Below are 57,671 nucleotides of genomic sequence, written 5' to 3'. Positions count from 1 at the left end.
CGCTGTAGGCGATGGTGGCGGCCGATCGTGCGCCCCAGCGGTCGAACACGGCCCGTTCGTAGGCCGGTGTCAGTTCGTCGGGGTCGTGCGGCCGGTCGTCGTGCACCACCTGGATGCGCGGGGCCCACCCGGCCAGCGCGATCCAGCGCGGATCGCGGACCAGCTCGGCGAGCACCACGTCGGGCCGGAACCGCCGGACGCGGCGCCAGGCGCGCAGGGTGGGCAGCCAGGTGGCGGCCGTGCGGAATCGCGGGTCGAGCACCAACTCGTAGTCGCGCGCGGCGTCGGACTCCGGGTGCTGATCGGAGGTGACCAGCAGGACCTCGGCGCCGTGCCGCTGCAACGCCTCGGCCTGCACCCGCACCGCCGGCCGCGTCCACGGCGAAAGCCACAGCACCCGAGGGGAATTCACAGCACGGCTCCGATCGCGTCCAGGTAGGCATCGGCCATGGCCTGCACCGTGTAGTGCTTGCGCATGCGCTGCTGGCCGCGGCGTCCCACCGCCGGCAGCGCGTCCGGGTCGGCCATGATCCGGGCCAGACATTCGCGCCACCCGGACGCGGTCACCGGCTCGACGAGGAATCCGGCCCGCCCGAAATCCAGCATTTCCGGGACGGCGCAGATCGCCGACGCGGCAACGGGCACGCCGCGCGCCATCGCCTCCACGATCACCAGCGGGAACGCTTCGGAGCGGCTGGGCACACACAGCAGGTCGGCGTCGGCCAGTGCCGGGCCGGGACCGGCCGCCCAGCCAAGCCAGCGCACCCGATCGCGCAGCGCCGCCGGCGTGCCCGCCTCCAGCCGCTGCCGGTCCGGACCGTCACCGAAAATCGAGAGCCGCCAAGGCATTTCGGCTAGCCCGTGCAAGGCCTCGATCAGCAGATGCGGGTTCTTGTGCTCGACGATGCGCGACAGCATGACCAGGTGCAGCGGCGCACCGTCGGCGCGCCGCCGCGGGGCTGGGTCGCCGGTGACGACCACCCCGTTGGGCGCGATGAAGTGGCGCCCGCACAGCCGATGCTGGTCGAGCAGCATGTCCCAATGCCGTTGCGCCAGCACGATGAAACCGTCCGCCCTGCGCATCGCGGCGGTCAGCGGCCGCGAGTAGATGGGCCGGTCCGGCTCCGGCGGAACATGCGGGGCGACCATCCAGCGCCGGCCGCGGCCGGCGGCCCGCCACAGCGTGGCGAACCCCACCTCGGTGTTGGTGTCGCCGGAGATCAGCACCGCCGGGCCGTCGGCGACGTCGATGATCGGCGCCCACCACGGCTGGCGGATCACCCGCACCGTGTCCGGGATTTCGGCGATCAGCGGGCCGAACCGCTGCATGCAGACGATGGTGACCGGGTAGCCGCGCCGGTCCAATTCGGTTGCCAGAAGCGCTTTTTGCCGCTCGGCTCCGCCGTAGACTAGGCGGTTGGTGGTGATCACGACCGACGGCAGCTCGGTGCGCCGGCGGTTCGGCCGCCGCAGTCGCCCCCACGCGGCGGCCCCGGCCAGGTACGCATCCGCGCGGTGCACGCCGCGCCGATGCTCGAGCAGGAGGGCGGCGTTGGCGCGCGCCAGGTCACGATTGCGCCGGTGCGCCGCGTCGGTGAGGCGTTGCGGCCCGGTCGCCGTGTGCTCGACGCCGCGTTCGTCGACCGTCAGGACACGCCAGCCCGCCGCGTGGGCCCGGGCCTGCCAGTCGGCCGCCTCGCCGTAACCGAAGAACTCTTCGTCGAAGGCGCCGAGGGCGTTCCAGGCGGCGCGGTTGATCGCCAGGCACGGCGGGCGTCGCGTCACGAGGTTCTCCGGCGTGCGACGGGGCGCGCTCGCCTCGGGAGCAATCGGCGAAACGGCCGCCACCCCGGGCCGGCGCAGCAGCTCCCGGGTCCGAGTCAGCGGCCCCAGCAGCCGGGTGCCGGCGGGTAGCAGCAACAGGTCGGCGCCAGGCGGTGCGTGCTCGGCCAGCACGTTGAAGGCGACGGCAGGGGAGACGTCCAGCGGGCCCGAAACCCATTGCACCCCAAGGTATTTCGTCGCAACCTCGGCGCCGTAGGCGTACACGGGCAGGTCGGGCAGGTGCTCGGCGACGCTGGCCAGGCACGTATCGGTGCGGTCGCGGTCGCCGTCGGTGACGATCAACAGCGCCAGCGGCCGCTCGGCCGGCAGCGCGATGGCACCGCCGGCCGAGCGCTTCAGGTATGCCCGGTCTGCCTTCGACGTCATGCCGCCGGCTGCTTCTCACGCAACGAAGCCCGCAACGAGGCCAGGCTCGACCAGGTGATGGGGCCGAACACTGCGCTGGTGGTCAGGTAGGCCACGGCCGCCGCGGTCAGCACCAGGATCACATGGTGGCCCGAAAGCAGCAGCGCCACAACGACACTCGCACCGGTGGGAACCAGCAGCCGCAGCACGAACGCGACCGGGGTGCGGTAGCCGCAGTGGCGGCGCAGCCACCAGGTGGAGACGGCCATGTTGAACAACTCCGTGCACACCAGCGCCACGCCCGGGCCGACGGCGCCGTACCGCCCCGCCAGGGCGAGGTTGAGCCCGACGTTGAGCGCCAGGGTCGCGACCGTCAACCACAGCAGCACCCGTTGGTGATGCGAGGCCACCAGGCCCTGGCCCAGCGTGCCGCCGACGAACCGCAGGGCCGCCGCGACGAACAGCAACGCCAGCGTGGGCGTGCCGCGCTCGATGAACGCGCTCTTGCCGAACAATCCGATCAGCGGCCCGGCGAGCAGCGCGCCGACCACGGCGACCGGGACCGCCACGAAGGACATCAATTCCACGCTGCGGCGCAGGAAGCCGGCGAATGCGGCGACGTCCCGCGCGAACAGCTCGGTGGCCGTCGACAACGTCGACTTGTGGAAGATCAGCGAGACCACGATCGTGTTGAACGCGATTGTCAGGGCCAGGCCGTAGACGCCCACCTCGGAGTGGGTGCTCAGCAGGGACAGGATCACGCCGTCGGCACGGCAGTACAGCAGCCCGACGATCAGAAAACCGATCAGCGGCAAGCTTTCCCGCAATAAATCGGCGGCCTCTCGCGGGGCGAACAGCGGCCGCACCGAGATGTGCCGCATCGCGGCCGCGCCCTGGATCAGCAGCTGCACGGCGGGCGGGATCAGCTGGGCGACGGCGAACCAGATCACGTTGGCGTGCGCCGCGACCAGGCAGGCGACCATGGCCAGGGTGCCCACCCGGGCGGTGACGTCGGAGATTGCCACCGCCGAGAACCGGACGGTGGCAAGGAAAACCGGCTCGAATCGCGTCGTCATGGTCTGCAGCAGCAGTCCACCCGACAGCACGACCAGCATCACCCGCACCTCGGTGTCGTGATAGATCAGCAACCCCGACCCTGCCGCCAGCGCCGCGAGCGGAACGCAGTACAGCAGGGCCAGGCCGCTGTTGATGCGCACCAGGCGCTCCAAATCGCCGCGGCCGGAGGTCACCCGTCGCACGATCACGGTGGCGATGCCCAGATCGGCGAAGCTGGTCCACATGGCGACGAACGCCACCGCGATGGTGAGCTGGCCGTAGCGTCCGGGACCCAGATAGCGTGCGGTCATCGCCACCGAAACCACCGAGGCCAGCATCCCCAGTGCGCGGCAGATCAACTGGACCGAGAACGCGTGGGCCATCCGGGCCAGCGGCACCGAGGGCACGACCGCGGCGGCTGCCGTCGGCTCACTCATGGGTGGCGAGTTTAATAGGCGCCGTGGCTCGTCAAGACGGCTTTGACGGTCTTGGCGATGATCATGAGATCGCCCGCCATGGACCAGTTGTCGACGTAGGACAGGTCCAGCCGCACCGATTCTTCCCAGGACAGGTCGGAGCGGCCGCTCACCTGCCACAGTCCGCTCACGCCCGGCTTCACCAGCAGCCGCCGCTTCACGTCGCCGTCGTAGCTTTCGACCTCCCGCCGCAGCGGGGGCCGCGGCCCGACCACGCTCATGTCCCCTTTGATCACGTTGATGAACTGGGGCAGCTCGTCGATGCTGAACCTGCGCAGGATCCTGCCGACCGGGGTGACCCGCGGGTCCTGGCGCATCTTGAACAGCACCCCGGCGCCCTCGTTCACCGACAGCAGCTGCTCGAGCTGGGTGTCGGCGCCGTCGGTCATGGTCCGAAACTTCAGCATGGTGAACGGCTTTCCGTCGAGGCCGATCCGCTCGGACGGGTAGAAGACGGGGCCCTTGCTGGTCAGCTTGATGGCGAGGGCGGCCGCGAGCATGACCGGCGCCGCCGCGATCAGCGCGGCCAGCGAGAACACCATGTCGAAGGCCTGCTTCTGGAAGCGTTGCGTCCCTTCGTATTGCGGCTTTTCGACGTGCAGCAGGGGTAGCCCGGCGGTGAGGCGCAGGGTCAATCGCGCTTCGGCGACGTCCATCACCCCGGGCGACACCACGAGGTCGACGTCCATGGTCTCCAGCTGCCACATCAGCTCCCGGATTCCGTGCACACCGAAATGCTCGGTGCGGGTGACCGCGACGGTGTCCGCGCCGGTGCTGCAGATCGCGGCCACCGCGTCGGTTTCGTCACCGAGAATCGGGACCTCGTGCCCGGCGACGGTCAGCATCTCGCCGCGGGGCGGGCCGTATCCGGGGATGCAGACGCCGACCACGGTGCAGCCGTTGCGCGGGTCGCGGACCAGTTCGTGCGCCAGGTGGGCGACGGCCTGGCGGTCGCCGATGGCGAAAACCGTTGTCTGGCAATGCCCGTGGGCACGCTGGCGGGAGATGTGCTGGCGCCACAGGCTGCGGCTGGCCAGCAGGCCCAGGGTGCCGACGGGTAGGGCGATCGCCAGGTAGCCGCGGGCCAGATCCACCTTGGCCAACAGGGTGACCATCGCGATGATGCCGAACGTCCAGAACGACGCGCTGCCGATCCGGCGGTATTCGTCGATTCCCGAACCGATGATTCGCGTCGAGCGGGTCTGGAACACCGCCAGGGCCGACAGCCAGAGCAGCGCGAACAGCATGGAGAACAGCGTCATGACCGGGTCGGAGTAGCCGGAGGTGTTCGCGACCTCCCCGAATCGGACGTACTGTGCGAGCAGCACCGAGACGAATACGATCACCGAGTCGGTGACCCGCAGGCCCTGCGAATAGTGGTCCTGCCACCGCCGTACGGCGGTGCCGGCGGCCGACGTCGGCGCGCCGGCAACCGCCGGCCGGCCACCGGTTCCGTCGCGCGCCACGGCGGTGAGGGCCGCCGGCCGGTGCTTCGGCGACCACCGAGCGGGCATGGCGTCCACCGTGTTACGGATCATCACCGACTGAGGCATGGTGCCACCTGTTCCATTGGTGCCAATCTGGATCTGGTCTGGGCTGAGGGCCAGCTCGCGTCCTGCTCGGAGATGACCGTGACCGGTATCGGCCAGGTGACTCCGAATTCCGGGTCGTCCCAGCGCAATCCCTGCTCTTCTGCCGCCGCGTGCCGCCCACTGGTATGGTAGGTGACCTCGGTGTCGTCGACCAGCGTCTGGAAGCCGTGGGCGACGTAGGGCGGCAGGAACAACGTCCGGTGGTCGTCGGCGGTCAGCTCGATCATCACGTGGTCGCCGTAGGTCAGCGAGTCGGGGCGGACGTCCACCGCGGCGGCGACGATGGCGCCGCGGGTGCAGCGCAGCAGCGTGGCCTCGGCGTGCGGCGGCACCGTGCGGTGCAGCCCCCGCACCGTGCCGCGGGTGTAGTTGAAGACGATATTCGTCTGCGCCACATCGAGATTGAGCCCGTGAGCGGCGAAGTCGCGGGCGCAGAACGACCGCCAGGTAAAGCCGCGATGGTCGCGACGGAGTTCGAGGTCGATGATCGTCACCCCGGCGACCTTGGTGGGTGTGTACTTCACGTACCGCTCCTTCTTCCCGGCGGGGCTCAGGCGTATCCGGCGGACGGTGGGCGGGTCATCACCGTCGGGATGACGCCGTAGCGCGGGCCGAGCGTCTTGCCCGATGCGGCGGCCAGCCGCGGCAGCGAGCCCATGACGCTGGGCGGCACGTTCGCGCCGGCGAGGTTGATCGTCGGCAGCGCGGAGACGGCGCTGTGGGCGGCCGGGATCACGCTCGTCCAGCTCGCCGGCACCGCCAACGGTCCCAAGGCGGCCGCTTTACCCAGCGTGCCGAGCACGCCGGAGCCCAGCGATCCGAGCGCCCCGGCCCCGGAGCTGGCCGCACTCGCGACCCCCGACGCCGCGGCCGCCACACCGTCGCCGGCGGCCTTGGCCAGGCCCTGGGCGGTTTGGGCGATGCCGAGGATGGACGACATTCCGTACAGGGGCGTGGCCGCGGCCGAGAAGGCGCTGGGAATGGCGCCGGGTATGCCCGAAGCCAGGCCCGTCATGATCGACGACGTGGTCGAGTTGGCCGCCCCGGCCGCGGCGCCCCCGGCGGCCCCGCTGCCGGTGTCCGTGACCGTGTCCAGCCCGGCGGTCATCGGTGAGGAAAGCCCCTGCAGGGTGGTGGGGATCTTGGACACCGTGTGGTTGAGTTCGGCCTGGGTGGTGACCTGCCCGACCACCGCGGCCTGGCGGGCGACGCCGGCCTCGTCGGTGGTGTCGGGCGGCGGGGTGAACGGCGTGACCGAGCAGGCGGCCGCCGAGCCGGCGGCGTATTCGTACATCGCGGCGGCGTCCTGCGCCCACATCTCTGCGTATTCGGCTTCGGTGGCGGCGATCGCCGCGGCGTTCTGGCCGAAGAAGTTGGTCGCGATCAACGTCGCGAGCTGGACCCGGTTGGCGGCGACCGCCGGCGGCGGGACCGTCATCGCGAAGGCGGCCTCGAAGACCTCGACGGCGAGCCGGGCCTGACCGGCCGTCTCGGCGGCCCGACCGGCGGCGCCGGCCATCCAGGCCATGTACGGCGCGAACGCGGAGGCCATCGCCAGCGACGACGGCCCCAGCCAGCGTCCGGTGGTCAGCCCGGCGATCACCGAGCGGTAGCAACTGGCCGCGGCGTGCAGTTCGGCGGCCAACGCGTCCTAGGCCACGGCGGCGGCCGTCAGGGACAGCGGGCCGGGCCCGGCATACATTCTCGCGGAGTTGACCTCCGGGGGAAGCGCTCCGAAGTCGATCACGTCAGCTCCCGGCCCTGCGCAGGACCGCGGCGGCGGAGGCGGCGCCGGCGCCGCCCCACACCGTCGATGCAGCGGAAAAGTCCTGGTCAGCCGAGGTCTGTGGCCCCTGCGGGACCGGTGACCAGCGGTTCGCCGTGACGAACGACATGTGTTTCCCCTTACGCGGAAAAGACGACCGAGACGTTGTTTAGCCCGTCTGCAAACTGACCATCGCACAATAGCGTACAAAACATACTAATGGTTTGACAACACGGGTGTGATCTAGACCGCAGGTATTTACGAGCGCGTCAACCAGGACAGCCGTATGACTGCTAACCTCTGTGGTGGGCTAAATGTCTCGAGCGACGCGAATCCGTGTTCGCTCCGATCCCCTAAAAGAACCGAGGTACTTGTGCCCTGCTCGAGCAACGGCGTCGTCAACGTGACGGCCGGCGCCACGGCCCGCGGCGCCGGGCCCGGCAGGAACGCGTGCCTCATCACCGCCCCCACGGGGGAGCCGAGCTTTCGAACACGATGACCACCCATTCGACCGACGGACGAGCGGATGCGACCCGGCAACAGATCCTGCGGGCCGCATCGCACCAGTTCGCCCGGCGGCCCTACCACGACGTCGGCCTCGACGACATCCTCGCCGAGGCCGAGCTGACCAAGGGTGCGATGTACTTCCACTTCAAGTCGAAGCACGCGCTGGCGGTCGCGATCATCGAGAGCCAGACCGCCAGCGGCGCCGTCGCCGTGCAGGACCTGCTGACCCGCGGGCTCTCCGGCCTGGAGACGCTGATCGACTTCTCCTATCTGATCGCCGTCAAGGACATCAAGACGGACCTGGTCCGGTCCGGGCTCAACCTGATGGAGTCGGTCGGGCTGTCCGACGGGTTGCAGGAGAAGCTGTTCGACCGGTGGATCAAGGCCCTGGCCCGGGTGGCCGAGCAGGCCAAGGGCGAGGGCGGCATCAACGAGCACTGCGATCCGCGGGACATCGGCCGGTTGATGGTGTCGCTGCACATGGGGCTGCGCAAGACCAGCAACCTGGACGACCCGGAACGATTCCTGCGTGATCTGGAGAAGTGCTGGTCGCTGCTGCTCACCGGGATCCTGCAGCCGGACCGCACCGAGTACTTCCAACAGTTCCTACGCAGGCGTGCTGCCCTCGCGATCAACACCAGTTCAACCGATGATGACGAGTCCTAGCGACCGGGCCGACGCGCGGTCCGCGCATCCGACGAGCCTGCGGGGGTGCGGGGGCGATGGCCCGCCAAGTTCGGTCTGAGGCCACCCGGCAGAAGATCCTGGACTCGGCGATCGAAGTCTTCGGCGAGGTCGGTTACGCCGCGGCCGGGTGGAGCACCATCATCGAGCGGACCGGCATGACCAAGGGCGCCCTGTATCACCACTTCGATTCCAAAGAATCGTTGGCGTCCAACATCATCGAGGAGGGCTCCGACCGGCTGCTCAGTGCGTTCCGCAACGTGTGCGGGTCATCGTCGCCGGGGCTGGAAAACCTGGTGCACGGCACCTTCACCATCGTCGAGGTTTTGCGGTCGGACAAAATGGTGCGCGCCGCAGCGCAATTGGCCACCGCGCTAAGCGGATTCAACGGTGCGGCCTCGCGCTTCTACGCGAATTTGGTGCTGGAAACGGCGCAGGAGGCGCGGCGGGCGATCAAGGAAGGCGACCTGCGCGACGACATCGACCCCGACGTGCTGAGCGCGTCACTGATGGGCACCATATTCGGGGCCCGGTTGATAGCGAGCACCATTTCCGGTCACGGCCGAATCGGTGACATCATCGGCGACCCCACCGCGCGGTTGCACCAGATCTGGAGCCTGCTGCTGCCCGGCATCGTCTCGCAGGCATCGCTGCCGTATTTCGAGCAATTCCTGCGCCGCGAGGGAATGCGCCACGCCACGGCCAACCCCGGCGCGGAACCGGAAGGCGAATAGCCTTCGGCGAGAGCCGTTGCCCGGGTGCCGCTTCGGTCGTCACGATCGCATTTCCGTTATTGGGGTTGAAGCGCTTTCAACAATGCATACTGTTCCGGTGAAGTTGCGGAAATCCCTCGGCCGGGTAATCGCACTGGCCGGTGTCGTCGGATTCTTGGTGAACAGCGTCCCGGAATCCTGGGCCGCGCCCGCCGATCCGAGCGCCCCCTCGGACTCGACGGCGAGCACGACCACCACCACGACGACGCTGTCGATGCCCGACCTCGGGTCGTCGTCCACCCTGGAATTCTGGGGGCTGACCAGCACCCAGCAGTTGTCGCTGCCGGTGCTGCACGGGCTGACCCCGACCGCGCTGAACGCGACGGTGGAACTGCCGATCAACCTGCGGTCCGGGTTGCTCACCGTCACCCAGGGGGAGCGCACCATCGCCAGGCTGAACCTGCCCACCACCGACCAGGCGCCGCTGGTCGTCCCGCTGAACGGGGCCGAGGTGATCGGCAATTGGCTGAACGTGACGTTGCGGGCCTACCTGGTGCCGTTGGACGGCTACTGCCTGTACCCGGAGAGCCCGCTGCGGCTGGTCAACGGGACCGTCAACTACACCGGCACCGAGCTGCCGCCCACCACGGTGTCCCACTTCCTGCCGCCGGTGCTGCGCAAGCTGACCATCTATCTGCCGCAATCGCCGTCGACTGCGGAGTCCGACACGGCGATTCAGCTGGCCACCGCCGCCGCCGCGCACTACGGCAAGCAGGCTCCCGATATCGTGGTGGTCCCGTTGCAGGAAGGGCAGGCGGCTCCGCCGGCGCCGCCGCAATCGCTGGAACGCCAGGTCGTCATCAAAGAGGGCCCGGACAACGGGCTTTCGTTGCAGGGCTCCACCGGGGTGCCGTGGTTGCTGGTCTCGGGGCCGCTGAACCGCACCGACGAATCGGACACCGCCCTGCTGTTCAGCGACCTGTCGGATATGGCCCTGGCGTCCAAGGTCGCGGTGGAATCACCCAAGCCCAAACCCCAATTGCCTTCGGACAGCGCCACTTTGCGCGAACTGGGCCAGTCGGTCGTCAACGCGACGTCGCTGCAGCCCCGGGTCTCGATCGGGCTGGACCAGACCCGCTTCGGCAGATCCGTGCATTCGGTGCGGGTGCATCTGCAGGGTTCGTACACGCCGACGCCGAGCAACATCGCCGGCCAGATCGCCGTCACGGTCGGCCGGGAGACTATCGACCACTGGCCGACCGACGGCCACGGCACCATCGACCGCTGGGTCGACGTGCCCGATCGGCTGCTGCAGCGCTACACCAGCCTGGATCTGGTTCTCGACGTCGCGAGCAACGTCGGGCATTGCGGAGACTTCTACACCGCCGGCCCCGGCAACCAACTGCTCACGCTGAACATCAACGGCGACAGCGTCATCCAGAGCAGCCCGGCCGCGCCGCCGGTGCCGGACGGGTTCCAGTCGATGCCCCAATCGCTGTTGCCCCGCCTGCTGGTCGGCATCGCCGAGCACTCGTTCGTCGACACGGTGCGCGCGCTCGATCTCCTGGTGGGCCTGCAGCGGATCAGCGCGATACCGATCGACACCACCGTCACCACCGTCAAACAAGCGATCGACTCGTCGAATCCGGCGCTGCTGATCTCGGCCGACGGGTGGAACCAGTCCGACGTGACGCTGCCGGTGGCCGCCGGGCCCAGCGGCCCGATCACCGTCAACGCCGTCAACTCCGGCGACAAGCCCACCAAGCTCACCTTGGACCCGGTGCTGCGATTCGCTTCTCTGCAAACGGTTTTCCACCACGGCAGGTCGCTGCTGATCGCGACGTCCAACGGCGCGGCCGGACAGCTCGACGAGCTGATCCGGTGGCTCAAGAGCGACACCGACAAGCACTGGCAGCGGCTCAACGGCGTCGCGGTGGTGTCGGTGCCCGGACAGGATCCGGTCACCGTCGACCATCCGCCGCTGGCCGCCGGTGCGTCCGCCGCGGGCGCCGGGCATCACTCCGACCTGGACTGGCTGTGGTGGTTCGGCGCGGGCTGGCTGGCGGTGGCCGTCGTCGGCGCCGGGGTGATCCTGTGGCGGGTGCGACGCGAATCATGGCGGCGCCGCTAGGGTTTCGGCCCCGAGGGCACGCGTGAGAGCCATCGCGACGCGCGCGACCGTCAAGAACGCGGCGGCCGCATTGCTGTGCGCCGCCGGGGTCGACGCGCTGGCCCGGCGGCGACACCGCGACGCACTCGCCATCCTGATGTTCCACGGGGTGGAAGACCGACCGCCGTCGCCGCCCTGCTGGCACGTGTCGGGCGCCGCGCTGTTTCGCCGCCAATTGCGCTACGTGCGCGCGCATTTCAACGTGCTCGCCCTCGAGGACGCCCTGGACCGGCTGGCCGGCGGGACGCTGCCGCCGCGGGCCCTGGCGATCACCTTCGACGACGGCACCCGCAACCTGGCGACCCACGCGATGCCGGTGCTGCGCGAGCTGGAACTGCCCGCGGCGGTGTTCTTGGCGACCGGCCCGATCGGCACCGACCGAACGCTGTGGCCCGACCGGCTCTGGCTGGCCATCGCCCACAGCCTGGCACGCGAAATCGACTTGACACCATGGGGATTGGGAGCACGCCCGCTGAAAAGCAATATCGAGCGCGGCGCGGCCTATACGGTGGTGGTCGAGAAACTGAAAAACCTCCCCGACCCGCAGCGCATCGCGGCGCTGGACGAGATCCTCTGCGCGCTCGGCCATCACGACGACGGCGACGGCGGGCCGTTCCGGATGCTCAGCTGGGAGCAAGCCCGCCAACTGGCCGCCGACCCGCTGGTGACGCTGTATCCGCACACGGTGACCCACCCGATCCTGGCCCGTTGCGACGACGTCAAACTGCACCGGGAGATCACCGAGTCATGCGCCGCCATCGAGCGTGAGACAGGCTCGCCGCCAACGGTTTTCGCCTACCCCAACGGCCGGTTGCAGGATTTCGACGAGCGGGCCAAGGACGTGTTGCGGGCCCGCGGGGTGCGCTGGGCGCTGTCCACCGCACCGGGATTCGCCGACCGGAGCTGCGACCCGCTGGCGTTACCGCGGTTGGCGGTGGGCGGCGACGCGTCGTTGAACTACTTCAAGCTGCTGGTCTCCGGCGGACTGCCGCGCCGTTAGCGCGCCTCTTCCCAAAGCTGTTCGGTGAGGTCCTGGAACGCGGCCAGGGCGAACTGGTCGTCGGCGCGCATCACCGCCGACTTGCTCATCATCGCGCGAACCACCGACCCGTCCCGGTGCGCCAGTTCGACCACCATGTTCGCCAGCGCATGCACCGTCGCCAACAGCGACTCCGACGCCGGGGCGTGATGGAAGATCTGCTCGAAGCGCAGCGCCAGTGCCTCCTGGGGCTGGTAGCCCAGCATGTCGGCAAATGCGGTGTTGGCGAACAAGATACTGCCGTCACCCGCGATGGCCAGCACGGGAACCGGGATCCGCTCCAGCACGACCAGTGCGGGCAGCTCCCTGAGGGTGGTCATCGGCGATTGGCTGTGTTGCCGGTTCTGGCGTCGTTCCACGAGCCGATTATGGTCTATGGCACAGGTTGGGTTGGAGGCTTTCGTCCAACGCCGCTCAATCGACTTTCTCCGACTCCGCCTGGTAGCGGGGAAACACACCGGTCGGAGGCGGCAGCACCGTACCCGGAGCCAGCCGCGCGCCCAGCGCGTCGAACGCCCGCCGATCTTGGCCCTGCCCCAGCAGATCCAGCAACTTGCCGGCCGATTCGGGCACGACGGGCTGCACCAGCAGCGCGGCGATGCGGACCACCTCGCAGGTGACGTACAAGACGGTGCGGAACCGGGTCTGATCCGCCTCGGACTCGCTCTTGCGCAACACCCACGGCTGTTGCGCCGAGAAGTACTTGTTGGCCTCACCGAGCATCAGCCAGATCGCTTCCAGGCCCAGGTGCATCGCCTGCGAGTCGAAACTGGCGCGCACCCGCGGCAACAAACCGTCGGCCGTCTGCAGCAGTTCACGGTCGTCGCCGGTGAAGTCACCGGGTTCGGGCACCACCGAGTGCAGGTTCTTGGCGATCATCGACAACGAGCGCTGCGCCAGGTTGCCCAGCTCGTTGGCCAGATCGGTGTTGATCCGGGTGATGATCGCGTCCTCGGTGTAGCTGCCGTCCTGGCCGAACGGCACCTCGCGCAGCAGGAAGTAGCGCAGTTGGTCGACGCCGAAGGTGTCCACCAGCGTGATCGGGTCGACGATGTTGCCCACCGACTTGCTCATCTTCTCGCCGCGGTTGAGCAAAAACCCGTGCGCGAAAACCCTTCGGGGCAGCTCGATTCCGGCCGACATGAGAAACGCCGGCCAGTACACGGTGTGGAACCGGATGATGTCCTTGCCGATCATGTGCAGGTCGGCCGGCCAGTAGCGGCGGAACATCTCCGATTCGGTGTCCGGGTATCCCACCCCGGTCAGGTAGTTGGTGAGCGCGTCGACCCAGACGTACATGACGTGGTCGGGATGATCGGGCACCTTGACGCCCCAGTCGAACGAGGTGCGCGAGATGGACAGGTCGCGCAGGCCGCCGGAGACAAAGCTGACCACCTCGTTGCGCCGCACCTCGGGGGCGATGAAATCCGGGTTCGCCTCGTAGTGGGCCAGCAGCTTGTCGGTGTAGGCCGACAGCCGGAAGAAATACGTTTGCTCCTCGGTCCAGGTCAGCGGGGCGCCGGTTTCGGCGGCCACCCGCGTCCCGTCGTCGAGCACCTTGGTCTCCGATTCGACGAAGAACCGCTCGTCGCGCACCGAATACCAACCGGAATAGCTGTCCAGGTAGATGTCGCCGGCCGCCTGCATCCGCCGCCAGATCGCCTTGGACGCTTCGTGATGATCGGGGTCGGTGGTGCGGATGAAGCGGTCGAAGGAGATGTTCAACCGCTCTTGCAGCCGCTGGAACACATCGGAGTTGCGCCGGGCCAGCTCGGCCGTGCCGATGCCCTCGGCCGCCGCGGTCTCGACCATCTTGAGGCCGTGCTCGTCGGTGCCGGTCAGGAATCGCACGTCGAAGCCGTCGAGCCGCTTGAACCGGGCGATGGCATCGGTGGCGATGTACTCGTAGGCATGCCCGACGTGCGGGTCGCCGTTGGGGTACGTGATCGCGGTGGTGACGTAGAAGGGCCTCATCGAGAGTCCACCTTATTGTGTGCGCGTGAGCTCCAACCGACGAGAACGACAAGCCCCGCCCGCCCCGGAGCCGCTGGCGCCCCTGATCGACGCCCACACCCACCTCGACGCCTGCGCCGCCGGACCGGAGACGGGAGCCGCCGACGTGCGGGCCATCGTGGACCGCGCGGCGGCGGTGGGGGTGCAGGCGGTGGTCACCGTCGCCGACGACCTGGACTCGGCGCGCTGGGTCACCCGCGCGGCGGAGTGGGATCCGCGGGTGTACGCGGCCACGGCGCTGCATCCCACCCGCGCCGACGCGCTGGACGACGCGGCGCGCGCCGAGATCGAGCGGCTGGTGGCCCACCCCCGGGTGGTGGCGGTCGGGGAGACCGGCATGGACCTGTACTGGCCGGGGCGGCTGGACGGCTGCGCCGAGCCCGCCGTGCAGCGCGAGGCCTTCGCCTGGCATATCGATCTGGCCAAACGGTGCGGGAAACCGCTGATGATCCACAACCGGGAGGCCGACGCCGAGGTGCTCGACGTGCTGGCCGCCGAGGGTGCCCCGGACGTGGTGATCTTCCACTGCTTCTCGTCGGATGCGGCCATGGCCCGCCGCTGCGTGGACGCCGGCTGGCTGCTGAGCCTGTCCGGCACCGTGAGCTTCCGCAACGCCCGCGCCCTGCGCGAAGCCGTGCCGTTGATACCGCCCGGGCAGCTGCTGGTGGAAACGGATGCGCCGTTTTTGACCCCGCACCCGCACCGGGGGAGGACCAATGAGCCCTACTGCCTTCCCTATACTGTTCGGGCGATCGCCGAACTGGTGGATCGCCGCCCCGAAGAGCTGGCCGCGGTGACGACGGACAATGCTCGACGGGTGTACGGACTGGCCTGACGATCAGGGCCGGCGAACGGGTGATTCTTTTAACATCGCCGCGTCGGAGTTGCCCAATATTGGCCGGTTCGTTACCGTCTTGTGATCGAACGGGTGGGCCTGCGGGCCCTTCATTTGTGAATTGCCGCTGAGTGAGTGGTTGCTGAGGTTGGGTAGCGCGCGTTGAGTGTATTGACAAAACTTCATCAGAACCCTTCGCCGATGTTGCGGCTCGTGGTCGGGGGGCTGCTGGTAGTCCTGGCATTCGCGGGCGGATACGCGGTTTCGGTGTGCAAGACGGTGACGTTGACCGTCGACGGTGTCGCCATGCGGGTGACCACCATGAAGTCCAAGGTGATCGACGTCGTCGAGGAGAACGGCTTCGTCGTCGACGACCGTGACGACCTGTACCCCGCCGCCGATGTCGCGGTGCACGACGCCGGCAAGATCGTGCTGCGGCGCAGCCGCCCGCTGCAGATCTCCCTGGACGGCCACGACAGCAAGCAGGTGTGGACCACGGCCTCCACGGTCGACGAGGCGCTGGCCCAGCTGGCCATGACCGACACCGCCCCGGCCGCGGCCAACCGCGGCAGCCGGGTGCCGCTGGCCGGCATGGCCCTGCCCGTCGTCAGCGCCAAGACGGTGCGCATCAACGACGGCGGCGCCGTGCGCACCGTGCATCTGGCGGCACCCAACGTCGCGGGCCTGCTCAGCGCCGCCGGCGCGCCGCTGGCCGAAAGCGACCAGGTGGCGCCCCCGGCGTCGGCGCCGATCGTCGACGGCATGGAGATCCAGGTGACCCGCAACCGGATTCAGCAGGTCACCGAGCGCATGCCGTTGCCGCCCAACGCCCGCCGGATCGAAGACCCGGACATGAACATGAGCCGCCAGGTGGTCGAGGATCCCGGCAGCCCGGGCACGCAGGACGTCACCTTCTCGGTGGCCACCGTCAACGGCGTGGAGACCGGCCGGCTGCCGATCGCCAACACGGTGATCACCCCGGCCCGCGAATCGGTGGTCCGGGTCGGCACCAAGCCCGGCACCGAGGTCCCGCCGATCAGCGACGGCTCCATCTGGGACGCCATCGCGGGCTGCGAAGCCGGCGGAAACTGGGCGATCAACACCGGTAACGGGTATTACGGCGGTGTGCAGTTCGACCAGGGCACGTGGGAGCGCAACGGCGGGTTGCGGTTCGCCCCGCGCGCCGACCTGGCCACCCGCGAAGAGCAGATCACCGTCGCCGAGGTGACCCGAGAGCGCCAGGGTTGGGGTGCGTGGCCAGTGTGCAGCGGAAGAGCTGGTGCGCGCTGACCATCCGGCTCCTCGGGCGCACCGAGATCAGGCGGCTGGCCAAAGAACTTGAATTTCGGCCACGGAAATCCCTCGGCCAGAACTTCGTGCACGACGCCAACACGGTGCGCCGGGTGGTGTCGACGTCCGGGGTGAGTCGCTCCGACCACGTCCTGGAGGTCGGTCCCGGGCTTGGCTCGCTCACGCTGGCGTTGCTGGACCGCGGCGCCCACGTCACCGCCGTGGAGATCGATCCGGTGCTGGCCGAGCGGTTGCCGCACACCGTCGCCGAACACTCGCACAGCGAAATCCAGCGCCTGACCGTGCTCAACCGCGACGTGCTGACGTTGCGCCGCGACGAGCTGGCCGAGCCGCCGACCGCGGTGGTGGCCAATCTGCCCTACAACGTCGCGGTCCCGGCGCTGCTGCACCTGCTCGCCGAATTCCCGTCCATCCGGACGGTGACCGTCATGGTGCAGGCCGAGGTGGCCGAACGGCTGGCCGCCGAGCCGGGCGGCAAGGAGTACGGCGTGCCCAGCGTCAAGGTCCGCTTCTTCGGCCGGGTCCGCCGGTGCGGCATGGTGTCGCCGACGGTGTTCTGGCCGATTCCCCGGGTGTATTCGGGGCTGGTGCGCATCGACCGCTACCCGACCTCGCCGTGGCCCACCGACCCGGCCTTCCGCCGGCAGGTGTTCGAGCTGGTGGACATCGCCTTCGGCCAGCGGCGCAAGACCTGCCGCAACGCGTTCGTCGACTGGGCCGGCTCGGGCAACGAGTCGGCGGATCGGCTGCTGGCCGCCAGCATCGACCCGGCGCGCCGCGGCGAGACGCTGTCCATCGACGACTTCGTCCGGCTGCTGCAGCGGTCCGCCGATCGGGGCGGAACCGACCGCGAGGGAACCAGCCCGCCGACCGCCGGACAGGGCGCCCCGGCCCGCTGACCGCGGGACGCCCCGGGTCGCGATGCGTGTGCAAGGCGGCCGGCAGCGATAGTCTGCTGCGGTGGGTAACGATGTCTGACGGCAACACCGCCGCGGCTTGGGTGCCCACCGGGTCGGTCACCGTCCGGGTGCCCGGAAAAGTCAACCTCTACCTGGCCGTCGGCGATCGCCGCGAGGACGGCTACCACGAGCTGACCACGATTTTTCAGGCCGTCTCGCTGCTCGACGAGGTGACCGTGCGCAACGCCGACGTGCTCTCGCTCGACATCGTCGGCGAGGGCGCCGACAAGCTGCCCACCGACGAACGCAACCTGGCCTGGCAGGCCGCCGAGCTGATGGCCGAACACGTCGGCCGGGCGCCGGACGTGTCGATCATGATCGACAAGTCCATCCCGGTGGCCGGCGGGATGGCCGGCGGCAGCGCCGACGCGGCGGCAGTGCTGGTCGCGATGAACTCGCTGTGGGAGCTCAACGTGCCCCGCCGCGATCTGCGCATGCTCGCCGCGCGGCTGGGCAGCGACGTGCCGTTTGCGTTGCACGGCGGCACCGCGCTGGGCACCGGCCGCGGAGAGGAGCTGGCGACGGTGTTGTCCCGCAACACCTTTCACTGGGTGCTGGCGTTCGCCGACGGCGAGCTGCTGACCCGCAAGGTGTTCGCCGAGCTGGACCGGCTGCGGCGGGCGGGCGATCCGCCGCGGCTGCCCGGGCCGGGCCCGGTGCTGGCCGCGCTGGCCGCCGGCGACGCCGACCAGTTGGCGCCGCTGTTGGGCAATGAAATGCAGGCCGCCGCGGTGAGCCTGAACCCTGGCCTGCGCCGCACCCTGCGCGCCGGCGTGCAGGCCGGCGCGCTGGCGGGCATCGTGTCGGGCTCCGGCCCGACGTGTGCCTTCCTGTGCCCGTCGGCGGCCGCGGCGGTGGACGTCGGCACCGAGGTGTCCGGGGTGGGGGTGTGCCGCACGGTGCGGGTCGCCAGCGGACCGGTGGCCGGTGCCCGCGTGGTCCCGGCACCGACCGAGGTGTGACACCCGAGCAGCGCGGCTGTGAAAAGAGCCCCAATTTCGCCATTAGTTTGGCGCTTCCCTAAGAGGAGTTTAAGATAATCCGCGGTGACGGGAAGCGTTGAGCAGAAACACTTAATCTCATCGTCCGCTGGGCGTTCCGGCGGACGATTGATGAATCGGGCCCGACAAGGTTTTTCGGGCCCGATTCGCGCTTGTCGGACGACCGGGCGCCGCGTCTTTGCCGCGGCCGGCGACGCATCACCGATCCGAGACCGAACCGCCGCCGAACTGTGCTTACCCGCCTGCGTCGCGGGGTGGCCCGGCGGGCGGAACATGAGATTTCGGGTGCTGGGGCCAGGGCTGGAACCGAGGAGGTTTTCGTGAGCAGGTTTACCGAGAAGATGTACCGCAATGCCCGGACCGCGAAGACGGGCATGGTCACCGGTGAACCCCACAACCCGGTCCGTCATACCTGGGGCGAGGTGCACGAGCGCGCCCGCCGCATCGCCGGCGGCCTGGCCGCCGCGGGCATCGGGCCGGGCGACGCGGTCGGCGTGCTGGCCGGTTTCCCGGTGGAGATCGCCCCGACCGCGCAGGGCCTGTGGATGCGCGGCGCCAGCCTGACCATGCTGCACCAGCCCACCCCGCGCACCGACCTGGCGGTGTGGGCCGAGGACACCATGAACGTCATCGGCATGATCGAGGCGAAGGCCGTCGTCGTCTCGGAGCCCTTCCTGGTCGCCATCCCGGTCCTGCAGGAGAAGGACATCAAGGTCCTCACCGTCGCCGACCTGCTGGCGTCCGACCCGATCGACCCGGTCGAGGTCGGCGAGGACGACCTGGCGCTGATGCAGCTGACGTCCGGCTCCACCGGGTCCCCCAAAGCCGTGCAGATCACCCACCGCAACATCTACTCCAACGCCGAGGCCATGTTCATCGGTGCCCAGTACGACGTCGACAAGGACGTCATGGTCAGCTGGCTGCCCTGCTTCCACGACATGGGCATGGTCGGCTTCCTGACCATCCCGATGTACTTCGGCGCCGAGCTGGTCAAGGTCACCCCGATGGACTTCCTGCGGGACACCCTGCTGTGGGCCAAGCTGATCGACAAGTACAAGGGCACCATGACCGCGGCGCCCAACTTCGCCTACGCGCTGCTGGCCAAGCGGCTGCGCCGGCAGGCCAAGCCCGGCGACTTCGACCTGTCGACGCTGCGCTTCGCGCTGTCCGGCGCCGAGCCCGTCGAACCCGCCGACGTCGAGGACCTGCTGGACGCGGGCAAGCCGTTCGGGCTCAAGCCGTCGGCGATCCTGCCGGCCTACGGCATGGCCGAAACCACGCTGGCCGTGTCCTTCTCGGAGTGCAACGCCGGCCTGGTGGTCGACGAGGTGGACGCCGACCTGCTGGCCGCCCTGCGCCGCGCCGTGCCGGCCACCAAGGGCAACACCCGCCGGCTGGCCACGCTCGGCCCGCTGCTGCAGGACCTGGAGGCGCGCATCGTCGACGAGAACGGCGACGTGATGCCGCCGCGCGGGGTCGGCGTCATCGAGCTGCGCGGCGAGTCGGTGACGCCCGGCTACCTCACCATGGGCGGCTTCATCCCGGCCCAGGACGAGAACGGCTGGTATGACACCGGCGACCTCGGCTACCTGACCGAGGAGGGGCACGTGGTGGTGTGCGGCCGGGTCAAGGACGTCATCATCATGGCCGGCCGCAACATCTATCCCACCGACATCGAGCGGGCTGCCTGCCGTGTGGAGGGGGTGCGGCCCGGTTGCGCGGTGGCGGTGCGCCTGGACGCCGGCCACTCCCGCGAGACGTTCGCGGTGGCGGTGGAGTCCAACGCCTTCCAGGACCCGGCCGAGGTGCGTCGCATCGAGCACCAGGTCGCCCGCGAGGTGGTGGCCGAGGTCGACATGCGGCCGCGCAACGTGGTGGTGCTGGGCCCGGGGACCATCCCCAAGACGCCGTCGGGCAAGTTGCGGCGCTCCAACTCCGTCACCCTGGTGACTTAGTCAGCCGAGCAGACACAAAAGCACCCAAAACATCGGCGTGTCGGGTGCTTTCGCGTCTGCTCTCGGTTCCTGCGCTACCAGGCGTGCACCCGGTTCTGGGCGGGCTCGAGCCCCAGTTCGATCAGCAACTCGGTGGCGTCGGCGGCCTGCTCGCAGATGGTCGGGACGTCGGCGCGTTCGGTGCCGGTGAAGTTCTCCAGCACGAAGGCCGCCGGGTCCTTGCGCCCCGGCGGGCGGCCGATCCCGATGCGGACGCGTTGAAAGTCCTTGCTGCCCAAGGCGCTTGCCACTGAGCGCAGGCCGTTGTGGCCACCCTCGCCGCCGCCGATCTTGAGCCGGATGCGGCCGAAGTCCAAGTCGAGATCGTCGTGGATGACGATGATGTCGCCCGGCGGCACCGAGTAGAACTTCGCCAGCGGGCCGACCTGGCGGCCGGATTCGTTCATGTAGCAGCGCGGCTTGGCCACCACCACGGAGCGCCCGGCCAGCCGGCCGCTGACGATCTCGGCGCCGGACCGCTTGTGCGCCTTGAACTTCGAACCCATCCGCGCCGCCAGCAGGTCGGCGACCATGAACCCGACGTTGTGCCGGGTGCGGGCGTAGTTGTCTCCGGGATTGCCCAGGCCGACCACCAGCAACGGCTCGGCCACGATGCGACCCGCCTACTCGGACTCGGCTTCGGCGGCCTCTTCTTCGCCGGCCTCTTCCGCCTCGGCCGCCGCGGGCTCCTCGGTGACCTCGCCAGCGCCCTCCTCGGCGAGTTCCTCGGCCGTCGGGGCGTTGACCACGTTGACCACCAGCAACTCCGGGTCGGAGATCAGGTTGACGCCCTTGGGCAGGGCGATCTGCCCGGCGGTGAACTGGGTGCCGGGTTCGGCGTCTTCGACCGACACGGTGAACTGCTCGGGAATCGAGAGGGCCTCGGCCTCGATCTCGATGGTGCTGGCCTCCTGGGTGACCAGCGAGCCGGGCGCGGCGTCACCCTCGATGACGACGGTGACCTCCACGACCACCTTCTCGCCGCGGCGCACCACCAGCAGGTCGGCGTGCTGAATGGTGCGGCGGATCGGGTGGATGTCGAGCGCTTTGGTCAGCGCCAGCTGTTCCTTGCCGTCGATGTCGAGGGTGAGCACCGCGTTGGTGCCGGCGTGCCGCAGCACGGCCGCGAAGTCGTGGCCGGGGAGCTCCAGGTGCTGGGGATCGGTGCCGTGGCCGTAGAGGACGGCGGGGATCTTGCCGGCGCGGCGGGCCCGCCGGGACGCGCCCTTGCCGGTCTCGGTTCGCACCGCGGCCGTCAGTTGGTTGAGTGCTTGCTTGGCCATCGTGTCGCTCCTGTGTGCTGTTGCGCTGTGTTCGGGGCACGGCCAGGACGCGACAGTCGTCGGTCTCCGTCGATAACGGTGCTGGCCAGCCAGCCACCCTCGCCGTGACGCCCGGCCAGGTTAGCGCATGCGCACCTCAGAGCGGAAATTCGGTCTTGGTGAGCTGCTCGGAGAGCGCCCACAGCGCCGCCGCCATGCCGGCATCTTTGGCCCGCCGGCTGCGCCCGACCGGTTGGGTGCGGCCCAGGTAACCGAACCGGGGGCCGACGAAGGTGTCCCCGGGCAGATCCTGGGACGCCGCGTACAGGGTTTGCCGGGCACCGAAATCGGCGTCGGTGGCGACCACCCGTGTCGCCGCCGACATCAACGCGTCGCCCAGCTTGCGGCCCGAGGCGCCCTGCAGGTTGGTGTGCGAGTAGCCGGGGTGGGCGGCCAGCGCGCGCAGCGGGGAACCGGCGGCCGTCAGGCGGCGCTGCAGCTCGCTGGTGAACAGCAGGTTGGCCAGCTTGGACTGGCTGTAGGCCAGCCACGGCGAGTACCGGCGCGACCGCCAGTTCAGGTCCTCGAGGTTGATCCGTCCCGGCCAGTGCGCCATCGACGACACCGTCACGACGCGGTCGGTGAGCCGGGGCAGCAGCAGGTTGGTCAACGCGAAATGGCCCAGGTGGTTGGTGCCGATCTGGCTCTCGAAGCCGTCGACGGTCAGCGCGTACGGGACGGCCATGATGCCGGCGTTGTTGATCAGCACGTCGGCCCCGCTCACCCCGTCGGCGAACCGGCGCACCGACGACAGATCCTGCAGGTCGAGCTCGCGGACCTCCACCTGGCCGGCCATCGTCCGCGCGGCCGCCTCGCCCTTGCGGGTGTCGCGCACGGCCATGATGACGGTGGCCCCCCGTCGCGCCAGCTCGCGGGCGGTCACCGCACCCAACCCGCTGTTGGCGCCGGTGATGACGACGGTTCGCTGCGCGAACGACGGTAGGTCTGCGGCGGTCCAGCCTGTCATGGCTGCTAACACTAATCGCCGCGGCCGCCGGGCGCCGGGCGGCTACTTCGCCGCCACCACGAAGCCGTGGATGATCGCCTCGATGTCGGTCGACTCCGCGGCGGCCTGATCGGCCAGGCTGGTGATCGTGAGCTGCACCAGATAGCGCTGATGCGCCGGCGGCGATCCGGTGGCGATGACGATCCGGTTCCAGCTGTGCAGCCGCATGCCGTCCAGGTCGTAGCTGCCCTGGATCATCGACGAGGGAAAGCCGTTGTACGGGGCGCCGGACGCGTCCAGCTGCTTGAAGTTCTCGAACAGCTGCGCATCGTCGTTGCCGTGCTTGATGACTTGGGCCGGGTCGAAATCGCCGCTCAGCTTGAAGACCACCAGCCGCGCCGTGGGGAACTTGCCGCCCTTGGAGATCATCACCGTCTGCGGGCTGATGTTCGGGCTGCTGAACGGCGCCCAGCCCGGCGGGGTCGGGATCGACACCGTCAGATCCGGCAGCGACGCCGGGGCCACCTGCTGCCCGGTGACACCGATGCTCTGCAGATACTGCGACAGCGGGACCGGCTTCGCCGTGGCGCTGGTGGTGGTGGTCGTCGTCGGCGTCTTCGACAGGATCGATTGGTAGTCGGGCGGTTTCGGTGCGCAGCCGGCGGTGGCCACGGCCAGTGCAACCGCTGCGGCGACTGCCGCGCAGCCGCGGAGTCGGTTCACAGAATCTCGCGGACCGCGTCGATCGGGCGGGCCAGCCGAGTGCCCTTCGGCGTGACGACGAAGGGCCGTTCGATCAGGATCGGGTGTTCGATCATGGCGTCGAGCAACTGCTCGTCGGACGCCTCGGCCAGGTTGAGCTCGTCGTACTGCGACTCGCGCTTGCGCACCGCGGTGCGCACGTCGATGCCGGCGTCGCGGATCATCTTCACCAGTTCGGCGCGCGACGGCGGGGTCTTCAGGTATTCGACGATGTTCGGCTCGAAACCGTTGTCGCGCAACAACTCCAACGTCTTGCGGGAGGTGCTGCAGCGGGGGTTGTGGTAGATGGTCGCGCCCTGAGCCATCTAGGCGTCCCCGTCGAAAAGCCCTGTGACCGAACCGTTTTCGAAGACCGCCCGGATGGTGCTGGCCAGCAGCGGCGCGATGGACAGCACCGTCAGCTGCGGGAACCGCTTTTCCTCGCCGATCGGCAGGGTGTTGGTCACGATCACCTCCCGGGCGCCGCAGGAGGCCAGGCGCTCGGCGGCCGGATCGGAGAGCACACCGTGGGTCGCGGCGATGATCACGTCGCCGGCGCCCTCGTCGCGCAGCAGCTTGACCGCGCCGGCGATGGTGCCGCCGGTGTCGATCATGTCGTCGATCAGCACGCAGGTCCGGCCGGCCACCTCGCCCACCACGCGGTTGGACACCACCTGGTTGGGCACCCGCGGATCGCGGGTCTTGTGGATGAAGGCCAGCGGCACGCCGCCCAGCGCGTCGGCCCATTTCTCGGCGATGCGCACCCGGCCGGAGTCGGGGGAGACGACGACCATGTTGCCGTCGGGGTAGTTGTCGCGGATGTAGCCGGTGAGCAGGTTCTGCCCGCGCATGTGGTCGACCGGCCCGTCGAAGAAGCCCTGGATCTGGTCGGTGTGCAGGTCGACGGTCACGATCCGGTCGGCGCCGGCGGTCTTGAGCAGGTCGGCGACCAGGCGCGCCGAGATCGGTTCGCGGCCGCGGTGCTTCTTGTCTTGGCGGGCGTACGGGTAGAACGGCATCACCGCGGTGATCCGCTTGGCGCTGCCCCGCTTGAGGGCGTCGATCATGATCAGCTGTTCCATCAGCCAGCTGTTCACCGGCGCCGGGGCGGACTGCAGCACGAACGCGTCGCAGCCGCGCACCGATTCGTGGAACCGCACGAAGATCTCGCCGTTGGCGAACTCGCGCGCGGTCTGGGCGGTGACGTGGACGTCGAGTTCCTTGGCCACCTGCTCGGCCAGCTCCGGGTGCGCACGACCGGAGAAGAGCATCAGATTTTTGCGGTTATCGGTCCAGTCGTGGCTCAACGCACTGCCCTCGCCATGTCGGGGTCGAGATGAGGATCAAAAGAAGGCCCCATCGTACGAAGCGAATAGTACGGAAATGTCGCCGGGTTGCCAGCTACCCAACCCGCGGTGTCTATTCGGCCTCCCCGGCGGGACCGCCCCTGGCGGCCTTTTCGGCGGCCTCCGCCGCTCGCGCGGCCGCGCTGCCGGGGCGTTTGCGGCGCACCCAGCCCTCGATGTTGCGCTGCGGACCGGCGGACACCGCCAGCGCGCCGGGCGGCACATCCTCGCGCACCACGGTGCCGGCCCCGGTGTAGGCGCCGTCGCCGACCGTGACCGGGGCCACGAACATGGTGTCGGACCCGGTTCGCACGTGCGAGCCCACCGTGGTGCGCCGCTTGGACTCGCCGTCGTAGTTGACGAACACGCTGGAGGCGCCGATGTTGCTGTGCTCGCCGATGTCGGCGTCGCCCACGTAGGTCAGGTGCGGCACCTTGGTGCCGGTGCCGATGGTGGCGTTCTTGGTCTCGACGAACGCCCCCAGCTTGCCGTCGTCGCCCAGCACGGTGCCGGGCCGCAGATAGGCGAACGGGCCGACGGTGGCGCCGGCGCCGACGGACGACCCGGTGCCGTGGGTGCGCACCACCGACGCGCCGTCGCCGACGCTGACGTCGGTCAGGGTGGTGTCCGGCCCGACGACACAGTGGCCGCCGATCTGGGTACGGCCCAGCAGCTGGGTGCCCGGGTGGATGACGGTGTCGCGACCGATGGTGACGTCGACGTCGATCCAGGTGGTGGCCGGGTCGACGACGGTCACGCCCGCCAGCTGATGGGCGGCCACGACGCGGCGGTTGAGCTCGGCGCCCAGCTGGGCGAGCTGCACGCGGTTGTTGACGCCGGCCACCAGCGCGCTGTCGTCGACGTGGCGGGCGCGGATGGGCAGGCCGTCGCCGCGCAGGATCGCGATGACGTCGGTCAGGTACAGCTCCTGCTGGGCGTTGTCGGCGCTCAACCGGTTCAGCGCCGAGCGCAACGCCGCCGTGTCGAAGGCGTACACCCCGGCGTTGACCTCGCGGATTTCGCGTTGCGATTCGGTGGCGTCGGCGTGCTCGACGATCGCCGTCACCTCGTTGTCCTGGGTGCGCAGGATGCGGCCGTAGCCGCTGGGGTCGCTCAGCGTCGTGGTCAGCACGGTGACCGCGGCCCGGGTCGCGGTGTGGCCGGCGATCAGGTCGGCCACGGTGTCGGCGTCCAGCAGCGGGGTGTCGCCGGAGGTGACGACCAGGACGCCGGCGTAGTCGTCGGGCAGCGCCGACAGGCCACACCGGACGGCGTCGCCGGTGCCGCGGGGCCGTTCCTGCAGCGCCACGTCGATGGGACGGCCCAGGTCGTCGGCCCAATCGGCGATCAGCGGGGCGATGCGCTCGTGGTCGTGGCCCAGCACCACGGCCAGGTGTTGCGGCGCCACCTTGGCGATGGCGTGCAGCAGATGGGACAGCATGCTGCGGCCGCCGAGCGGGTGCAGCACCTTCGGGGTGTCGGACCGCATCCGGGTGCCGGGCCCGGCCGCCAGCACCAGGACCGCGGTATCACCAGGAGACGACATCGACCCTCCTCAAACCCCGGCGCGACGGTGCCCGTCGGTGCGACGACACGCCGTCAAGCGTGGCACTTGCGGCACGCTCGAGGCAAAAGGGCTCGTGCCTGTTGGTGCTCCGTCGCCAGGACTCGAACCTGAACTCTCAGAACCAAAATCTGATGTGCTGCCGATTACACCACGACGGATCGCCGGGCCCCTAGGGCCGCGCCAACCCAAGACTTTAGACGCTGCGGGCCGATCGCGGCGCCGCGGGAAAGACGGGCGGCGCGGCGCGGGCGACGCTATACGCTGATTGACGTGGCCGTGCTGGACTCGCAAACCCACAAGGACCCGGACAAGGAGGTGCGGGCGCCGCGCGCGCGGATGACCGGCAGCGAGCGGCGGCAGCAGCTCATCGGCATCGCGCGCTCGCTGTTCGCCGAACGCGGCTACGAGGGCACCTCGATCGAGGAGATCGCGCTGCGCGCCAACGTGTCCAAGCCGGTGGTCTACGAGCATTTCGGCGGCAAGGAGGGCCTGTACGCCGTCGTCGTCGACCGGGAGATGTCGGCGTTGCTGGACGGCATCACCTCGTCGCTGACCAACAACCGGTCCCGGGTGCGCGTCGAGCGGGTCGCGCTGGCGTTGCTCACCTACGTCGAGGAGCGCACCGACGGCTTCCGGATCATGATCCGCGACTCGCCGGCCGCGATCAGCTCGGGCACCTACTCCAGCCTGCTCAACGACGCCGTCAGCCAGGTCAGCTCCATCCTGGCCGGCGACTTCGCCCGGCGCGGCCTGGACCCCGACCTGGCGCCGCTGTACGCCCAGGCGCTGGTGGGTTCGGTGTCGATGACGGCGCAGTGGTGGCTCGACACCCGCGAGCCCAAGAAGGAAGTGGTGGCCGCCCACCTGGTCAACCTGATGTGGAACGGGTTGACGCATCTGGAAGCCGACCCCCGGCTGCAAGACGAGTGAGCGTTCCGCGGGTGTAACGCCACGGCGGTCTCCGGCCGGATTCGGCCGCCGTGGCGTTACGAGCGGCGAGCCGGGGCTACCCGCGGTCGCGGGCCAGCAGGTCGGCCACGGTTTCGCGGCGGACCAGTTCCCGGGCCCGGCCCTCGCTGACCGCCACCAGCGGCGGGCGCCCGACCATGTTGTAGTTCGACGCCATGCTGTGGTGGTAGGCGCCGGTGCAGGCCACGGCCAGCAGGTCACCCGGGCGCAGATCGGCGGGCAGCTCGACGTCGCGGGCGATCTCGTCGCCGGACTCGCAGTGCCGGCCCGCCACCGTGACCCGCTGCTTGAGGCCCAGCGGATGCCGGTTGGCCAGCGCGACGGCATACCGCGCGCCGTACAGCGACACCCGCGGGTTGTCGCTCATGCCGCCGTCGACGGCGACGAAGGTCCGCCCGCCGCATTGCGTCTTCACCGAGCACACCCGGTACAGGGTCACCCCGGCCCGACCGCTGATCGCCCGGCCCGGCTCCACCACGATCTGCGGGCGGGGGAACCGCTCGGCGGCGCACGCCTCGTCCAGGGCGTCCTCGATCACGTCGGCCAGCTGGTCGAGGTTCAGCTCCGGGTCGCCGGACGCATACGGAATGGCATGTCCCCCACCAAGGTTCAGCTCGGTCAGGATGACGCCGTGCCGGGCCCGGACATCGGCCATCGCGGCGATCATCCGGCGGATCGCCTCGCCGTACAGGGCGGGGTCGGACACCTGCGAGCCGAGGTGGCAGTGCAGGCCGACCAGGTCGAGGATGGGGTGGGCCAGCACCCGGCGCACCGCGTCGGCCGCGTGGTCGCCGGCCAGGGTGAAGCCGAACTTCTGGTCGCTGACGCCGGTGGTGACGGCGCGGTGCCCGTGGATGTCGATGTCGGGGGTGACCCGGATGAGCACCGGCTGGCGGCGACGGGCCAGGCCGGCCAGATACGCGATTTCGATGGTCGAATCCAGCACGATGCGGCCCACCCCGACGCGCACCGCCTCGCGCAGCTCCTCGGGCGATTTCGCGTTGCCGTGCATGACGATGCGGGCCGGGTCGACCCCGCCGGCCAGCGCGGTGGCCAGTTCACCGGCCGAGCAGACGTCGACGCCGAGGCGCTCCTCGCGGGCCCACCGGGCCACCGCGGTGCTCAGCAGCGACTTGCCGGCGTAGACCACCTCGACGCCGCGCAGCGCCTTGCGGTACCGGCGGGCGCGGCACCGGAAGTCGGCTTCGTCGACGACGTAGACCGGGGTGCCGAACTCGTCGGCGACGTCGCCCAGCGGCACGCCGCCGACGCACAGCCGGCCCTCCTCGTCGGGATGGGCGGTGACGGGCCAGATCGCGGGATCGAACCGCGGGGGAGCCGCGTGACCCAGCGACGGCAGGATGTCCAGCAATGTCATGCATCCAACCTGCGCGCGTGGGGCGCCGGCCGGTGCGTTTCTTACGCTCCCTTGACGGCGACGAGCTCAATATTGACGTGGTTCGCCCGCGTCCGGCGGTCCCGCCCGGCGCCGGCGAGCGCCGCGTCGGCGGGAGCAGGGAGCCGGGCGCGCCGCCCTAGAATGGAATTCATCATGACCGCACCGGGGGCTGCTCGCCCAGAAACCCCGATCGCGGGGCTCGTTGAATTGGCGCTCACCGCGCCGACCTTCCAGCAGTTGATCGACACCGCGGCCGCATCGCCGGCCGACCTGAGCCTGGTGGGTCCAGCCAGCGCGCGACTGTTCGTCGCCAGTGCGCTGGCGCGGTTGGGCCCTTTGCTGGTAGTCACCGCGACCGGGCGCGAAGCCGACGACCTGACCGCTGAACTGCGCGGCGTCGTCGGCGATGCCGTGGCCGTCTTCCCGTCCTGGGAGACGCTGCCGCACGAGCGGCTCTCGCCCGGCGTCGACACCGTCGGCGCCCGGTTGACGGTGCTGCGCCGGCTGGCCCACCCCGACGACGCGAGGCTGGGGCCGCCCCTGCAGGTGGTGGTGACCGCGGTCCGCTCGCTGCTGCAGCCGATGACCCCGCAGCTGGGTCTGGTGGAGCCGGTGACGCTGAGCGTGGGCCAGGAGATCGAATTCGAGCACGTGATCGCGCGGCTGGTCGAGCTGGCCTACAGCAGGGTCGACATGGTGGGCCGGCGCGGCGAATTCGCCGTGCGCGGCGGCATTCTCGACGTCTTCCCGCCGACCGCCGAGCACCCGGTGCGGGTCGAGTTCTGGGGTGACGAGGTCAGCGAGATGCGGATGTTCTCGGTCGCCGACCAGCGTTCCATTCCCGAGATCGCGGTCGACACCGTGATCGCGGTGCCCTGCCGCGAGCTGCTGCTCACCGAGGACGTGCGGGCCCGCGCCGCGGAGCTGGCCGCCCAGCACCCGGCGAGCGAGCCGGCCATCACCGGCAGCGTCAGCGACATGCTGGCCAAGATCGCCGACGGCATCGCGGTCGACGGCATGGAGGCGCTGCTGCCGGTGCTGCGGCCCGGCAAGCAGGTGCTGCTGACCGATCAGCTGGCCGAGCGCACCCCGGTGCTGCTGTGCGACCCGGAGAAGATCCGCACCCGGGCGGCCGACCTGATCAAGACCGGCCGCGAGTTCCTGGAGGCCTCCTGGTCGGTCGCGGCACTGGGGACCTTGGAGAATCAAGCGCCGATCGACGTCGAGCAACTGGGCGGATCAGGCTTCGCCGAGCTGGACGAGGTGCGGGCGGCGGCGGTCCGTTGCGGGCACCCGTGGTGGACGCTGAGCCAGCTGTCCGACGAGTCGGCGGTGGAGCTGGACGTGCGGGCGGCGCCGTCGGCGCGCGGCCATCAACACGACATCGACGGCATCTTCGCGATGCTGCGCGCGCACGTCAGCACCGGCGGCCACGCCGCCGTCGTCGCGCCCGGCACCGGGACCGCACACCGGGTGGTGGAACGGCTGGCCGAATGCGACACCCCGGCCGCCATGCTGGAATCCGGCGCGGCGCCCCGCGCCGGGGTGGTCGGGGTGCTCAAGGGACCGCTGCACGACGGCATCGTCATCCCCGGCGCGAACCTGGTGGTGATCACCGAGACGGATCTGACCGGCAGCCGGGTCGCCGCCGTGGAGGGCAAGCGGCTGGCAGCCAAGCGGCGCAACACCGTCGACCCGCTGGCGCTGACGGCCGGTGACCTGGTGGTGCACGACCAGCACGGCATCGGCCGGTTCGTGGAGATGACCGAGCGCACGGTCGGCGGGGCGCGGCGCGAGTACCTGGTGCTGGAGTACGCGTCGTCCAAGAGGGGCGGCGGATCCGACAAGCTGTATGTCCCGATGGATTCGTTGGACCAGCTGTCGCGCTATGTCGGCGGCCAGGCGCCGGCGCTGTCCAAGCTCGGCGGCAGCGACTGGGCCAACACCAAGACCAAGGCGCGCCGCGCGGTGCGCGAGATCGCCGGCGAACTGGTCTCCCTGTACGCCAAGCGGCAGGCCAGCCCCGGGCACGCGTTCTCCCCGGACACCCCGTGGCAGGCCGAGATGGAGGACGCCTTCGGCTACACCGAGACCATCGACCAGCTGACCGCGATCACCGAGGTCAAATCGGACATGGAAAAGCCGATCCCGATGGACCGGGTGATCTGCGGCGACGTCGGCTACGGCAAGACCGAGATCGCGGTGCGGGCGGCGTTCAAGGCGGTGCAGGACGGCAAGCAGGTCGCCGTGCTGGTGCCCACCACGCTGCTGGCCGACCAGCATCTGCAGACCTTCACCGACCGGATGGCCGGCTTCCCGGTGACCGTGAAGGGCCTGTCCCGGTTCACCGACGCGGCCGAATCCCGCGCGGTGATCGAGGGGCTGGCCGACGGCTCGGTCGACATCGTGATCGGCACGCACCGGCTGCTGCAGACCGGTGTGCGCTGGAAGGACCTCGGCCTGGTGGTGGTCGACGAGGAGCAGCGGTTCGGCGTCGAACACAAGGAGCACATCAAGAGCCTGCGCACCCACGTCGACGTGCTGACCATGAGCGCCACGCCGATTCCCAGAACGCTGGAGATGAGCCTGGCCGGCATCCGCGAGATGTCGACGATCCTGACCCCGCCGGAGGAGCGCTACCCGGTGCTGACCTACGTCGGCCCGCACGACGACAAGCAGGTGGCGGCGGCGTTGCGGCGCGAGCTGCTGCGCGACGGGCAGGCCTTCTACGTGCACAACCGGGTCAGCTCGATCGACCGGGCGGCCGCGCGGGTGCGCGAGCTGGTGCCCGAGGCGCGGGTGGTGGTGGCGCACGGCCAGATGCCCGAGGAGCGGCTGGAACGCACCGTGCAGGGGTTCTGGAACCGCGAGTACGACATCCTGGTGTGCACCACGATCGTGGAGACCGGCCTGGACATCTCCAACGCCAACACGCTGATCGTCGAGCGCGCCGACACGTTCGGGCTCTCGCAGCTGCACCAGCTGCGCGGCCGGGTGGGGCGCAGCCGCGAACGGGGTTACGCCTACTTCCTGTATCCGCCGCACGCCCCGCTGACCGAGACGGCGTATGACCGGCTGGCCACCATCGCCCAGAACAACGAGCTCGGCGCGGGCATGGCGGTCGCGCTGAAGGACCTGGAGATCCGCGGCGCGGGCAACGTGCTGGGGGTGGAGCAGTCCGGGCACGTCGCCGGCGTCGGCTTCGACTTGTATGTGCGGCTGGTGGGCGAGGCCGTCGAGGCGTACCGGGCCGCGGCGGACGGCCAGACCGTCACCACCGCCGAGGAGCCCAAGGACGTGCGGATCGACCTGCCGGTGGACGCGCACCTGCCGCCGGACTACATCGCCAGCGATCGGCTGCGGCTGGAGGCGTATCGGCGGCTGGCCGCCGCGGGCTCGGACGACGAGATCGACGCGGTGGTCGAGGAACTCGTCGACCGCTACGGGGCGCTGCCCGAACCGGCCCTGCGGCTGGTGGCGGTCGCCCGGCTGCGGCTGCTGTGCCGCGCCGCCGGCATCACCGAGGTGTCGGCGCCGTCGGCGGCCACCGTGCGGCTCTCGCCGATCACGCTGCCCGATTCGGCCCAGGTGCGGCTGAAGCGGATGTATCCGGCCGCCAGCTACCGGGCCACCACGTCGACCGTGCAGGTTCCCATCCCGCGCGCCGGCGGGGTGGGCGCGCCGCGGCTGCGTGACGTCGAGTTGGTGCAGATGGTGGCCAACCTGGTGACGGCGCTGCAGGGTAAACCGCAGACGGATGTCGGCACCGGCGCGCCGGTGGCGGCGATGGCCAGTGAGGAGGGGCGCGGGTGATTGTGATCTTGTGCGACCCGCGCCGGCCGTCGCTGGTGCCGGTCGAGGCAGTCGAGCATCTCGCCGGCGAGGTGCAGTACACCGAGGAGATGCCGATCGCGGTGCCCTGGTCGCTGCCGGCGGCGCGCCCGGTGCACTCCGGCGACCCCGATGATCCGGCGCCGGTGCTGCTGTCGTCGGACCGCGACCACCCCGCCGTCACCGCCCGGCTGGCCGCCGGGGCCCGGCTTATCTCGGCGCCGGACGCCCCGCGCGGCGAACGGCTGGTCGACGCGGTGGCGATGATGGACAAGCTGCGCACCGCCGGACCGTGGGAAAGTGAGCAAACCCACGAGTCGCTGCGCCGGTTTCTGCTGGAGGAGACCTACGAGTTGCTGGACGCGGTGGCCGGCGGCAACGCCGAGGCGTTGCGCGACGAGCTCGGTGACGTGCTGCTGCAGGTCCTCTTCCACGCCCGCATCGCGGAGGACGCCCCGCAGTCGGCCTTCACCATCGACGACGTCGCCGCCGCGCTGATCCGCAAACTGGGCAACCGGGTGCCGGGAGTGCTTGCCGGGCAAACCATTTCGCTCGAAGAGCAGCTGGCGCAGTGGGAAGAGCGCAAGGCGGCCGAGAAGCCGCGGAAATCGGTGATGGACGACGTGCACACCGGGCAACCGGCGCTGGCGCTGGCGCAGAAGGTGATCGGGCGGGCCGAGAAGGCCGGTCTGCCCGCCGACCTGATCCCGCCGCAGGTCACCTCGATCGCAATATCTGCCGACGTGGACGCTGAAAGTGCTTTGCGCACAGCGGTTTTGGATTTCGTGGCAACCGTCCGCGGCGTCGAGCGGTCGATCGCGGCGGCGCGCCGCGGCACCAGCGTCCCCGACGAGTTCGACATCGCCCCGCTCGGTGAGATCTCTGAGCAGGAGTGGCGGCAGCACTGGCCGGCGGGCGACACCGATCCCGAGCCGGCCTCCGCCGAGCAGCTCACCGACGACGCCGGCGGCGACGAGAACTGAGCGGCCGGTCCCGTTGGCCATCGGCCCGTGGCGTGTTCACCGCCGCCGAGAGCGATCACCGCATTGTTTGCCGGATTTGGCACCCGCGCCTCGGTAATATCGGGGATGAGGTTGCGAATCCCGGTGGTCGGCCTCGGTCTGACCGCGCTAGCCAAGGTGACCGTCAGCTAATGGACGATTAGCTGAACGCGGCGACAAATCGGTGCCCGCGGGCCCGGCGCAACCGAGCGGTCCCGGAATGCATGGGACGATGGTGGGGCGGAAGTTGGTGCAGGCGAGTTTTAGGGGAGCTCAGGAAAGCATGGTGTCGCCGAGGCGTTGGATGCGCGCGGCCGCCGTGATCGGCGCGACCGCGATCGTGCTGGCCTCCAGCTGCACCTGGCAGCTCAGCCTGTTCATCCCCGACGGCGTCCCGCCGCCGGCCGGCGACCCGGTGCCCCCGGTGGACACCCACGCCAGCGGTCGCCCCGCGGATCAGTTGCGCGACTGGGCCGCGCAGCGCGCGGCAGGATTGGAGATCCCGGTCATCGCGCTCGAGGCCTACGCATACGCGGCGCGGGTCGCCGAGGTCGAGAACCCGAAGTGCCACATCGCCTGGACCACGCTGGCCGGCATCGGGCAGGTGGAGAGCCACCACGGCACCTACCGCGGCGCGCGGCTGGCGCCCAACGGCGATGTGAGCCCCCCGATTCGGGGTGTCCGCCTGGACGGCAGCGGCGGCACGCTGCGCATCGTCGACAACGACGAGGACGTGACGGACGAGGACGGCGTGACGCGCGCGATGGGGCCGATGCAGTTCATCCCGGAGACCTGGCGGCTCTACGCTGTCGACGCTCACAACGACGGCCGGGTCAGCCCGGACAACATCGACGACGCCGCGCTCGCCGCGGCGGGTTATCTGTGTTGGCGCGGAAAGGATCTCGCCACACCGCGGGGGTGGATCACCGCGCTGCGCGCCTACAACAACTCCGGTGTCTACGCCCGGGCGGTGCGCGATTGGGCGACCGCTTACGCCAAAGGTCACCCGCTGTAGCAGGATGTATCGCTGACGACGAGTGCACGCACCGGCTACGGATACAAGGAGAACTCAGTGCCGATTATCGAGCAGGTCGGGGCCCGCGAGATCCTCGACTCCCGCGGTAACCCGACAGTCGAGGTCGAGATCGCCCTGACCGACGGAACGTTCGCCCGCGCGGCGGTGCCGTCCGGGGCGTCGACCGGTGAGCACGAGGCCGTCGAACTGCGCGACGGCGGGGAGCGGTACGGCGGCAAGGGCGTGCAGAAGGCGGTGCAGGCCGTGCTGGACGAGATCGGTCCGGCGGTGATCGGGCTGAACGCCGACGACCAGCGCCTGGTGGACCAGGCGCTGGTCGACCTGGACGGCACCCCGGACAAGTCGAGGCTGGGCGGCAACGCGATCCTGGGCGTGTCGCTGGCCGTGGCCAAGGCGGCCGCCGATTCCGCGGAGTTGCCGCTGTTCCGCTACCTGGGCGGGCCCAACGCGCACATCCTGCCGGTGCCGATGATGAACATCCTCAACGGCGGCGCGCACGCCGACACCGCCGTCGACATCCAGGAGTTCATGGTCGCCCCGATCGGCGCGCCGAGTTTCGCCGAGGCGCTGCGCTGGGGTGCGGAGGTGTATCACTCGCTGAAGTCGGTGCTCAAGAAGGAGGGCCTGAGCACCGGCCTGGGCGACGAGGGCGGCTTCGCCCCCGACGTGGCGGGCACCACCGCGGCGCTGGACCTGATCGGCCGGGCCATCGAATCGGCCGGCTTCAAACTCGGCACCGACGTGGCGCTGGCCCTCGACGCGGCGGCCACCGAGTTCTACAGCGACGGCACCGGCTACAAGTTCGAGGGCAGCACCCGCACCGCCGAGCAGATGGCCGAGTTCTACGTCGGGCTGCTCGGCGCGTATCCGTTGGTGTCCATCGAAGACCCGCTGTCCGAAGATGATTGGGACGGCTGGGCGGCGCTGACCGCGTCGATCGGCGACCGGGTGCAGCTCGTCGGCGACGACGTCTTCGTCACCAATCCCGAACGCCTGGAAGAGGGTATCGAGAAGGGCGTCGCAAATGCGTTGCTGGTCAAGGTGAATCAGATCGGCACGCTGACCGAGACGCTGGACGCCGTCGCGCTGGCCCACCACAGCGGCTACCGCACGATGATGAGCCACCGCAGCGGTGAAACCGAGGACACCACGATCGCCGACCTGGCGGTGGCCGTCGGCAGCGGGCAGATCAAGACCGGAGCGCCGGCCCGCAGCGAGCGGGTGGCCAAGTACAACCAGCTGCTGCGGATCGAGGAGGCGCTCGGCGACGCCGCGCGTTACGCCGGCGACCTGGCCTTCCCGCGGTTCGCGTTGGAGACCAGATAGCTTGCCCGCCAAGCCCGATCCGAAGCGCCGCTCCCCGGCATCGCGGCCGGGGAAGGCCGGCGATTCGGTTCGGCGCCGTCGCGCGGCCAAGCCGTCGCAGACCGTCACCGCCCGCAAGACCGCCCGGGCGCAGCACGAGCCGGTGGTCGAACCCATCGTGCGGCAGGCCGCCGAGTCGGTGGAGCAGCGCTCCGAGCAGCGGCTGGGTTTCACCGCCCGGCGCGCGGCGGTGCTGGCCGCGGTGATCTGCGTGCTGACGTTGACCATCGCCGGGCCGGTGCGCACCTATTTCGCCCAGCGCACCGAGATGAATCAGCTGGCCGCCAGCGAGGCGGCGCTGCGCCGCCAGATCGCCGACTTGGAGCAGCGCAAGGCCAAACTCGCCGACCCGGCCTATATCGCGGCCCAGGCCCGCGAGCGGCTCGGCTTCGTCAAGCCCGGGGACATCCCGTTCCAGGTTCAGCTTCCGCCGACCGCCGCCGAACCCACCCAGCCGGGATCGCCGTCGGCGAAGCCGGTCAACAACGACCCGTGGTACACCTCGCTGTGGCACACCATCGCCGATGCTCCGCACCTGCCGCCGGCCAATCCTGCTGTCCCGCAAGCTCCCCCGGCCGAACCGGGTCCGCCCGGTCCGGTTCCGCCGCCCGCACCGAATCCCGCGGGTCCCGGTGGTTGATCGCGCCGACCTGGATGCGGTGGCGCGTCAACTCGGGCGTGAACCGCGCGGGGTGCTCGCCATCGCCTACCGGTGTCCCAACGGCGAACCCGGTGTGGTGAAGACCGCGCCGAAACTCCCTGACGGAACACCGTTTCCAACGCTGTACTACCTGACGCATCCCGCGCTGACGGCGGCCGCGAGCAGGTTGGAGACGACGGGGTTGATGCGGGAGATGACCGAGCGGCTGAGTCAGGACGCGGAATTGGCGGCCGCGTACCGGCGTGCCCACGAGTCGTATCTGGCCGAACGGGACGCGATCGAACCCCTGGGCACCACGTTTTCGGCCGGCGGCATGCCGGACCGGGTCAAGTGCCTGCACGTGCTGATCGCTCATTCGCTGGCCAAGGGGCCGGGCGTGAATCCCTTTGGGGACCAGGCGTTGTCGATCCTGGCCGCCGATCCCGCGCTGGCCGGAGTTTTACAGGAGGGCCGATGGTGACCGGCAGGCTCGCGGGAATCGACTGCGGCACCAACTCGATCCGGTTGCTGATCGCCGACGTGCGCGACGGCCGGCTGCGCGACGTGCACCGTGAGACCCGGATCGTGCGGTTGGGTCAGGGTGTGGACGCGACCGGGGAGTTCGCGCCGGAGGCCATCGCGCGCACCCGCGCGGCGCTGAGCGACTACGCGGATCTGCTGAAACAACATGGTGTGCAGCGGGTGCGGATGGTGGCCACGTCGGCCGCCCGGGACGTCGGCAACCGGGCCGACTTCTTTTCCATGACGGCCGACGTGCTGGGCGCGGTGCTGCCCGGTGCGGTGGCCGAAGTGATCACCGGCGCCGACGAGGCCGAGCTGTCGTTCCGCGGGGCGGTCGGCGAATTGGACAGTGCGGCCGGTCCTTTCGTGGTCGTTGATCTGGGCGGCGGGTCGACGGAGATCGTGGTCGGCGGCAGTGACGGGGTGACGGCGAGCCACTCGGCCGACATCGGCTGCGTGCGGCTGACCGAGCGATGCCTGCATTCCGACCCGCCGACGCCCGAGGAGGTGGCGCTGGCCCGTCAGGTGGTGCGCGAACGGCTCGAGGTCGCGCTGGGGGTGGTGCCCGTGGAAGGGGCGCGAACCTGGGTCGGGGTGGCCGGGACGATGACCACGCTGTCGGCGCTGGCTCACGATTTGCCGGCGTATGATTCTGCGGCCATTCATCTTTCGCGGGTGAGTGGGCGGGATCTGCTGGCGGTGTGCGAACGGCTGATCGGCATGACGCGGGCCCAGCGCGCGGCGCTGCCGCCGATGCATGCGGGGCGGGCCGACGTGATCGCCGGAGGCGCGGTCGTGGTGGAGGAACTGGCGCGGGAGTTCCGTGCCCGCGCGGGCATCGACGAGCTGACGGTCAGCGAGCACGACATCCTGGACGGCATCGTGCTGTCCATCGCGGGGTAGGCCACTTGGGTCACGGACGTCTCCGCTGGAGGTCCCCCACGGACGTCCCCGCTGGAGGTCCCTCACGGACGTCCCCGCTGGAGGTCCCTCACGGACGTCCCCGCTCGATGTCCCTCACGGATGTCCCCGCTGGAGGCGAGGTGTTAAGTGCCCGCCTCTGAGCGACAACCGGGGATGTCACACCCGTGTGGGACGGTTCGGCAATGAATCGACTACTACTCAAGGGAATAGAGCTGCGCTACGTGCTGGCGATGCAGCTGGCCGTGCACGGACCGGCCGACATCGGCGAGCTGATCAAAGCGCTTGACTGGCATGGCTTTTGCGTGCAGGGCCGGCCGTCGAAGGCGGTGTCGGATGCGCTGCGTTGGGAGATCGTGCATGGGCGGGTACGCCGGCTCGGCCGGGGCCGATACGGCCCGGGCGGCATGCCGCGCTCCACCGAACACCGAATCCATCAGCGTGTCTTGGCCCTGCGTGAGGCGGCCCGTTGTCGCTGTGAGGCGGGCACTTAACCGAGTGCCCGGCGCGGGGACGCGAGTGGCCGGTGGGGCTGGCGAGGCGGTAGTGCCGGCCGCAGCCCCGCACCGCAATCGCCTCGCTCACGCCTCGAATCGATACCCCATGCCCGATTCGGTCAGCAGGTGTTTGGGGTGCGACGGGTCGTTTTCCAGCTTGCGGCGCAGCTGCGCGAGATACACACGCAGGTAATGGGTTTCGGTGGCATACGCCGGCCCCCAGACCTCCTTGAGCAGCTCCTCGCGGCCGACCAGCTTGCCCCGATTGCGGACCAGCACCTCGAGCATCCCCCACTCGGTGGGGGTGAGGTGCACCTCGCTGCCGTTCTTGGTGACCTTCTTGGCGGCCAGGTCGACGGTGAACGACTCCGTTTCGACGACCGGCTGTTCCATCTCGGAGGCCGCGGTGTTGCGGCGCACCGCCGCCCGCAGCCGAGCCAGGAACTCGTCCATCCCAAAGGGTTTGGTGACGTAATCGTCGGCCCCGGCGTCCAGCGCTTCGACCTTGTCCGACGAATCGGTGCGGGCGGACAACACGATCACCGGCGCGGTGAGCCAACCGCGCAGCCCCGCCAGCACGTCGATCCCGGAGATGTCCGGCAGCCCGAGGTCGAGGATCACCACGTCGGGTTTGTGCTCGGCGGCGGCCCGCAACGCGCCCGCGCCGGTCGACGCGGTGACCACCTCGTACCCGCGCACCGACAGGTTGATGCGCAGCGCGCGCAGGATCTGCGGCTCGTCGTCGATCACCAAAACGCGAGTCATCTGCGCCGCTCCTCAGCATCGCTGCGCTCTGCATCGTCGCCGGCGCGCGTCATGCGGCGCCTTCGGATTGCGGCGCAGCCATATCCACCATCACCGTGAGCCCGCCGCCGGGAGTGTCGGTGGCCGTGATCGTCCCCCCCATCGCCTCGACGAAGCCGCGCGCCACCGACATGCCCAACCCCACCCCGGTGGTGTTGTCGTGATCGCCGAGCCGCTGAAACGCTTCGAAGATCTGTTCCTCGGCGCCATGCGGTATCCCGGGCCCTTCGTCGATGACGTTGATCAGCACCCGATCGCCGACCTGCCCGGCGTTGACCCGCACCACACAGTTGGGCGCGTAGCGCAGCGCGTTGTCGATCAGGTTGGCCAGCACCCGCTCCAGCAGCCCGGCGTCGGCCATCACCATGGCATCGCCCACATCGACCTTGACCCTATCGATCGCGGAGCGGAAGAAGCCGGTGGCGCCCTTGCCGATGCTGACCAGCGCGCGTTGCACGGCCTCCTCCAGATACACCCGGCGCAGATCGGGGTGAATCGCCCCGGCGGCCAGCCGCGACGAATCGAGCAGGTTGCCCACCAGCGCGGTCAGCTGGTCGATCGACTCCTCGATGGTGGCCAGCAACTCCGCGGTGTCGGTGGGGGAGAAGGCGACATCCTCGGCACGCAGGCTGGAGACCGCGACCTTGGCCGCCGCCAGCGGGGTGCGCAGGTCGTGGCTGACCGCTGACAACAGCGAGCGGCGCAGCTCGTCGGCCCGCACGATCGCCTCGGTGCGGCTGGCCTCCTCGGCGAGTTCGCGCTGCCGGATCAGCCCCGCCGCCTGCCGGGCCACGGCGCTGAGCACCCGGCGGTCCCGCGCGGACAGCTTGCGGCCCGCCAGCAACATCTGAAATTCGCTGGAATCGGGGCCGCCCACCTCGATCGCGGTGTCCGCGGCGTCGACGCTGACACAGGGATCCCGGCCCACGCAGGCAACCACCTGGGTCTTGGTGCCGCCGGCCCGCGCGTCCTCCGACTCGCGCAGCATGCTGACCGACCGCTGGGCGTAGGTCTCGCGCACCCGCTCCAGCAGCGTCTCCAGATCGGCGCCGCGCAGCACCGAACCCGCGAACAGCGTCAGCAGCTCGGCCTCCTGGGAAGCGCGCCGAGCCTCCCGGGTGCGCTTGGCCGCGAAGTCGACCAGCACCGCGACCGCCACCGCGATCAGCAGCAGCACCAATTCGGTGATGGCACTGTTGGGTTCGGCGATGGTGAAGCTGTGCCGCGGGGCGATCAGGTAATAGTTCAGCAGCAGCCCGGACAGCACCGCCGAAAGTGCCGCCGGCGCAATGCCTCCCAGCAGGCCCACCAGCAGCACCCCGACGAAGAACAGCGCGCTCTCGCCGCCGGTGTCCAGGTAGGGGTCCAGCCACGTGACGGTGACCGCGCAGATGACCGACGGCACGATCAGCGCCGCCAGCCAGGACGCCACCCGCCGCTCCCGCGGCGCCAGCGAGGACGCCCGGAAGCCGCGTTTGGATTCCTCGTGGGTGACCAGGTGCACGTCGATCTTGCCGGACAATTCGACGATCCGGGGGCCGATCCCCTCCTCGAACAGCCGCGCCCAGCGGGACCGCCGCGAGGTGCCGATCACCAGCTGGGTGGCGTTCATCTCGCGGGCGAACTCGAGCAGGGCCGCGGGCACCTCGTCGCCGACGATGGTGTGCAGCGACGCGTCCAGGCTGCTGGCCAGCTCCCGGATCTTGGCCATCCGCGATTCCGACAGGCCGGCCAGCCCGTCGCCCCGGATGACGTGCACCACCATCAGTTCGGCGCTGGACTTCGACGCGATGCGCGACGCCCGTCGCACCAACGTCTCCGATTCCGGACCGCCGGTGACCGCCACCACGACCCGCTCGCGGGCCTCCCACGTGTCGGTGATCTTGTTCTCGGCGCGGTATTTGGCCAGCGCCGTGTCGACCTGGTCGGCCAGCCACAGCAGCGCCAGTTCCCTTAGCGCGGTGAGGTTTCCGCGCCGGAAGTAGTTGGACAGCGCCGCATCGATCCGATCCGGCGCATAGACATTCCCATGAGACAGCCTGCGCCGCAACGCTTCCGGTGTGATGTCGATGAGCTCGACCTGCGAGGCCTGGCGGACGACCGAATCCGGCACGGTCTCTTTCTGCTCGATGCCGGTGATCTGGGCGACGACGTCGTTGAGGCTTTCCAGGTGCTGCACGTTGACGGTGGAGATCACCGTGATCCCGGCGTCCAGAAGCTCCTCGACGTCCTGCCACCGCTTGGGGTTCTTGCTGCCCGGGGTGTTGGTGTGTGCGAGTTCGTCGACCAACACCACCTGGGGGTGACGGGCCAGCACGGCCGGCACGTCGAGTTCGGGGAAGCGGCCGCCCCGGTATTCGATGTAGCGCGGCGGAATGATCTCGATGCCCTCAAGCAGCTCAGCGGTTTTCGCGCGCCCGTGGGTCTCCACCACCCCGGCCACCAGATCCGTGCCGCGCTCCAGCCGCCGATGTGCCTCACCCAGCATCGAATACGTCTTGCCCACCCCCGGGGCCGCACCCAGATAGATGCGTAGTTCCCCGCGCTTGGGATGGTGGTCGCGGACGTCGGTCACGTCAACCATCATCCCCCCTCGCCGCTAGCTGGTGACCGGATAGCGGTGGTCGAGTTGCAGGTTTAGCTGCAGCACGTTGACGCACGGTTCACCGAAAAAGCCCAACGCGCGCCCGCTGCTGTTCTGCGCCACCAGCTCCCGGATCTGCTCCGGGCGGACGTGGCGCACCTTGGCCACCCGCGCCACCTGGATGTCGGCGTAGGCGGGCGAGATGTTCGGGTCCAGGCCGCTGCCGCCGGCGGTGACCGCGTCGGCGGGCACGGCCGGGGCCGCCGGTGCCGCTCCGCGGATGGGCACGATCTGGCCGAGCGAATAGTCCTCCCCGGTCTTGGCGCATTCGACGCGCACCCCCTCGTAGAGGCTCACGAACGGTGTCGGGGTCGATTCGCACGGTTCGTTGACGCTGACCACCCGGGCCGGGTGGGTGACGTTGCCGCGCTCGTCGCGCGGCCCGATCACCGACAGCACCGCCCCCACACCGCCGCCGGTGCAGAACGGCCGCGACCCGTCGACGCCCTCCAGTTCGGCGACGGCGGCGCTGCGCGAGCACACCGTGGTCAGCAGGCCGGGTTTGCCGGGTGCGTCGACGATGCTCTCCGGCCCCAGGTTGCTGCCGCCGCTGGAGGTCGGGTCGTAGCCGGTGCCGGCCGCCGAGGGGCGACTCTGAAAGTACTGCGGCAACGGGTTGCCGTCCTTGTCGGTGAACAGCTGGCCGATCAGTCTGCTGCCCACCGGCTTGCCGTTGGCGGTCAGGATCGACCCCTCGGCGTGGTCGCGTAATCCGGGGAACTGCGCCACCACCCAGACGAGCAGCGGATAGGCCAGGCCGGTGATCACGGTCAGCACCAGCAGCGCCCGCAACGCCGCCCAGTGCAGGCGAATGAAGTTCGACAGTGTCATGTCAGGACATCCCGGGGACGAATTGGACGATCAGGTCGATCGCCTTGATTCCGATGAACGGGGCGACGATGCCGCCCAGGCCGTAGATATACAGGTTGCGGCTCAACAGCTTCGACGCGCTGCTTGGCGTGTACCGCACACCGCGCAGCGACAGCGGGATCAGCAGCACGATGATGATCGCGTTGAAGATCACCGCTGACAGGATCGCCGACTGCGGGCTGTGCAGCCGCATCACGTTGATCAGATCCAGGCCGGGGAACAGCGCGACGAACATCGCCGGGATGATCGCGAAGTACTTGGCGATGTCGTTGGCGATCGAGAAGGTGGTCAGCGCCCCGCGGGTGATCAGCAATTGCTTGCCGATCTCGACGATCTCGATGAGCTTGGTGGGGTCGGAGTCGAGATCGACCATGTTGCCGGCCTCTTTGGCCGCCGACGTGCCGGTGTTCATCGCCACCCCCACGTCGGCTTGGGCCAGGGCGGGCGCGTCGTTGGTGCCGTCGCCGGTCATCGCCACCAGCTTGCCGCCGGCCTGCTCCCGCTTGATCAATTGAAGCTTGTCCTCGGGGGTGGCCTCGGCGAGGAAGTCGTCGACGCCGGCCTCGTCGGCAATTGCCTTGGCGGTCAACGGATTATCGCCGGTGATCATCACCGTCCGGATGCCCATCCGCCGCATCTCGTCGAACCGTTCCCGCATGCCCTGCTTCACCACGTCCTTGAGGTGGATGACACCGAGCACCCGTGCCCGGCCGTCGACGCTCTCGCCGACGACCAGTGGTGTGCCGCCGCCGGCGGAGATGCCGTCCACGATCTCGCCGAGCTGGTGCGGGACGCTGCCGCGTTGGCTGCGTACCCATTCGGCGACCGAACTGGCCGCCCCCTTGCGCAGGGAGTGCCCGTCCAGGTCGACCCCCGACATTCGGGTGGTGGCCGAGAACGCCACCCACTGCGCCTGGGACAGCTCGCCGGGGGTGCGCGCCCGCAACCCGAAGTGCTGCTTGGCGAACACCACAACCGAACGGCCCTCGGGTGTTTCGTCGGCCAGGCTGGACAGCTGCGCGGCGTCGGCCAACTCCTCGGGAGACACGCCGGCCAGCGGGATGAAGGCGGCGGCCTGCCGGTTGCCCAGCGTGATGGTGCCGGTTTTGTCCAGCAGCAGGGTGTTGACATCACCGGCGGCTTCCACCGCCCGCCCGGACATGGCGAGCACGTTGCGCTGCACCAGCCGGTCCATGCCGGCGATGCCGATGGCCGACAGCAGCGCCCCGATGGTGGTCGGGATCAGGCACACCAGCAGCGACACCATCACGATGCCGGTGACGCCACTTGTGTTGAGCGCCTGGGTATCCGGGACGCCCGGGTTGTTCACCTTCGAGTAGATGGCCAGCGGCTGCAACGTGGCGACGGCGAACACGAAGATGATCGTCAGCGCGGCCAGCAGGATGTTCAGCGCGATCTCGTTGGGTGTCTTCTGCCGGTTGGCGCCCTCGACGAGGGCGATCATCCGGTCGATGAAGCTTTCGCCCGGCTTCTGGGTGATCTGCACGACGATGCGGTCGCTGAGCACGGTGGTGCCGCCGGTGACCGCCGATCGGTCCCCGCCGGACTCGCGGATCACCGGTGCGGATTCGCCGGTGATGGCCGATTCGTCCACCGACGCAATGCCTTCCACCACATCACCGTCGCCGGGGATCACCTGCCCGGCCTCCACCACGACGATGTCGCCCTGTTGCAGCGCGGTGGCGGCGACGGCCTCCTCGATCCCGGCCGAGCCGGGCGCCCAGTCGCGCAGGCGCCGCGCCATGGTCTGGGTTTTGGCCCGGCGCAGGGTTTCTGCCTGGGCCTTGCCCCGGCCCTCGGCCACCGCCTCGGCGAGGTTGGCGAACAGTACGGTGAGCCACAGCCAGATCACGGTCAGCCAGGCGAACCAGGTCGGGCCGACGATCGCCAACACCGTGCTCCACGCCGCGCCGATTTCGACGATGAACATCACCGGGTTGCGCCACAGCGTGCGCGGGTCGAGTTTGCGCAGCGCGTCCGGGGTGGAGCGCCACAGCATCTTCGGGTCGAGCAGGCCGCCCTGCACCCGCTTGGTGCCGGCCGACGGCGCCGGATGCGCCTGCTCGGCCGGGTCGATCGCGGTCACGGTCATCAGTGGATTCCTTCGGCGAGAGGCCCGAGCGCGAGCATGGGCAGGAACGTGAGGGCGACGACGATCAGCGTGACGCCGGCGACCATGCCGACGAACTGGGGCCGGTGGGTGGGCAGGGTGCCCGCCGAGTCCGGGGTGCTGCCCTGCCTGGCCAGCGAGCCGGCCAGCGCCAGCACCAGCACGATGGGCAGGAAGCGGCCGAACGCCATGGCCAGGCCCAGGGCCGTGTTGTACCACTCGGTGTTGGCGCTCAGTCCGGCGAAGGCCGACCCGTTGTTGTTGGCCGCCGAGGTGAACGCGTACAACACCTCCGACAAACCGTGCGGACCGCTGTTGGCCATGCCGGCGCGTTCACCGGGCAGCGCCATCGCGATCGCGGTGCCGGTCAGCACGATCAGCGGCGTGACCAGGAAATAGCTTGCGGCGAGCTTGATTTCGCGCGGGTTGATCTTCTTGCCCAGGTACTCCGGGGTGCGCCCGACCATCAGCCCGGCCACGAACACCGTGATCACCGCGAGCACCAGCATGCCGTACAGGCCCGAGCCGGTGCCGCCGGGCGCCACCTCACCGAGCTGCATGTTGAACATGGTGATCATGCCGCCGAGGCTGGTGAGCGAGTCGTGCGCGGAGTCCACCGCGCCGGTGGAGGTGAGCGTTGTCGCCGCGGCGAACACGCCCGAGTCGGGAACGCCGAACCGCTGTTCGACGCCCTCCATCGCCGCGCCGACCGCGCTGGGCACCGTGCCGTGATGCTGCAGCTGGAACCACAGCATGAAGCCGGTGCTCAGCAGGTACAGCGACGCCATCACCGACGCAATCGCGTAGCCCTGCTTGGGGTTACCCACCATCCGCCCGAAGGTGCGGGGCAACGAGAAGCCGATCACCAGGATCAGGAAGATCTCCAGCCAGTTGGTCCAGGCGGTCGGATTCTCGAACGGGTGCGCGGAATTGGCGTTGTAGAAGCCGCCGCCGTTGGTGCCGAGTTCCTTGATCACCTCCTGGCTGGCCACCGGGCCGCCGGGGATGGTCTGTGCGGTGCCGCCCAGCGTGGTGACGACCTGGTCGTGCAGATGGAAGTTCTGGATCGCCCCGCCGGCGACCAGCAGCACGGCGCCGACGATCGAGATGGGCAGCAGGATGCGCAGCGTCCCGCGCACCAGGTCGACCCAGAAGTTGCCCAGCTCGCCGGTGCGCCGGCGGGCGAACCCGCGCACCAGGGCGACGGCCACCGCCATGCCGACGGCCGCCGAGACGAAGTTCTGCACCGCCAAGCCGGCCATCTGCACCAGGTGGCCCTGGGTGGTTTCCCCCGAGTACGCCTGCCAATTGGTGTTGGTGACGAAGCTGACCGCGGTGTTCCACGCCAGCGAGGGCGTCATCTTGGTGGCCGGGTCATGCAGGTGCAGCGGTAGCTTGCCCTGCACCAGCTGCAGCACGAACAGGAAAATGATGCTGACCGAGGAGAACGCCAACACACCGCGGGCGTAGGCGCCCCAGGTCTGTTCCGAGCGCGCGTCGACGCCGATGAGCCGATAGATCGTCCGCTCGGCGGCGAGGTCCCTGTCGGTCGTGTAGACACGAAACATGTAGTCGCCCAAGGGAACATGGACCACGACCAACGCCGCGACGAGGACGGCGAGAAAGATCAGTCCCGCGGTTGTGCTGCTCACCTAGAACCTCTCCGGGAACAACAGCGCGCCCGCGAGAAAGAGCGCGATGAGAATGGAAAGCACCAAGCCGACCGTGTTTTGGTAGTTCATAGCCGTTCGACCAGCTTCTGGGCCACGCCGAGCGCCGCGAACACCGCCACGGTCAGCACCAGATACACCACCACGCCCATCCTGTCTCCGTTCCGCGCCGATCACCTGCATACGAAAAGGGCTCCGTCGAGCCGGCCCGAAGCGGGGCTCTCGAGGCGAAGTCAGCTTGAAATTAATCGGGCCCGCGCTGCCAGGGCCTTTGGTTGACGGTTTCCTAACGGGGCCGTAGTGCACCTTTACGGTTTGTTAACGCCCCTTGCGGTGGGGCCGTCAAAGACCCGCTACGCCAAGGGTTCCCGGTCCGTCGATCAGCGGGAGCCGGACCCGGAACACCGTCCTGCCCGCGGTGGATTCGACGCCCACCGAGCCGTGGTGGGCCTTGACGATCGAGCTGACGATGGCCAGCCCCAGCCCGTGGCCCGAGCCGTCGGACCTTGACTTGTCGGCCCGGACGAACCGCTCGAACAGGTTGGGCAGCAGGTCCGCGTCGATGCCGGGGCCGTCGTCGGTGACGGTCAGCTCGGCGAACGGCGCCTCGCGGCCGCCGCGGTGACAGCGGATCGCGGTCGTCACCGTGACCCCGGGTGGGGTGTGCACGCGGGCGTTGCCGAGCAGATTGCTGACCAACTGATGCAGCCGGGCCTGGTCGCCGCGCACCCATACCGGTTCGTCGGGCACGTCTTTGACCCAGTGGTGGGTGGGGGCGGCCACCATCGCGTCGTTCACCGCGTCGCTGACCACCTCGGTCAAGTCGACGTCCTCGGACTGCAGGTCCTGGCCCTCACCCAGCCGGGAAAGCAGCAGCAGCTCGTCGACCAGGAGCGCCATCCGCCGCGCCTCCGACTCGATGCGGGCCAGCGCGTATTCGGTGGTGGGCGGCAGCGTCGAGCTGTCCTGACGGCTCAGTTCGGCGTAGCCCTGAATGGCGGCCAGCGGTGTCCGGAGCTCATGGCTGGCGTCGGTGATGAATTGGCGCATCCGCAGATCGGAGTCGACCCGATGCGCCAGGGCGCTATCCACGTTGTCCAGCAACCGATTCAGCGCATGCCCGACGATCCCGACCTCGTTTTGCGGGTCGGTGTCCTGCGGTTGCACCCGGACCGTGATCCGGTGGTCGTCGTCGGTGAGCGGCATGGCGGCGACGTGGGCGGCGATCGCCGCCAGCCGGCGCAGCGGGCGCAGCGTGTAGCCGACCACCCACACCGTCAGCCCGGCGGTGAGCAGCAGCGCCGATGCGGTCAGCGCCACGGTGGTGAGCTGTTTGCGCGCGATGATCCGGTCGGCCAGGTTGTGTGACACCCCGACCACCAGCACGTCCGAGCCGTTCACGGTGCTGTTGACCCGGTATGGCCCCAGCCTGCCCAGGATTTCGGTGCGCGGCGGGCTGTCCTTCCACGACTGGGCGGCGAGGTCGCGGACGACGTCGGGCGGTGCGGGCCGGGGTTCGTCCTCGGAGAAGACCGCCGAGCCGATCACGGCGCCGTTGCGCAGCACCGCGATCAGGTTCCCCGGCGTCTGGCCGGTGAATTCCAGGATGGCCTGTTGGATCGGCGGGGTGCCCGCATGTGGCGAAACATGTTCGCCGTTGCGGTATTTGGTGTACTGGTGGCTGAACGCGTCCAACGATTCGGCGACGTCGGCGTCGCTCATGGCGTTGACGTAGCCACGCAGGCTCAACACCGAGACGAAGCCGACCGTCACCAGCACCACGCTGACCACCGCCAGCACGCCGAACAGCAGTTGGCGGCGCAGCGAGGAGGGAAACCACCGGGGAAATCCCCCGGATGCGGTGTCGCGGTCTCGGGTCATTCCGCCGGCCGCAGCATGTATCCGACACCGCGGACGGTGTGGATCATCGGCTCGCGGCCGGAGTCGATCTTCTTCCTCAGGTACGAGATGTACAGGTCCACGATGCTGGTGCGCCCGGCGAAGTCGTAGTTCCACACCCGGTCCAGGATTTCGGTGCGGCTGAGCGCGCGGCGGGGGTTGCGCATCAAAAAGCGCAGCAGCTCGAACTCGGTGGACGACAACGACACCGGTGTGTCGCCACGGGTGACCTCGCGGCTGGCGGTGTCCACCACCAGGTCGCCGACCTTGAGGGTTTCGGCGGTCGGGGCGGGCTGCTGGCTGGCGCGGCGCAACAGCCCGCGCAGCCGGGCGACCAGCTCCTCGAGGCTGAACGGTTTGGTCATGTAGTCGTCGGCGCCCGCGGTGAGACCGGTCACCCGGTCCATCACCGAGTCGCGCGCGGTGAGGAAAAGCGTTGGCGTGTAAGCGTCGGACTGACGCACCCGCTCCAGGATCCGCAGGCCGTCCACGTCGGGCAGCATGATGTCGAGCACCAGCACGTCGGGGGCCGCCCGGTCGAACTTGGCCATGGCCTCGCGTCCGTTGTGGGCGATGTCGACCACCCAGCCCTCGTAGTGCAACGCCATCTTCACCAGGTTGGTCAGCGCCGGCTCGTCGTCGACCAGCAAAACCCTGATCGGTGACCCGTCGGCGCGGTAGATCCTGGGCAACTGCCCCAGGATGGCCTGGCGTGGCCGCTGCGCGGCTGATTGTCCCGACATTACGGTCATGCTCCTACATTCTGGCGACGCACACATAGGACTGTCACCGAGTTCATAGAGTTCTCAAATGTGGGAGCCGGGGTGTCGCGGCCGGCGCGGCTATTTCCGCGCGGCGGCAACCGGATCTAAAAGCCTTGCCGCACAGGCGTATCGGTGTGCTCTATCGACGAAAAACGGGGCCGCGCACCAGGCGCGGCCCCGTTTTTCGAGACGGTTGTCAGGCCCAGCTGGACCCGACGGCGCTGTCGGTGCTGGCCATGTTGCTGCCCGCGGTCTGGACCTTCTGGCCGTGGGCGTTGGCCTGCTCGTAGATCACCTGGAAGTTGCGACCCAACTGGGTGATGAACTCCTGGCAGGCCACCGAACCGGCACCGCCCCAGAAGTCACCGGCAGCCAGCACATCACGAATGATGGCCTGGTGCTCGGCCTCCAGGGACGCGGCCTGGGCGCGGATGAGCGCACCGTGGGCGTCGACATCGCCGAACTGGTAGTTGATGCTCATAGCGATTGCTCCTTAAAAGTGTTGGACGGCAGCAGTTCTGGGCTAGCTGCTGAGGATCTGCTGCGAAGCCTGCTCTTGCTGCTCGTAGTTGTTGGCGTCGCGGATCAGCCCGTCACGCACCCCGTGCAGCATGTTGACGATGTTGCGGAAGGCCTGGTTGACCTGACCCATCGTGTCGTACGAGGTCGCCTGGGCCTGACCACTCCAGCCCGCACCGGCGATGTTCATCGACGACGCCCACATCTTGCGGGCCTCGTCCTCCACGGTCTGGGCGTGCACCTCGAAGCGGCCCGCCATCGCCCGCATTTCGTGCGGGTCGGTCATAAAACGTGTTGCCATCTCGGCTGTCTCCTATCTTGAAGCTTCAGTTCGCCGAAGTCTTAACAGTTGTAATTGATGCGGTGGTGGCCGCGTTGGAAATAGATTACGGCCTGCCGGTTAATTGCTCGCCTCAAACGGGTGACATCTACCCCCTTATTCGCCTTATCCGCGGTCTCATCGTTAGACGACGACCTGTTTGGGCATGACGATCGGCTTGAAGCCGTACCGGGGTCCGCTGCCGTAGGCGCCGGCGCCCTTGGCCGCGGCCGCCGCCCCCGGCATGCCGGGCATCGCGGTGACCGGCTCGGCTTCGGAGGCGACGGTCCAGCCCGAGCCCTCCAGCGGGGCGGCCGACGAGGCCAGCGATGTGGCCGGCGCGGCCGCCGACCAGCTGGCGGGCACCGACAGCCCGCCCACCGCGGACGCCTCGCCCACCGCCGCCGACGCACCGGCGCCCGTCACCGAGCCCACCATCATGCCCGGCGTGATGGCCGCTCCCGCCGCCGGCGCAACCGAGTCGGTGAGCGAGAACGGGATCGCCGGCACGGTCCCCAGGGTCTTGCCCAGCGACACCGCGTTCGGGATGGTGGCACACACCCACCAGGCTGCGGTGTTGATCGCGCCGTTGGTCGCGTTGAGGAACGACGGGGTGCCCAGCAGATCGTCGATGGACTGCAGCAGGCCGTCGGTGGGGGGCGACGTGATCAGCGACGAGAGGTCTAGACCCGCCGTCTGCGCCGTGCTGTTCGTCGCGTCGAAGGCGACGGCGCCGTTGTCAACGGCCGCGGCCGCTCCGGGGTTGGTGGTCGAGGTCAGCGGCGTCACCGGCTGCAGCACTCCGGCGGCCGCCGAGGCCGCCTGGTAGGTGGCCATCATGGTGGCGTCCTGCACCCACATCTCGGCGTACTGCGCTTCGGTCGCCGCGATGGCCGCCGAGTTGACACCCAGGAAGTTGGTCGCCACCAGCGTTGCCAGCAACGACCGGTTGGCGGCGATCACCGGCGGCGGCACCGTCGCGGCGAACGCCGCTTCGTAGGCGGCCGCCGACGCGGTGGCCTGCGCGCTGGCCTGCTCGAGCGCGGCCGCCGTGGTGGTCAGGTAGGACACGATGGGCTGCGCCGCGGCCGCCGCCGCGGCCGACCCGCCGCCCGTCCACTGTTCGGTGGTCAGCAGCGAGATGATCGACTCCCATTGGCTGGCGGTGCTGCTCACCTCGGCGGACAGGTTGGCGTACGCCGTCGCCGCCGCCATCAGCGGGCCCGAGCCCGCGCCGGCGTACATGAGCGCCGAGGTGATTTCCGGTGGAACCGCCGCAAAGTCAAGAACCATTTGTGTATCCCGCTCCTCGAATCGGTTGAAAACTGTTGCCTGGGTTGCCTAGACCGTCGCCGGCTTGGGCATGACGATCGGTTTGACGCCGTAGCGTGGCGCCCCGAAACCGGCGCTGTTGCGCGCCATGGTCCCCACCCCGGGCATGCCCGGCACCACCGTGCCGACGCCGGCCTGCGGAGCGGCGGCGGTCCAGCCCACCGTTTGCAGCGGCGCGCTGCTGGAACCGACCACCGGGGTGGTGCCGGCCCAACTCGGCGGCACGGACAGTTTGCTGACGGTGGTCGCCTGGCCCATCGCGGCGGCCGGCATCGCACCCATGCCCGCCACGCCACCGACACCGGCCCCGCCCACGCCGGTTTCCACCGGTGCGGTCGAGGTGGCCAGGTCGGCCCCGGCGGCGGCGTCGGCGCCGGAGGTGTCCAGCAGCCCACCACCGGCCAGGCCGAGCAGGTTCGAGGTGGCCGACGCCCAGTTGCCGATACCGATGTTGCCGATGTTGGCGCCGTTGCTCGACAGGCCGAACATGCCGCCCAGACCGCCGCTGGACTGGCCGTTGAAGCACAGCAGCCACGCCAAGATGTCGATCGGGTTGGAGCCGGTGGCCGCGCTGGCGGTGGGGTCCGCGGCGCTCAGCGCCTGCATCGCGGTCTGGCTGGCGTTGACTGCCTCGGTGTCGCCGTAGCTGTTGGAACTGATGCCCAGGGTCTGCGAATACTGTTCCAGCAGCGTCTGCGCCTCGGACGCGATCGCCTGGTACTGGGTGCCGTAGGCCGAGAAGATGGCCGCCTGCTGGGCCGACACCGGGTCGGCGGCGGCGGGGGCGATGGCGGTCGTCGCCGAGGCCGCGCCGGCGTTTTGCGCCGCGAGATTGCTGTTGATCCCACTGAGCAGCGCCTCGGCGGCTAACATCTCCTCAGTCGTTGTCGTCAGGAATGACATCCATTGCTCCTCGTGCTCAAGCTGGCCGACCCCCGGTGTGGATCGACCCGTGCGCTCGCCTCGCGGCCGCTGTGCGTGGGCAAGACGCTATCGATCCACGACCCCACGTTCCCGATCGAAAGGCCTGAGATGACAGCCGTTTACGGCTTCTTAACGACGAGGGCGGCAGTTTTAACACGGTCCTGTCGGACGACATCCGCCTGTCATCTGGAGTAAACGCCCGCCGGAAGTAATCGCGCGCGGCGCGCGGATCCTAATACACGCTCAGCGGAACCGCATGTTGTACGTCTGGCAAATTGCCGACCCGACGCGGTGCGGTGAAACCAGCCGCCACGCGCTAGATTCGCCGCCGGGCCCCCATAGCCCAATTGGCAGAGGCAGCGGACTTAAAATCCGCCCAGTGTCGGTTCGAGTCCGACTGGGGGCACCGAAACTCCCGGCCGGACGCGCCGGGTCCGTGACCGTCCGGGGCGCCGCGCCGCCCGGTGGCCGAAATGAGCACCTAATCGCTTGGCGCAGAGGCGAATTCGAAGTATCCGCCCGGGTGGCCAACGACGAGCGGGCTCGCAGCCGTCCGGCCGAGTAAGTTGGTCGCGAGCGGTGCGCGACCGAGCACCACGAAGGAGCCAGCGCGACGGTGTCCGAGGATGCACGGGCCGACGGTGTCTCGCGCCAATACGATCGCTGGCAATACCCGCCGCCGGTCACCGACCTCGACGCGTGGACGACAAACCACTGGGACTGGTTCGACCCGTTCTGGGCGCATCGGCTGCTGTGGCCCGACCGCGACTACCGACCCGACCTCGACATCCTCATCGCGGGGTGCGGCACCTTCCAGGCGGCCGTCTACGCCTACACCAACCGCGCCGCCAAAGTGGTTGCCATCGACGTCAGCCGGACGGCGCTGGACCATCAGCAATTCCTGAAGGACAAGCACCGGCTGCACAACCTGGAGCTGCATCGGCTCGCGATCGAAGAGGTCGCCGCGCTGGACCGCGACTTCGATCTCATCGTCTCCACCGGCGTGCTGCATCATCTGGCGGATCCGCTGACCGGGCTGACAGCGCTCGGTCGGTGCCTGCGGCCCGACGGGGCGCTCGGCGTCATGCTCTACGCCAGCTACGGCCGGATCGGCGTCGAGATGCTGGCATCGGTGTTTCGCGACCTCGGACTCTCCCAGGACGAGGCCTCGGTGGAACTGGTCAAAGACGCGGTGGCGGCGCTCCCGGCAGACCACCCCGTGCACACCTATCTGAAGGGGGCCCGCGACCTGTCGACCGATGGCGGGCTGGTCGACACCTTCCTGCACGCCCGGCAACGCAGCTACACCGTCGAGCAATGCCTGGAGCTGGTCGCCGCGGCCGGGCTGGCGTTCCAGGGCTGGCTTCGCAATTCGCCGTACTACCCGCACGACGCGCTCTTCGGGGGCGCCGCAACCCAATTCCAGTCGGCCCTGAACCGGTTGCCCGACACCACGTTGTGGTCGGTGATGGAGCGCCTGCAACCGGCCAACGCCACCCACTTCTTCCTCGCCTGCCGGCCGGAGCGCCCACGGGAGCGTTACAGGATCGATTTCTCGTCGCCGACGTATCTCGGCTATGTCCCCGGGCTGCGGACGGCATGCCTGCTGTCCGGTGACCAGATCCACCTGCCGGGCGCCAAACTGACGCTGACCCCGGCCCAGCTGCCCTTTGTCCAACAGGTCGACGGCCGGCGCAGCATCGCCGAGATCATCGACGGGGTGGCGGGCGCCGGCCGGGATGACCGGGCGCGGGAGTTCGGTCGTCGACTGTTCGAGTCGTTGTGGCGCCTGGACTTCCTGGCGATGGGGCTGGCCCCGGGCCGTTAGTGGACCAAGAGTTTGGGCCAGCCGCCGGCGGCGGCGCCGACGGCCACTCATACACTGACCCAGCATGGGCATGCTGTTCGGCCTCGCGCCGTGGATTGTGTATTGGGTGTTGGTCGGTAACGTTCCGTTCGTGGCGGCCGTGCTGGTCGCGCTGGCGCTCGCCGCGGTCAGCCTGGGCCTGGGCGGGGTGCTGCGCAGGCGCTGGCAGCTCTTCGACTTCGCTTCTGTGGCAGTGCTTTTGGTTCTCGCCGTGCTGGCCTTCACGCTCAGCGAGTCGTTTCTGCAGCGGTGGATCCTGCCGCTGAGCAACGCCGGGATCTTCCTGGCGGCGCTGGCGGGGATGCTGATCGGGAAGCCCTTCGTGGCCGAGTTCGCCGCCGCCGAACAGGCTCCCGACGTCGCCAAGACCGAGTTGTTCGGCCGGATCGTGAAAATCCTCGGCTGGATCTGGGTGGCGACGTTCGCCGGGATGACGGTGTCGTCGGCGATCCCGTCGGTGCTGCAGGGATCCGCCGGGGCGGCGCCCGCCTACATGCTGGACACCAAGACCCCGCTGTCCTTCCTGTGCTACTGGATCATTCCCTTTGCGCTGCTGGGCCTGGCGGCGGTGGTCTCGCGGCTGCTGCCCGACCGGATGCTGATCGGCATCGACGACCTGGAGCGGGAAACCTCGTTCGTCGCCTACGACGAGGCCACCATCGACGAGCTCTACTTCCTGGCCCAGGAACACGCCAATCGCGAGGTCGGCCCCGGCAAGGAGGCCTACGCCGTCAAGGTCGGCGGCATGGGAACTCCGTTGACCGGGGACGAATCTCGAAAGTCGTGGCCGTCCACCTACAAGGTGCGCGACAAACGGCGCTGAGGGCTACGTTGTGGTGATGGACGCGCCCAGCCCCGACGCCATCCGCGCCGAGACGATCACCATCACCGGCCGCGGCGGCGACGAGATCGAGGCCTACCGGCCGGAGGCCGCGGCGATCACGAGAGCGATCGCCCACGCGCCGGCCGGACTGGCCGCCAAGGACCAGTAGGGCCGACGATGCCCGCCGAACCGGACTACCCGCAGATGGCGGCCGCGCGGGGCCGGATCGAACCGGCGCCGCGGCGGGTCCGCGGTTATCTGGGCGACGTGCTGGTCTTCGACACCACCGCCGCCCGCTACGTGTGGGAGGTCCCCTACTACCCGCAGTACTACATTCCACTGGCCGACGTGCGCACCGAGTTGCTGCGCGACGAAAACCACGCTCAGCGAGTGCAATTCGGCCCGTCGCGGCTGTACTCCGTGGTGGCCGGCGACCGCACCTGTGAGTCGGCGGCCCGGGTGTTCGACGCCGACGGCGACGGCCCGCTGGCCGGCACCGTGCGGTTCGAATGGGATCCGTTGCGCTGGTTCGAAGAAGACGAACCGATCTACGGCCATCCACGCAACCCGTACGCGCGGGTGGATGCGCTGCGCTCACACCGACACGTGCATGTCGAACGTGACGGAATCACGTTGGCGGACACCAGATCTCCCGTCCTGCTGTTCGAAACCGGTTTGCCCACCAGGTACTACATCGATGCCACCGACGTCGACTTCGCGCATCTGGAGCCCAGCGCCACCCAGACGCTGTGCCCCTACAAGGGAACGACGTCGGGCTACTGGTCGGTGCGGGTCGGCGACGTCGTGCACGAAGACCTGGCCTGGACCTACCACTACCCGCTGCCCGCGGTCGCCCAGATCGCCGGGCTGATCGCGTTCTACAACGAAAAACTGGACATCGTCGTCGACGGGACCCCGCTGCCGCGCCCGCACACCCAATTCAGCTGAGCCGGCCCCGATGTGATATTCGCCTCTCGTACCGCCGATACTGAGAATTCCTCAGCAAAGCAGCCCGCGAACATGCGCGGGCGCGGTTAGCGGCGCGGATGAAATCCCCCGCATGCGCGTTTGCCACGGTTTCGCTGCGGGTAAGCGACTGCGATACAGCGTGATTGGAAGTCTGAGCAGAACCTGAGTGCACCGAGTGACGTAGCTAACGTCGAGCATTTCCGAGCTGCAGTGAGGCGAATTTTGGCCAGTAGACTACCGAAAACCAGTCTCGTCAGTGCCTTTCGGTGCTGAAAGCCGGTGAATCCGGTGGCCAATTCGTCGTGACCGTATCGGCGGCTACGCCACCTGGCCACCCGGGCCGACAAACACAGCAAAGGCGGTACCAGCGTGAGTGATGCAAACGGGCCTACGGCCCGATTCGGGATCGACAACACCGCGGTGGTCAAAGTCCCTGTTCACCACGGCCCGATCAGCGACATCGACGTCAGCCCCGACGGGCGCCGGCTGCTGGTGACCAACTACGGCCGCGACACCGTGTCGGTGATCGACACCCACACCTGCCGCGTCGCGAGCACCATCGCCGGTCTGAGCGAACCGTTCGCGGTGGCCATGAGCGCCGCCGACCCGAACTACGCCTATGTCAGCACCGCCACCGCCGCCTACGACGCGATCGAAGTCATCGACGTCGTCACCAACTGGCGCATCGCCACGCATCGGCTGGCGCACAGCCTGAGCGATCTGGCGGTCAGCCCGGACGGGCGGTACCTCTACGCCAGCCGCAACGCCGTGCGCGGCGCCGATGTGGCGGTGCTGGACACCACCACGGGCGAGCTCGAGGTGATCGAGCTGGCCGCCGCGGCCGGGACGACCACCGCCTGCGTGCGGGTCAGCGCCGACGGTCGCCGGCTGTTCGTCGGCGTCAACGGGCCCAACGGCGGCGGCCTGGCCATCATCGAAACCCGCACCCGCACCGACGGCCGCCGGGTCGGCGGCCGCTCCCGCCTCGTCGGCACCGTCGAGCTCGGGCTGCCCGTCCGCGATGTGGCGCTCGGCAACGACGGCAACACGGCGTATGTGGCCAGCTGCGGCCCGGTGGTGGGCTCGGTGCTCGACGTCGTCGACACCCGGGCCGCCACCATCGTCAGCACGCACAAGATCAACGAGATCACCGGGCCGCTGACCCGGATGACGCTGAGCCGCGACGGCGAGCGCGCCTACCTGATCAGCGACGACCGCGTCACGGTGCTGGGCACCCGCACCCAGGACGTCCTCGGTGAGGTCAGGGTGACCAAGCACCCGTCGGCCCTGGTGGAAAGCCCCGACGGTAACTACCTGTACGTCGCCGACCACGCCGGGGTGCTCAGCGTGGCCCGGCTCCCCTCGGGGACCGCACCGGCCGCGCCGTGCAGCGGCGCCGACGAGGACGACGACGCGACCACCGGTTGGCTGCCCGAGCTGGCGCCGTGGGAGCCGGTGCTGGCCTAGCTGCACCCACCGCCCGAGCCGGCCGCCAAAGTCGGGCCCGCCGAACGGGATCGGGGCCGTGCGGCCCGCTCGGGGTCTGCCACAATCGCCGGATCCGGGCTTAGGGTGGGAAAGCGGCCGGCGGCGCGGCGCCGTCGGCCCCGATGCGGAGGCGGTGCGCAGTGGACGGCACGATGCAGGACTTTCCGTTGACGATCACCGCGATCATGCGTCACGGCTGCGGCGTGCACGGGGCGCGCACCGTGACCACCGCGACCGGAG

52 protein-coding genes, 2 tRNA genes and 1 pseudogene (2 of these 55 cut by a window edge) are annotated in these 57,671 nt (G+C 69.4%); 25 read left to right on the top strand and 30 right to left on the bottom strand.

The window, feature by feature from the left end; translation table 11 throughout:
• The 6 genes and pseudogenes from NF20_RS14210 to NF20_RS14185 form a co-directional block, all read right to left on the bottom strand.
• Positions 1 to 397, bottom strand: partial view of a glycosyltransferase family 4 protein gene (locus NF20_RS14210; RefSeq protein ID WP_033710691.1) — the beginning only. 647 nt of this gene lie to the left of the window's left edge; the window shows 397 of its 1,044 coding nt (coding positions 1-397); it begins with the start codon at positions 395 to 397; its stop codon lies off the left edge, out of view.
• Positions 398 to 408: 11 nt separating this feature from the next.
• Entirely contained in the window at positions 409 to 2,211 is a 1,803-nt protein-coding gene (locus NF20_RS14205) for a glycosyltransferase (RefSeq protein ID WP_033710690.1), read from the bottom strand.
• The gene (locus NF20_RS14200; RefSeq protein ID WP_003872761.1) at positions 2,208 to 3,683 is read right to left on the bottom strand and encodes an oligosaccharide flippase family protein; all 1,476 of its coding nucleotides are present in this window, start codon (positions 3,681 to 3,683) and stop codon (positions 2,208 to 2,210) included. The genes NF20_RS14205 and NF20_RS14200 overlap by 4 nt, the downstream gene beginning before the upstream one ends.
• 11 nt (positions 3,684 to 3,694) lie before the next feature.
• Positions 3,695 to 5,275, bottom strand: coding sequence for a sugar transferase (locus NF20_RS14195; RefSeq protein WP_033710689.1), 1,581 nt, complete (start codon positions 5,273 to 5,275; stop codon positions 3,695 to 3,697).
• Positions 5,260 to 5,838, bottom strand: coding sequence for a dTDP-4-dehydrorhamnose 3,5-epimerase family protein (locus tag NF20_RS14190; RefSeq protein WP_033710688.1), 579 nt, complete (start codon positions 5,836 to 5,838; stop codon positions 5,260 to 5,262). The genes NF20_RS14195 and NF20_RS14190 overlap by 16 nt, the downstream gene beginning before the upstream one ends.
• A gap of 26 nt (positions 5,839 to 5,864) precedes the next feature.
• A pseudogene (locus NF20_RS14185) lies at positions 5,865 to 7,061 on the bottom strand (PPE family protein).
• A gap of 513 nt (positions 7,062 to 7,574) precedes the next feature.
• Between NF20_RS14185 and NF20_RS14180 the strand changes: the two are divergent.
• From NF20_RS14180 to NF20_RS14165, 4 genes are all read left to right on the top strand, one after another.
• The gene (locus NF20_RS14180; RefSeq protein WP_033710687.1) at positions 7,575 to 8,252 is read left to right on the top strand and encodes a TetR/AcrR family transcriptional regulator; all 678 of its coding nucleotides are present in this window, start codon (positions 7,575 to 7,577) and stop codon (positions 8,250 to 8,252) included.
• Positions 8,253 to 8,308: 56 nt separating this feature from the next.
• Positions 8,309 to 9,004 carry a TetR/AcrR family transcriptional regulator gene (locus NF20_RS14175; RefSeq protein ID WP_009975307.1) on the top strand — a complete coding sequence of 232 codons (696 nt, stop codon included), beginning with the start codon at positions 8,309 to 8,311 and terminating at the stop codon, positions 9,002 to 9,004.
• Positions 9,005 to 9,101: 97 nt separating this feature from the next.
• Entirely contained in the window at positions 9,102 to 11,114 is a 2,013-nt protein-coding gene (locus NF20_RS14170; RefSeq protein WP_170924420.1) for a hypothetical protein, read from the top strand.
• A gap of 22 nt (positions 11,115 to 11,136) precedes the next feature.
• Positions 11,137 to 12,153: a polysaccharide deacetylase family protein gene (locus tag NF20_RS14165; RefSeq protein WP_023869595.1), complete on the top strand. Its 1,017-nt coding sequence runs from the start codon at positions 11,137 to 11,139 to the stop codon at positions 12,151 to 12,153.
• Here NF20_RS14165 and NF20_RS14160 read toward each other — a convergent pair.
• Both NF20_RS14160 and metG read right to left on the bottom strand, forming a co-directional pair.
• Positions 12,150 to 12,512: a PAS domain-containing protein gene (locus tag NF20_RS14160; protein WP_009975300.1), complete on the bottom strand. Its 363-nt coding sequence runs from the start codon at positions 12,510 to 12,512 to the stop codon at positions 12,150 to 12,152. The two genes, NF20_RS14165 and NF20_RS14160, sit on opposite strands and share 4 nt — an antisense overlap.
• 94 nt (positions 12,513 to 12,606) lie before the next feature.
• Complete coding sequence (metG, locus tag NF20_RS14155) at positions 12,607 to 14,166, bottom strand: methionine--tRNA ligase (protein ID WP_023869594.1); 1,560 nt, start codon at positions 14,164 to 14,166, stop codon at positions 12,607 to 12,609.
• Positions 14,167 to 14,185: 19 nt separating this feature from the next.
• On the opposite strand from metG, the gene NF20_RS14150 reads away from it, so the two are divergent.
• The 5 genes from NF20_RS14150 (at position 14,186) to NF20_RS14130 (ending at position 20,266) form a co-directional block, all read left to right on the top strand.
• Positions 14,186 to 15,040, top strand: coding sequence for a TatD family hydrolase (locus NF20_RS14150; protein ID WP_033710684.1), 855 nt, complete (start codon positions 14,186 to 14,188; stop codon positions 15,038 to 15,040).
• A 162-nt stretch (positions 15,041 to 15,202) separates the two neighbouring features.
• Positions 15,203 to 16,330: a resuscitation-promoting factor gene (locus NF20_RS14145; protein ID WP_033716354.1), complete on the top strand. Its 1,128-nt coding sequence runs from the start codon at positions 15,203 to 15,205 to the stop codon at positions 16,328 to 16,330.
• Positions 16,294 to 17,250, top strand: a complete 957-nt coding sequence (gene rsmA, locus NF20_RS14140) for a 16S rRNA (adenine(1518)-N(6)/adenine(1519)-N(6))-dimethyltransferase RsmA (protein ID WP_003872748.1) — start codon at positions 16,294 to 16,296, stop codon at positions 17,248 to 17,250. The genes NF20_RS14145 and rsmA overlap by 37 nt, the downstream gene beginning before the upstream one ends.
• Before the next feature lie 71 nt (positions 17,251 to 17,321).
• Positions 17,322 to 18,272 carry a 4-(cytidine 5'-diphospho)-2-C-methyl-D-erythritol kinase gene (locus NF20_RS14135; protein WP_033710682.1) on the top strand — a complete coding sequence of 317 codons (951 nt, stop codon included), beginning with the start codon at positions 17,322 to 17,324 and terminating at the stop codon, positions 18,270 to 18,272.
• A gap of 359 nt (positions 18,273 to 18,631) precedes the next feature.
• A complete protein-coding gene (locus tag NF20_RS14130) occupies positions 18,632 to 20,266 on the top strand; it encodes a fatty acyl-AMP ligase (RefSeq protein ID WP_010949050.1) in 1,635 nt (544 codons plus the stop codon).
• A gap of 74 nt (positions 20,267 to 20,340) precedes the next feature.
• Here NF20_RS14130 and pth read toward each other — a convergent pair whose 3' ends face one another.
• The 8 genes from pth to NF20_RS14090 all read right to left on the bottom strand — a co-directional run bounded on the left by pth (position 20,341) and on the right by NF20_RS14090 (position 26,385).
• Positions 20,341 to 20,916 (bottom strand): aminoacyl-tRNA hydrolase, encoded by a 576-nt coding sequence (gene pth / locus NF20_RS14125; protein ID WP_033710681.1) that lies wholly within the window; start codon positions 20,914 to 20,916, stop codon positions 20,341 to 20,343.
• A 12-nt stretch (positions 20,917 to 20,928) separates the two neighbouring features.
• Positions 20,929 to 21,588 carry a 50S ribosomal protein L25/general stress protein Ctc gene (locus tag NF20_RS14120; protein WP_003872743.1) on the bottom strand — a complete coding sequence of 220 codons (660 nt, stop codon included), beginning with the start codon at positions 21,586 to 21,588 and terminating at the stop codon, positions 20,929 to 20,931.
• A 136-nt stretch (positions 21,589 to 21,724) separates the two neighbouring features.
• The gene (locus tag NF20_RS14115) at positions 21,725 to 22,594 is read right to left on the bottom strand and encodes an oxidoreductase (protein ID WP_009975293.1); all 870 of its coding nucleotides are present in this window, start codon (positions 22,592 to 22,594) and stop codon (positions 21,725 to 21,727) included.
• 42 nt (positions 22,595 to 22,636) lie between these two features.
• On the bottom strand, positions 22,637 to 23,296 hold the full coding sequence (locus NF20_RS14110) for an LpqN/LpqT family lipoprotein (protein WP_003872741.1): 660 nt from the start codon (positions 23,294 to 23,296) through the stop codon (positions 22,637 to 22,639).
• Positions 23,293 to 23,640: an arsenate reductase (glutaredoxin) gene (gene arsC, locus NF20_RS14105; protein ID WP_033710680.1), complete on the bottom strand. Its 348-nt coding sequence runs from the start codon at positions 23,638 to 23,640 to the stop codon at positions 23,293 to 23,295. Before arsC ends, NF20_RS14110 begins: the two co-directional genes overlap by 4 nt.
• The gene (locus tag NF20_RS14100; protein ID WP_003877535.1) at positions 23,641 to 24,621 is read right to left on the bottom strand and encodes a ribose-phosphate diphosphokinase; all 981 of its coding nucleotides are present in this window, start codon (positions 24,619 to 24,621) and stop codon (positions 23,641 to 23,643) included.
• Between the two features lie 112 nt (positions 24,622 to 24,733).
• Positions 24,734 to 26,206: a bifunctional UDP-N-acetylglucosamine diphosphorylase/glucosamine-1-phosphate N-acetyltransferase GlmU gene (glmU, locus tag NF20_RS14095; protein WP_033710679.1), complete on the bottom strand. Its 1,473-nt coding sequence runs from the start codon at positions 26,204 to 26,206 to the stop codon at positions 24,734 to 24,736.
• A gap of 107 nt (positions 26,207 to 26,313) precedes the next feature.
• Positions 26,314 to 26,385, bottom strand: a tRNA-Gln gene (locus NF20_RS14090).
• A gap of 178 nt (positions 26,386 to 26,563) precedes the next feature.
• Between NF20_RS14090 and NF20_RS14085 the strand changes: the two genes are divergently transcribed.
• Positions 26,564 to 27,157 carry a TetR/AcrR family transcriptional regulator gene (locus NF20_RS14085; protein WP_003877537.1) on the top strand — a complete coding sequence of 198 codons (594 nt, stop codon included), beginning with the start codon at positions 26,564 to 26,566 and terminating at the stop codon, positions 27,155 to 27,157.
• A gap of 76 nt (positions 27,158 to 27,233) precedes the next feature.
• On the opposite strand, the gene lysA is transcribed toward NF20_RS14085, so the two are convergent.
• Positions 27,234 to 28,574, bottom strand: a complete 1,341-nt coding sequence (lysA, locus tag NF20_RS14080) for a diaminopimelate decarboxylase (protein WP_033710678.1) — start codon at positions 28,572 to 28,574, stop codon at positions 27,234 to 27,236.
• 174 nt (positions 28,575 to 28,748) lie between these two features.
• Here lysA and mfd point away from each other — a divergent pair, with 174 nt between their 5' ends.
• The 8 genes from mfd to NF20_RS14040 all read left to right on the top strand — a co-directional run bounded on the left by mfd (position 28,749) and on the right by NF20_RS14040 (position 38,405).
• Positions 28,749 to 32,408, top strand: coding sequence for a transcription-repair coupling factor (gene mfd, locus NF20_RS14075; RefSeq protein WP_164999922.1), 3,660 nt, complete (start codon positions 28,749 to 28,751; stop codon positions 32,406 to 32,408).
• A complete protein-coding gene (locus NF20_RS14070) occupies positions 32,405 to 33,409 on the top strand; it encodes a nucleoside triphosphate pyrophosphohydrolase (protein WP_033710676.1) in 1,005 nt (334 codons plus the stop codon). Before mfd ends, NF20_RS14070 begins: the two co-directional genes overlap by 4 nt.
• 304 nt (positions 33,410 to 33,713) lie before the next feature.
• Positions 33,714 to 34,442: a lytic transglycosylase domain-containing protein gene (locus tag NF20_RS14065; RefSeq protein ID WP_003877541.1), complete on the top strand. Its 729-nt coding sequence runs from the start codon at positions 33,714 to 33,716 to the stop codon at positions 34,440 to 34,442.
• Between the two features lie 57 nt (positions 34,443 to 34,499).
• Complete coding sequence (gene eno, locus NF20_RS14060) at positions 34,500 to 35,789, top strand: phosphopyruvate hydratase (protein WP_023873941.1); 1,290 nt, start codon at positions 34,500 to 34,502, stop codon at positions 35,787 to 35,789.
• Between the two features lies 1 nt (position 35,790).
• Positions 35,791 to 36,468 carry an FtsB family cell division protein gene (locus NF20_RS14055; protein ID WP_023873943.1) on the top strand — a complete coding sequence of 226 codons (678 nt, stop codon included), beginning with the start codon at positions 35,791 to 35,793 and terminating at the stop codon, positions 36,466 to 36,468.
• The gene (locus tag NF20_RS14050) at positions 36,461 to 36,949 is read left to right on the top strand and encodes a DUF501 domain-containing protein (protein WP_003872730.1); all 489 of its coding nucleotides are present in this window, start codon (positions 36,461 to 36,463) and stop codon (positions 36,947 to 36,949) included. The genes NF20_RS14055 and NF20_RS14050 overlap by 8 nt, the downstream gene beginning before the upstream one ends.
• Positions 36,943 to 37,893 (top strand): Ppx/GppA phosphatase family protein, encoded by a 951-nt coding sequence (locus NF20_RS14045; protein WP_019732886.1) that lies wholly within the window; start codon positions 36,943 to 36,945, stop codon positions 37,891 to 37,893. The genes NF20_RS14050 and NF20_RS14045 overlap by 7 nt, the downstream gene beginning before the upstream one ends.
• 185 nt (positions 37,894 to 38,078) lie before the next feature.
• On the top strand, positions 38,079 to 38,405 hold the full coding sequence (locus NF20_RS14040) for a hypothetical protein (protein WP_003877544.1): 327 nt from the start codon (positions 38,079 to 38,081) through the stop codon (positions 38,403 to 38,405).
• A gap of 87 nt (positions 38,406 to 38,492) precedes the next feature.
• Here NF20_RS14040 and NF20_RS14035 read toward each other — a convergent pair whose 3' ends face one another.
• From NF20_RS14035 to NF20_RS13975, 13 genes are all read right to left on the bottom strand, one after another.
• On the bottom strand, positions 38,493 to 39,173 hold the full coding sequence (locus NF20_RS14035; protein WP_003877545.1) for a response regulator: 681 nt from the start codon (positions 39,171 to 39,173) through the stop codon (positions 38,493 to 38,495).
• A gap of 49 nt (positions 39,174 to 39,222) precedes the next feature.
• The gene (locus NF20_RS14030; protein ID WP_009975281.1) at positions 39,223 to 41,799 is read right to left on the bottom strand and encodes a sensor histidine kinase; all 2,577 of its coding nucleotides are present in this window, start codon (positions 41,797 to 41,799) and stop codon (positions 39,223 to 39,225) included.
• Between the two features lie 12 nt (positions 41,800 to 41,811).
• Positions 41,812 to 42,687: a potassium-transporting ATPase subunit C gene (locus NF20_RS14025; protein WP_009975280.1), complete on the bottom strand. Its 876-nt coding sequence runs from the start codon at positions 42,685 to 42,687 to the stop codon at positions 41,812 to 41,814.
• A 1-nt stretch (position 42,688) separates the two neighbouring features.
• Positions 42,689 to 44,839 carry a potassium-transporting ATPase subunit KdpB gene (gene kdpB / locus NF20_RS14020; RefSeq protein WP_023869583.1) on the bottom strand — a complete coding sequence of 717 codons (2,151 nt, stop codon included), beginning with the start codon at positions 44,837 to 44,839 and terminating at the stop codon, positions 42,689 to 42,691.
• A complete protein-coding gene (kdpA, locus tag NF20_RS14015; RefSeq protein WP_009975278.1) occupies positions 44,839 to 46,509 on the bottom strand; it encodes a potassium-transporting ATPase subunit KdpA in 1,671 nt (556 codons plus the stop codon). Before kdpA ends, kdpB begins: the two co-directional genes overlap by 1 nt.
• Positions 46,510 to 46,599: a hypothetical protein gene (locus tag NF20_RS28240; protein ID WP_003872722.1), complete on the bottom strand. Its 90-nt coding sequence runs from the start codon at positions 46,597 to 46,599 to the stop codon at positions 46,510 to 46,512.
• Complete coding sequence (locus NF20_RS28235) at positions 46,596 to 46,679, bottom strand: hypothetical protein (RefSeq protein WP_003877549.1); 84 nt, start codon at positions 46,677 to 46,679, stop codon at positions 46,596 to 46,598. The genes NF20_RS28240 and NF20_RS28235 overlap by 4 nt, the downstream gene beginning before the upstream one ends.
• Positions 46,680 to 46,869: 190 nt before the next feature.
• Entirely contained in the window at positions 46,870 to 48,408 is a 1,539-nt protein-coding gene (locus NF20_RS14000; RefSeq protein ID WP_033710675.1) for a sensor histidine kinase, read from the bottom strand.
• Entirely contained in the window at positions 48,405 to 49,178 is a 774-nt protein-coding gene (locus NF20_RS13995; RefSeq protein ID WP_009975275.1) for a response regulator transcription factor, read from the bottom strand. The genes NF20_RS14000 and NF20_RS13995 overlap by 4 nt, the downstream gene beginning before the upstream one ends.
• A gap of 208 nt (positions 49,179 to 49,386) precedes the next feature.
• Positions 49,387 to 49,671 carry a WXG100 family type VII secretion target gene (locus tag NF20_RS13990; protein ID WP_003874405.1) on the bottom strand — a complete coding sequence of 95 codons (285 nt, stop codon included), beginning with the start codon at positions 49,669 to 49,671 and terminating at the stop codon, positions 49,387 to 49,389.
• Between the two features lie 42 nt (positions 49,672 to 49,713).
• On the bottom strand, positions 49,714 to 50,010 hold the full coding sequence (locus tag NF20_RS13985) for a WXG100 family type VII secretion target (protein WP_003874404.1): 297 nt from the start codon (positions 50,008 to 50,010) through the stop codon (positions 49,714 to 49,716).
• 162 nt (positions 50,011 to 50,172) lie between these two features.
• Positions 50,173 to 51,321 (bottom strand): PPE family protein, encoded by a 1,149-nt coding sequence (locus tag NF20_RS13980; RefSeq protein ID WP_003877554.1) that lies wholly within the window; start codon positions 51,319 to 51,321, stop codon positions 50,173 to 50,175.
• Positions 51,322 to 51,369: 48 nt separating this feature from the next.
• Entirely contained in the window at positions 51,370 to 52,263 is an 894-nt protein-coding gene (locus tag NF20_RS13975) for a PPE family protein, SVP subgroup (protein WP_033710975.1), read from the bottom strand.
• Between the two features lie 353 nt (positions 52,264 to 52,616).
• Between NF20_RS13975 and NF20_RS13970 the strand changes: the two genes are divergently transcribed.
• The 7 genes from NF20_RS13970 to NF20_RS13945 form a co-directional block, all read left to right on the top strand.
• Positions 52,617 to 52,690 (top strand) — tRNA-Leu (locus NF20_RS13970).
• Between the two features lie 210 nt (positions 52,691 to 52,900).
• Positions 52,901 to 54,112, top strand: a complete 1,212-nt coding sequence (locus tag NF20_RS13965) for a class I SAM-dependent methyltransferase (protein ID WP_023871245.1) — start codon at positions 52,901 to 52,903, stop codon at positions 54,110 to 54,112.
• Between the two features lie 64 nt (positions 54,113 to 54,176).
• Complete coding sequence (locus NF20_RS13960; protein ID WP_003872717.1) at positions 54,177 to 54,974, top strand: hypothetical protein; 798 nt, start codon at positions 54,177 to 54,179, stop codon at positions 54,972 to 54,974.
• Positions 54,975 to 54,990: 16 nt separating this feature from the next.
• Positions 54,991 to 55,143 carry a hypothetical protein gene (locus tag NF20_RS27675; protein WP_162291294.1) on the top strand — a complete coding sequence of 51 codons (153 nt, stop codon included), beginning with the start codon at positions 54,991 to 54,993 and terminating at the stop codon, positions 55,141 to 55,143.
• An 8-nt stretch (positions 55,144 to 55,151) separates the two neighbouring features.
• On the top strand, positions 55,152 to 55,922 hold the full coding sequence (locus NF20_RS13955; protein ID WP_023871244.1) for a DUF427 domain-containing protein: 771 nt from the start codon (positions 55,152 to 55,154) through the stop codon (positions 55,920 to 55,922).
• Positions 55,923 to 56,312: 390 nt separating this feature from the next.
• Entirely contained in the window at positions 56,313 to 57,410 is a 1,098-nt protein-coding gene (locus NF20_RS13950) for a YncE family protein (RefSeq protein ID WP_179143953.1), read from the top strand.
• 161 nt (positions 57,411 to 57,571) lie between these two features.
• Positions 57,572 to 57,671: the start of a long-chain fatty acid--CoA ligase gene (locus NF20_RS13945; RefSeq protein WP_031344293.1), read on the top strand. 1,532 nt of this gene lie beyond the right edge of the window; only the first 100 of its 1,632 coding nucleotides appear in the window; it begins with the start codon at positions 57,572 to 57,574; its stop codon lies beyond the right edge, outside the window.

The sequence above is a fragment of the Mycobacterium sp. MAC_080597_8934 genome (assembly GCF_000523975.1).
GTDB classification, from domain to species: domain Bacteria; phylum Actinomycetota; class Actinomycetes; order Mycobacteriales; family Mycobacteriaceae; genus Mycobacterium; species Mycobacterium avium.
Note: the sequence above shows the minus strand (reverse complement) of the source record. Positions and strands in the feature narration are given on the sequence as shown.

Excerpts from the sequence above, each read along its gene's own strand:
- NF20_RS14205 (WP_033710690.1), bottom strand. The coding sequence starts at position 2,211 with ATGACGTCGAAGGCAGACCGGGCATACCTGAAGCGCTCGGCCGGCGGT.
- NF20_RS14200 (WP_003872761.1), bottom strand. The coding sequence starts at position 3,683 with ATGAGTGAGCCGACGGCAGCCGCCGCGGTCGTGCCCTCGGTGCCGCTG.
- NF20_RS14195 (WP_033710689.1), bottom strand. The coding sequence starts at position 5,275 with ATGCCTCAGTCGGTGATGATCCGTAACACGGTGGACGCCATGCCCGCT.
- NF20_RS14180 (WP_033710687.1), top strand. The coding sequence starts at position 7,575 with ATGACCACCCATTCGACCGACGGACGAGCGGATGCGACCCGGCAACAG.
- NF20_RS14175 (WP_009975307.1), top strand. The coding sequence starts at position 8,309 with ATGGCCCGCCAAGTTCGGTCTGAGGCCACCCGGCAGAAGATCCTGGAC.
- NF20_RS14160 (WP_009975300.1), bottom strand. The coding sequence starts at position 12,512 with ATGACCACCCTCAGGGAGCTGCCCGCACTGGTCGTGCTGGAGCGGATC.
- metG (WP_023869594.1), bottom strand. The coding sequence starts at position 14,166 with ATGAGGCCCTTCTACGTCACCACCGCGATCACGTACCCCAACGGCGAC.
- NF20_RS14135 (WP_033710682.1), top strand. The coding sequence starts at position 17,322 with ATGTCTGACGGCAACACCGCCGCGGCTTGGGTGCCCACCGGGTCGGTC.
- NF20_RS14120 (WP_003872743.1), bottom strand. The coding sequence starts at position 21,588 with ATGGCCAAGCAAGCACTCAACCAACTGACGGCCGCGGTGCGAACCGAG.
- NF20_RS14115 (WP_009975293.1), bottom strand. The coding sequence starts at position 22,594 with ATGACAGGCTGGACCGCCGCAGACCTACCGTCGTTCGCGCAGCGAACC.
- arsC (WP_033710680.1), bottom strand. The coding sequence starts at position 23,640 with ATGGCTCAGGGCGCGACCATCTACCACAACCCCCGCTGCAGCACCTCC.
- glmU (WP_033710679.1), bottom strand. The coding sequence starts at position 26,206 with ATGTCGTCTCCTGGTGATACCGCGGTCCTGGTGCTGGCGGCCGGGCCC.
- NF20_RS14085 (WP_003877537.1), top strand. The coding sequence starts at position 26,564 with ATGACCGGCAGCGAGCGGCGGCAGCAGCTCATCGGCATCGCGCGCTCG.
- lysA (WP_033710678.1), bottom strand. The coding sequence starts at position 28,574 with ATGACATTGCTGGACATCCTGCCGTCGCTGGGTCACGCGGCTCCCCCG.
- mfd (WP_164999922.1), top strand. The coding sequence starts at position 28,749 with ATGACCGCACCGGGGGCTGCTCGCCCAGAAACCCCGATCGCGGGGCTC.
- NF20_RS14045 (WP_019732886.1), top strand. The coding sequence starts at position 36,943 with ATGGTGACCGGCAGGCTCGCGGGAATCGACTGCGGCACCAACTCGATC.
- NF20_RS14035 (WP_003877545.1), bottom strand. The coding sequence starts at position 39,173 with ATGACTCGCGTTTTGGTGATCGACGACGAGCCGCAGATCCTGCGCGCG.
- NF20_RS14030 (WP_009975281.1), bottom strand. The coding sequence starts at position 41,799 with ATGATGGTTGACGTGACCGACGTCCGCGACCACCATCCCAAGCGCGGG.
- NF20_RS14025 (WP_009975280.1), bottom strand. The coding sequence starts at position 42,687 with ATGACACTGTCGAACTTCATTCGCCTGCACTGGGCGGCGTTGCGGGCG.
- kdpB (WP_023869583.1), bottom strand. The coding sequence starts at position 44,839 with ATGACCGTGACCGCGATCGACCCGGCCGAGCAGGCGCATCCGGCGCCG.
- NF20_RS28240 (WP_003872722.1), bottom strand. The coding sequence starts at position 46,599 with ATGAACTACCAAAACACGGTCGGCTTGGTGCTTTCCATTCTCATCGCG.
- NF20_RS28235 (WP_003877549.1), bottom strand. The coding sequence starts at position 46,679 with ATGGGCGTGGTGGTGTATCTGGTGCTGACCGTGGCGGTGTTCGCGGCG.
- NF20_RS14000 (WP_033710675.1), bottom strand. The coding sequence starts at position 48,408 with ATGACCCGAGACCGCGACACCGCATCCGGGGGATTTCCCCGGTGGTTT.
- NF20_RS13995 (WP_009975275.1), bottom strand. The coding sequence starts at position 49,178 with ATGACCGTAATGTCGGGACAATCAGCCGCGCAGCGGCCACGCCAGGCC.
- NF20_RS13990 (WP_003874405.1), bottom strand. The coding sequence starts at position 49,671 with ATGAGCATCAACTACCAGTTCGGCGATGTCGACGCCCACGGTGCGCTC.
- NF20_RS13985 (WP_003874404.1), bottom strand. The coding sequence starts at position 50,010 with ATGGCAACACGTTTTATGACCGACCCGCACGAAATGCGGGCGATGGCG.
- NF20_RS13980 (WP_003877554.1), bottom strand. The coding sequence starts at position 51,321 with ATGGTTCTTGACTTTGCGGCGGTTCCACCGGAAATCACCTCGGCGCTC.
- NF20_RS13975 (WP_033710975.1), bottom strand. The coding sequence starts at position 52,263 with ATGTCATTCCTGACGACAACGACTGAGGAGATGTTAGCCGCCGAGGCG.
- NF20_RS13960 (WP_003872717.1), top strand. The coding sequence starts at position 54,177 with ATGGGCATGCTGTTCGGCCTCGCGCCGTGGATTGTGTATTGGGTGTTG.
- NF20_RS27675 (WP_162291294.1), top strand. The coding sequence starts at position 54,991 with ATGGACGCGCCCAGCCCCGACGCCATCCGCGCCGAGACGATCACCATC.
- NF20_RS13955 (WP_023871244.1), top strand. The coding sequence starts at position 55,152 with ATGCCCGCCGAACCGGACTACCCGCAGATGGCGGCCGCGCGGGGCCGG.